General features: G+C 35.8%; 40 protein-coding genes and 3 tRNA genes (1 of these 43 cut by a window edge). 10 read left to right on the forward strand and 33 right to left on the reverse strand.

The window, feature by feature from the left end; all coding sequences use genetic code 11:
- The 22 genes from CWO92_RS19050 to CWO92_RS19155 all read right to left on the reverse strand — a co-directional run.
- Positions 1–1,086 carry the 5' portion of a S1C family serine protease gene (locus CWO92_RS19050; RefSeq protein WP_101355802.1) on the reverse strand. The gene continues 162 nt to the left of window position 1, outside the view, so 1,086 of the gene's 1,248 nt are visible here — the first part of the coding sequence; its start codon is at positions 1,084–1,086; the stop codon falls past the left edge of the window.
- Between the two features lie 250 nt (positions 1,087–1,336).
- Entirely contained in the window at positions 1,337–2,131 is a 795-nt protein-coding gene (locus CWO92_RS19055; RefSeq protein WP_101355803.1) for an exodeoxyribonuclease YycJ, read from the reverse strand.
- Between the two features lie 18 nt (positions 2,132–2,149).
- A complete protein-coding gene (locus CWO92_RS19060; protein WP_101355804.1) occupies positions 2,150–3,052 on the reverse strand; it encodes a two-component system regulatory protein YycI in 903 nt (300 codons plus the stop codon).
- On the reverse strand, positions 3,039–4,361 hold the full coding sequence (locus tag CWO92_RS19065; RefSeq protein ID WP_101355805.1) for a YycH family regulatory protein: 1,323 nt from the start codon (positions 4,359–4,361) through the stop codon (positions 3,039–3,041). Before CWO92_RS19065 ends, CWO92_RS19060 begins: the two co-directional genes overlap by 14 nt.
- Complete coding sequence (gene walK, locus CWO92_RS19070; protein ID WP_101355806.1) at positions 4,358–6,175, reverse strand: cell wall metabolism sensor histidine kinase WalK; 1,818 nt, start codon at positions 6,173–6,175, stop codon at positions 4,358–4,360. Before walK ends, CWO92_RS19065 begins: the two co-directional genes overlap by 4 nt.
- 4 nt (positions 6,176–6,179) lie before the next feature.
- The gene (yycF, locus tag CWO92_RS19075) at positions 6,180–6,887 is read right to left on the reverse strand and encodes a response regulator YycF (protein ID WP_101355807.1); all 708 of its coding nucleotides are present in this window, start codon (positions 6,885–6,887) and stop codon (positions 6,180–6,182) included.
- A gap of 416 nt (positions 6,888–7,303) precedes the next feature.
- Entirely contained in the window at positions 7,304–8,773 is a 1,470-nt protein-coding gene (locus CWO92_RS19080) for a peptidoglycan DD-metalloendopeptidase family protein (protein WP_101355808.1), read from the reverse strand.
- Positions 8,774–9,137: 364 nt separating this feature from the next.
- Positions 9,138–9,210 (reverse strand) — tRNA-Phe (locus CWO92_RS19085).
- A gap of 152 nt (positions 9,211–9,362) precedes the next feature.
- A tRNA-Asp gene (locus tag CWO92_RS19090) sits at positions 9,363–9,439 on the reverse strand.
- A 39-nt stretch (positions 9,440–9,478) separates the two neighbouring features.
- Positions 9,479–9,554, reverse strand: a tRNA-Lys gene (locus CWO92_RS19095).
- 375 nt (positions 9,555–9,929) lie between these two features.
- Positions 9,930–11,216, reverse strand: a complete 1,287-nt coding sequence (locus CWO92_RS19100; RefSeq protein ID WP_101355809.1) for an adenylosuccinate synthase — start codon at positions 11,214–11,216, stop codon at positions 9,930–9,932.
- A 181-nt stretch (positions 11,217–11,397) separates the two neighbouring features.
- Positions 11,398–12,762, reverse strand: coding sequence for a replicative DNA helicase (dnaB, locus tag CWO92_RS19105; RefSeq protein ID WP_101355810.1), 1,365 nt, complete (start codon positions 12,760–12,762; stop codon positions 11,398–11,400).
- Positions 12,763–13,031: 269 nt separating this feature from the next.
- The gene (gene rplI / locus CWO92_RS19110; protein ID WP_101355811.1) at positions 13,032–13,481 is read right to left on the reverse strand and encodes a 50S ribosomal protein L9; all 450 of its coding nucleotides are present in this window, start codon (positions 13,479–13,481) and stop codon (positions 13,032–13,034) included.
- Entirely contained in the window at positions 13,478–15,451 is a 1,974-nt protein-coding gene (locus CWO92_RS19115) for a DHH family phosphoesterase (protein WP_101355812.1), read from the reverse strand. Before CWO92_RS19115 ends, rplI begins: the two co-directional genes overlap by 4 nt.
- 201 nt (positions 15,452–15,652) lie before the next feature.
- Entirely contained in the window at positions 15,653–16,678 is a 1,026-nt protein-coding gene (locus CWO92_RS19120) for a YybS family protein (RefSeq protein WP_165786726.1), read from the reverse strand.
- Between the two features lie 169 nt (positions 16,679–16,847).
- The gene (locus tag CWO92_RS19125) at positions 16,848–18,086 is read right to left on the reverse strand and encodes a S1C family serine protease (RefSeq protein WP_101355814.1); all 1,239 of its coding nucleotides are present in this window, start codon (positions 18,084–18,086) and stop codon (positions 16,848–16,850) included.
- 902 nt (positions 18,087–18,988) lie between these two features.
- Positions 18,989–19,228, reverse strand: a complete 240-nt coding sequence (rpsR, locus tag CWO92_RS19130; RefSeq protein WP_055741618.1) for a 30S ribosomal protein S18 — start codon at positions 19,226–19,228, stop codon at positions 18,989–18,991.
- A gap of 21 nt (positions 19,229–19,249) precedes the next feature.
- The gene (gene ssb / locus CWO92_RS19135) at positions 19,250–19,750 is read right to left on the reverse strand and encodes a single-stranded DNA-binding protein (protein ID WP_101355815.1); all 501 of its coding nucleotides are present in this window, start codon (positions 19,748–19,750) and stop codon (positions 19,250–19,252) included.
- 68 nt (positions 19,751–19,818) lie between these two features.
- On the reverse strand, positions 19,819–20,106 hold the full coding sequence (gene rpsF / locus CWO92_RS19140; protein WP_101355816.1) for a 30S ribosomal protein S6: 288 nt from the start codon (positions 20,104–20,106) through the stop codon (positions 19,819–19,821).
- Between the two features lie 269 nt (positions 20,107–20,375).
- Positions 20,376–21,476: a redox-regulated ATPase YchF gene (ychF, locus tag CWO92_RS19145; RefSeq protein ID WP_101355817.1), complete on the reverse strand. Its 1,101-nt coding sequence runs from the start codon at positions 21,474–21,476 to the stop codon at positions 20,376–20,378.
- Between the two features lie 323 nt (positions 21,477–21,799).
- The gene (locus CWO92_RS19150; protein WP_101355818.1) at positions 21,800–21,997 is read right to left on the reverse strand and encodes a DUF951 domain-containing protein; all 198 of its coding nucleotides are present in this window, start codon (positions 21,995–21,997) and stop codon (positions 21,800–21,802) included.
- A gap of 3 nt (positions 21,998–22,000) precedes the next feature.
- The gene (locus CWO92_RS19155) at positions 22,001–22,900 is read right to left on the reverse strand and encodes a mechanosensitive ion channel family protein (RefSeq protein WP_101355819.1); all 900 of its coding nucleotides are present in this window, start codon (positions 22,898–22,900) and stop codon (positions 22,001–22,003) included.
- Positions 22,901–23,161: 261 nt separating this feature from the next.
- Between CWO92_RS19155 and yyaC the strand changes: the two genes are divergently transcribed.
- Both yyaC and CWO92_RS19165 read left to right on the forward strand, forming a co-directional pair.
- A complete protein-coding gene (gene yyaC / locus CWO92_RS19160) occupies positions 23,162–23,785 on the forward strand; it encodes a spore protease YyaC (protein ID WP_101355820.1) in 624 nt (207 codons plus the stop codon).
- Positions 23,786–23,945: 160 nt separating this feature from the next.
- A complete protein-coding gene (locus CWO92_RS19165) occupies positions 23,946–24,725 on the forward strand; it encodes an alpha/beta hydrolase (RefSeq protein ID WP_101355821.1) in 780 nt (259 codons plus the stop codon).
- A 22-nt stretch (positions 24,726–24,747) separates the two neighbouring features.
- On the opposite strand, the gene CWO92_RS19170 is transcribed toward CWO92_RS19165, so the two are convergent.
- The 11 genes from CWO92_RS19170 to rpmH all read right to left on the reverse strand — a co-directional run bounded on the left by CWO92_RS19170 (position 24,748) and on the right by rpmH (position 35,153).
- A complete protein-coding gene (locus CWO92_RS19170) occupies positions 24,748–25,461 on the reverse strand; it encodes a DUF554 domain-containing protein (protein ID WP_101355822.1) in 714 nt (237 codons plus the stop codon).
- 135 nt (positions 25,462–25,596) lie between these two features.
- Positions 25,597–26,460, reverse strand: coding sequence for a ParB/RepB/Spo0J family partition protein (locus tag CWO92_RS19175; protein ID WP_101355823.1), 864 nt, complete (start codon positions 26,458–26,460; stop codon positions 25,597–25,599).
- Positions 26,453–27,214: a ParA family protein gene (locus CWO92_RS19180; RefSeq protein WP_101355824.1), complete on the reverse strand. Its 762-nt coding sequence runs from the start codon at positions 27,212–27,214 to the stop codon at positions 26,453–26,455. The genes CWO92_RS19175 and CWO92_RS19180 overlap by 8 nt, the downstream gene beginning before the upstream one ends.
- A gap of 238 nt (positions 27,215–27,452) precedes the next feature.
- Positions 27,453–28,319 (reverse strand): nucleoid occlusion protein, encoded by an 867-nt coding sequence (noc, locus tag CWO92_RS19185; protein WP_101355825.1) that lies wholly within the window; start codon positions 28,317–28,319, stop codon positions 27,453–27,455.
- Between the two features lie 184 nt (positions 28,320–28,503).
- The gene (gene rsmG, locus CWO92_RS19190) at positions 28,504–29,220 is read right to left on the reverse strand and encodes a 16S rRNA (guanine(527)-N(7))-methyltransferase RsmG (RefSeq protein WP_101355826.1); all 717 of its coding nucleotides are present in this window, start codon (positions 29,218–29,220) and stop codon (positions 28,504–28,506) included.
- 14 nt (positions 29,221–29,234) lie between these two features.
- A complete protein-coding gene (gene mnmG / locus CWO92_RS19195) occupies positions 29,235–31,133 on the reverse strand; it encodes a tRNA uridine-5-carboxymethylaminomethyl(34) synthesis enzyme MnmG (RefSeq protein WP_101355827.1) in 1,899 nt (632 codons plus the stop codon).
- A 30-nt stretch (positions 31,134–31,163) separates the two neighbouring features.
- Entirely contained in the window at positions 31,164–32,549 is a 1,386-nt protein-coding gene (mnmE, locus tag CWO92_RS19200; protein WP_101355828.1) for a tRNA uridine-5-carboxymethylaminomethyl(34) synthesis GTPase MnmE, read from the reverse strand.
- Between the two features lie 413 nt (positions 32,550–32,962).
- Positions 32,963–33,580 carry an RNA-binding cell elongation regulator Jag/EloR gene (gene jag / locus CWO92_RS19205; protein WP_101355829.1) on the reverse strand — a complete coding sequence of 206 codons (618 nt, stop codon included), beginning with the start codon at positions 33,578–33,580 and terminating at the stop codon, positions 32,963–32,965.
- Positions 33,577–34,353: a YidC family membrane integrase SpoIIIJ gene (gene spoIIIJ / locus CWO92_RS19210; RefSeq protein ID WP_101355830.1), complete on the reverse strand. Its 777-nt coding sequence runs from the start codon at positions 34,351–34,353 to the stop codon at positions 33,577–33,579. The genes jag and spoIIIJ overlap by 4 nt, the downstream gene beginning before the upstream one ends.
- 15 nt (positions 34,354–34,368) lie before the next feature.
- A complete protein-coding gene (gene rnpA / locus CWO92_RS19215; RefSeq protein ID WP_101355831.1) occupies positions 34,369–34,728 on the reverse strand; it encodes a ribonuclease P protein component in 360 nt (119 codons plus the stop codon).
- A gap of 290 nt (positions 34,729–35,018) precedes the next feature.
- Entirely contained in the window at positions 35,019–35,153 is a 135-nt protein-coding gene (rpmH, locus tag CWO92_RS19220; protein ID WP_055741635.1) for a 50S ribosomal protein L34, read from the reverse strand.
- A gap of 597 nt (positions 35,154–35,750) precedes the next feature.
- Between rpmH and dnaA the strand changes: the two genes are divergently transcribed.
- The 8 genes from dnaA (at position 35,751) to CWO92_RS19260 (ending at position 46,121) form a co-directional block, all read left to right on the forward strand.
- Positions 35,751–37,097 (forward strand): chromosomal replication initiator protein DnaA, encoded by a 1,347-nt coding sequence (gene dnaA / locus CWO92_RS19225; protein WP_101355832.1) that lies wholly within the window; start codon positions 35,751–35,753, stop codon positions 37,095–37,097.
- A 176-nt stretch (positions 37,098–37,273) separates the two neighbouring features.
- Positions 37,274–38,413, forward strand: coding sequence for a DNA polymerase III subunit beta (gene dnaN / locus CWO92_RS19230; RefSeq protein ID WP_101355833.1), 1,140 nt, complete (start codon positions 37,274–37,276; stop codon positions 38,411–38,413).
- Between the two features lie 255 nt (positions 38,414–38,668).
- Entirely contained in the window at positions 38,669–38,884 is a 216-nt protein-coding gene (yaaA, locus tag CWO92_RS19235; protein ID WP_101355834.1) for a S4 domain-containing protein YaaA, read from the forward strand.
- 61 nt (positions 38,885–38,945) lie between these two features.
- Complete coding sequence (gene recF, locus CWO92_RS19240; protein WP_101355835.1) at positions 38,946–40,064, forward strand: DNA replication/repair protein RecF; 1,119 nt, start codon at positions 38,946–38,948, stop codon at positions 40,062–40,064.
- A 9-nt stretch (positions 40,065–40,073) separates the two neighbouring features.
- A complete protein-coding gene (gene remB, locus CWO92_RS19245; RefSeq protein WP_101355836.1) occupies positions 40,074–40,322 on the forward strand; it encodes an extracellular matrix regulator RemB in 249 nt (82 codons plus the stop codon).
- Between the two features lie 128 nt (positions 40,323–40,450).
- Positions 40,451–42,376 carry a DNA topoisomerase (ATP-hydrolyzing) subunit B gene (gene gyrB / locus CWO92_RS19250; RefSeq protein WP_101355839.1) on the forward strand — a complete coding sequence of 642 codons (1,926 nt, stop codon included), beginning with the start codon at positions 40,451–40,453 and terminating at the stop codon, positions 42,374–42,376.
- A 76-nt stretch (positions 42,377–42,452) separates the two neighbouring features.
- The gene (gene gyrA / locus CWO92_RS19255) at positions 42,453–44,942 is read left to right on the forward strand and encodes a DNA gyrase subunit A (protein WP_101355837.1); all 2,490 of its coding nucleotides are present in this window, start codon (positions 42,453–42,455) and stop codon (positions 44,940–44,942) included.
- Positions 44,943–45,029: 87 nt separating this feature from the next.
- Positions 45,030–46,121: an HD-GYP domain-containing protein gene (locus tag CWO92_RS19260; RefSeq protein WP_101355838.1), complete on the forward strand. Its 1,092-nt coding sequence runs from the start codon at positions 45,030–45,032 to the stop codon at positions 46,119–46,121.
- Positions 46,122–46,314 lie beyond the last annotated feature (193 nt).

The raw sequence follows: 46,314 nt of genomic DNA on the forward strand, positions 1-46,314 counted from the left end.
ATCTAACTCTTTCAAGCCAGCTGCTTCTGCTGGTGAATTGCGAACAACGGATTCAATCATGACACCATCTGTCACATCTTTTGGTAAGTGTAAGGTTTCTTGTTGGTGATATGCTGGGATATCACTTACATCTTGTAAAGTAACACCAATGGATGGTCTTGTAATTTTTCCAAACTTCTCAAGCTGTGTAATGATTGGCTCTACATATTTAATTGGGATAGAAAATCCGATTCCCTCAACGGCTTCTTGAGCGATTTTCATAGAATTTATTCCAATTACTTGTCCAGCAATATTAATAAGTGCTCCACCACTATTACCAGGGTTAATCGCTGCATCGGTTTGAATGACTTCTGCTTGCCAATCCTCTACACCGTCATTATTAATATCCATTGGCACTGTACGGTTTACACCAGAAACAATCCCTTGTGTAACAGACCCTGCAAATTGTTCTCCTAATGGGTTACCAATTGCAATAACAGGCTCTCCTAGCTTCAATTTGTCAGAATCCCCAAATTGAGCAACAGTAGATACTTTCGAGCCATCTACTTCTACGACTGCTAAGTCAGTCCATACATCACTTCCCAATAATTTTGCTGGAAGCTTTGTGCCGTCTGATAAGGTTACTTCTAATTGATCTGCACCTTCAACTACGTGATTGTTTGTGACAATATAAGCTTTTCCGTTTGCTTTCTTATAAATGACGCCAGATCCTGAACCAGCTTCTTGTTCACTAGATCCACTTTTCCCCTGGCCACCAATACTGCCATCCTGTGTCCAGAAGCCTTGCGACTGAATATTGGAGATACCAACAACTGCCTTCTCCGCATTATTTACGGCTTTTGTCACATCGGTTGTAACATTAAGAGATACATTTTTCCCTTGTACGTTATTTTTGTTTGTAAAAGCAGTTGTAGCTTCTTGATTATCCTGGTTATTTGATAATTTACTACTTATATTTGGGACTACCAGCAATACAAGCAGTGCACCAATAATAACCCCAATTAAACTTGACAGTAGGTAACCACCTTTCCCCCTTTCTTTTCGGTAACGGCTTTTTTCTTGATCATCTGAATCATAATAACCCATATCAATCATTCCTTTCCCTGAAAAGGTGACCTCATATTATTTTACCTTTATATGCATTTATTATAATCAGCATTTATTAAAAATTAATTAAAACCTCATAAGAATTACCATTTTTTCTGTTTTTTATGTCTACATTGTGTATAGGTATGTAAAATAAGATTTATTATGGTTTTAAAAAAAGGTGGAGCGAAAAAATTTATTCCTCTCTCCACCTTTTATTCCCGAGACTACTATTCTTGTAAACCATTTTTTATACTGCCGTTAATGGAGTAGGAAGCTTAGGATCTGTATCATATAGATCAAAGGATTCCCCCACTATGAAGCCTTTTGATTGCAATGTTTGAGTAACACTCATACGGGCCAAATCCTTTAGATTATTATCCAAACTTAGATGCGCTAGGTAAATTCTCTTTGTCTGATCCCCGATGCAATCGCTCATAGCCACTGCTGCGTCTTCATTCGAAACATGTCCAACATCACTTAAAATACGTCGTTTTATATTCCATGGATACCGCCCCATTCTAAGCATTTGTACATCATGATTACTTTCAAATATATATACATTTGCATTTGATATGATGCCTTTCATACGATCACTTACGTATCCTGTATCCGTAATCAAAACTAATTTCTTATTATCTTGGTGAAATACATAAAACATTGGTTCCACAGCATCATGAGAAACGCCAAAGGATTCGATGTTTAGCCCACCAAATGATTTTACTGTTTCCATATCAAAAGTAAACTTTTGATCAGTAGGAATTTCACCAATTAATCCGTCCATGGCAGACCATGTTTTTTGATTAGCGAATACGGGCAAATGGTATTTTCTTGCGAGTACCCCTACCCCTTTTATATGATCACTGTGCTCATGTGTTACAAGTATTCCGTCTAAATTTTCTATTTTGCGATCAATTTTTTGAAACAAGGCTTCCATTTGACGCCCGCTAAAACCAGCATCTACTAAAAAAGAATGTTCATCTGTTTCAACATATATCGCATTTCCTGTGCTCCCACTAGAAAGCACACTAAAATGCAAGGACATTTTGAATTCACTCCTGTTTTAAAAATCTCCTGGTTCCGTTTGTTTTGTTTTTAGATTGCCATTTAAATCCGGATTTTTTGGCAATGTTTCGTTGTTATTAGAATCAGAATTAGAATCGACTTTACTATTGTTATTCAAGTCGAAAACTTCCCCTTCAAATGCATTGACGAAAAAGTTCTCCGTTTTTTCATCATTCACTACCGTAAAATGCCAAGTAGGAACTAATAATTGTAACTCAGGTGATTGAACCCTTGTATAATATCCTAATTCGGGCTCCTTTATATGACTTTTTCGCTTTAGCAATCCTTTATTATGCAGGGTATCAATGAGTTTTAACGGTGCAAGAACATCCTTCTTTTTTAACTCATCGTCAATATTCAAATTCAATAATGTCTGTTCATACGAGACAATTTCATTTTTATCATTTAAATAAAAGGTAATTTGACCATTAATATTTTGAAAAATTCTCTTACCCTGATATGTTTGGAAATAAGTTACTTTTTTCATATTTTTATCGTATTTCCAAAAGGAATACTGGTCACTGAACAAAATGTTGTTGTCCTTCATAACCTTATCCATAGACTTTTCATCTATTTGACCAGAAATGAGAATGGGTTTATTAAAATACGATGTAATGTCTGTTCCGTCCTTTGTCAGTAAGGCAGATTGATTTTTCCCCAGCTTCTTAATGTCTTTATTTGAAAATATCTTGGATTTCGCCTTTATATACTGGCTGCTGATCTTATCCTGTGGAAGTGGGTCATACGTAATTTCATCTGCCTTTAACCTATCCTCATCTGAAGTATTTTGAATAACATCTATTTGACTCTTGGAATATTTATTAAAAAGCTGTGTCGCCAAAAATAGGTCAAGGATAAGGAAAACAAGAATAAACATCGTTTTTGTCTTACTCCATTCCATTTTGACCCCTCCCTATCTCTGAAACTGGGGACCATGTGCCATCATATAAACAATACCATGTTGGTTTAAAATTAAGTAGTCTATCCGAATTGCTGGCCGAATTTTCTGTTTCCACGATTGTCAATTGATAACCCAACTCAAGATCACGAATACTATTCTTTTGGACATGTGGAATGGCTAATAAATCTTTTAATACTTGCTTTCCTGTTTTCATGGTTTCATCGGAATAATCAAATAGCGCATCCAAAGATATGAATGGACGACGGTACTCCTGAATATCTTTTTCACCCCAAAATTGCTGAATCTCCGCCATATCATTCGAATTAAATACTGGATACCCATCCTTAAATAAACGGAAGTCTACCTCGTGACTATTATTATTTAAAGAGAAATAACGATAGTCGTCTGTCCATCCTCCATGTTCATTCACAAACTCAATACTTTGTTTTAATAAGGCCTTTGGATCCGATTTATAAGCTGAGTTTTCCGATGTATTAACAAATGAAAATACGTAATTTTTTAAGTCTGCTTTCATTAAACTAGTAATGCTAACATATTCTGTTTTATCATTTGTTTCGCTTTTTTGTACAGAAGCTGGATCACTAAATAATATCCTCTTAAAAATGTCTAAATCATGCTTATCTATAGTGAATTCATAGTTTTTCATAGTCGTTGGAGAACTAGGTAAATATGTGTAGTGGTTATTGCCTAGCTCCACAAGTTCGTACGGTTGATATTGACTTTGCTTTTGCTTCGTTTTATTCAAAAAAGATCGAATTTCATTATTACTCACTGAAGAGGCAGCCAATTTACGGTTCTCTGTATCAATAAAATATATATTTTTTTCCTTTTGTGCTCCTTTTGCAAAATCCACTACTATTTTATCAAAATACACATTGGAAGAATGTTTTTTATTGAATTGAAGAATCCCTCGATAAATTTCAAATGGTACTCGGCTTGGAAAGTCAATTTCCATATGGTTATTTTCTTGTATAAAATAACGAAGTTCCGTTTCAGTTAATGTCCTTTGTGAACCTATATCAAAAAAATGCAAACCCTGTATATCATGTATTACACGATCTATCTCTGAATCTTTAACCGTTCCCATATGAGTATCATTTTGATGAAGCACAATTTTGGACGGCTTAATCAAATCTGGTATCTTTTTAGGATCCGAAATAGGGGTATTCGTGACATCCTGCTTGATAGATTCGTAACTCGGTTTATACGTCCAAATGGTCCATGTTAAGAACATACTACACGCGACTAAAAGTGTTAGAATAATGGTTTTTATTGTTTCAAACTTCATGACCAATCATCCTCTAGTGAACGGTCGAATGGTAGGGATATGTTAATCGTTGTACCCTTTCCTTCCACGCTGTTTGCAGAAATGGATCCACCATGAGCCTCTACCATTTCCTTGGCAATAGCCAGCCCTAAACCTGTTCCGCCCATTTGTCGTGTCCTTGCTTTATCGACACGATAGAACCGTTCAAATATCTTCTTCAATTTATCCTTTGGTATCCCTAGTCCTTGATCGGAAATACTGATTACAATGGATTCTTCCTGAGCTTTGACTCTAAAGGTAATTTGCCCTCCTTCAGGCGAATATTTAATTGCATTAGAAATAATATTATCCAGGATTTGCGTCATTTTATCCTCATCCATCTCAACAAACAAAGCTTCATTAGGAAGTTTTCGTTTGAAAGTGATATATTCAGGCTTTGTCATTTCAAACCGATCAATAATATGATGGAAGAATTCGATAAAATTAATCCAATCCTTAACTAATGGATCGTCTTCCCGATCCATCTTGGATAATTTAAATAAGTCGTTTACCATACGAATCATTCGCTCAGTCTCATTTTGAGTGACACTTATAAACCTTGGTGCAATTTCTTTGTCTTGCCATGCGCCATCTGCGAGAGCTTCCAAGTAACTTCTCATTGTTGTTAATGGAGTCCGCAACTCATGAGAGACATTGGCTACAAATTCACGGCGTTCCATATCAATTTTTTCTTGCTCCGTGATATCGTGCAGCACAATAATAATCCCACTAACGAATCCTGTCTCACTTTGAATCACAGAAATATTTCCTCTTAAAATATAAGTATCTTCATCTGTGCTAAAATCAAGAATAATAGAATCCTGTTGATTTAGTAAATCGTTAAACGTATGATCTTTTTCTATACGTAAGGTTGTGACGATGTTTTGAGAAAGAACTGTTTCACGTGAAACATCAATCATTTCTATTGCAGCATCATTAATAAGGATAACCCGACCCCGTCGGTCCGTTGCGATAACACCGTCCGTCATATTGGATAAAACCGACGTTAACTTTCTTCGTTCCCCTTCTGTTGTCGCCTGGGCTTCCTGCAGCTTTTTCGTCATATGGTTGAATGAATAAGCTAACTGACCGATTTCATCATTTCCATATACTTTAACCTTCCTGGAGAAGTTCCCTTTAGACATTGCCAATGCTTGTCTTCTCATATCCGCGATTGGCCTCGTAATCGTCTGAGCCAACACAATCCCTAGTATCGCCGTTATTATCATAGCAATCGCAGTACCAGTTGTGAAAATATTATTAATTTCATCTAATTGATTGTATACTGATTCAATTTTAGAAACTAAATATATATATCCATATATTTTCCCATTGGATTCAATAGGAAATGTGAGTATCCATATTCTTTTTTTCGTAGAAAGGTCGAAATAAACCTCATCCTGCTGTTCTTCTGTACTGGTGGCTAGCTTGATCAATTCATTAGTCATTTTTTGACCAACTAACCCCTGGTTATCCGAGTCAGATGTACCTAATATAACACTTCGGTTATTCACTACTCTGACCTCAGCAATATCAGACACATTACTATAACCGGATAATATCCTTTTAATCTTTGTTGAAGTATCTTGATCTTCCTTATCCGTTAATACATCTAAAAGACTATATTTTATTGTTTTTGTACGAAGTACAATCGAGTCTTTAAAGTTCTTGACCATTTTTTCTTCTAATTTGTTTACAAAGTAAACACCGATGATTTCCATTGCAAACAAGATTAATAAAATATAAATTAATACAAACTTCACATGAATAGATTGTAAAAAGCTTACTTTTTTCATTACATTACTCCTGTTCAGGATTGCGCAAGTAGTAGCCTACTCCCCTTCTTGTTACAATCCAAGCCGGATGACTCGGATTATCCTCCACTTTCTCGCGAAGGCGACGAACGGTTACGTCCACCGTCCTAACATCTCCATAATAATCATAGCCCCAGACAGTTTGTAGCAAATGTTCACGGGTCATTACTTGGCCTATATGCTGAGCTAAGTAATAAAGAAGCTCAAATTCCCTATGGGTCAACTCAATCGTTTCACCTCGTTTTGATACAACATAAGCATCAGGATGTATGACCAGAGATCCTATTGTAATTTCGCTGTTTACTTCCTCTTCCTCCGATGCAGGAATCGCTTGATGTCGACGTAGATTAGCTTTTACCCGGGCAATTAATTCTCTGGTACTAAAGGGCTTTATTACATAGTCATCTGCACCTAATTCCAATCCTAAAACTTTATCGATTTCAGTATCCTTTGCAGTTAACATAATTATTGGCATTTCATATTTCTTTCGTACCTCTCTACAAACTTCCATACCATCGCGCTTTGGAAGCATAATATCCAGTATGAGAAGGTCTGGTTGAACCTCTTCGACCATTTTTAACGCTTCTTCTCCATCATAGGCACAATAAATCGTGTAGCCTTCCTTTTGGAGATTAAATTGAAGTATATCTGCAATCGGCTTTTCATCATCCACCACTAATATTTTCTTTTCCATTTTGTACTCTCCTCAAAACAAATTAATAAGTGTAATCAATTTATCCTCACTTTGGTAGATATCCTTCCCCATATAAAGATTAGGATTTCCAACCAAAAAAAATCTTTATTTCAAATTAATGTTGCTTTACAATATTCATTCTATATTTTTGCTACAAATCCTCTATTTTAATGTATCATGTTATCCTCTTTAATTCATCTATTACACAATAAATGCTTCTTCCAATTAAACCACTACTTGGATTAAAATTGACTAAGTATGCATTATATACAATCATAATAGAAGCATGGGTAAAACAGGAAATTTATCCTGTATGGGGGACATTATATAGAATACGAAAAATGTTTCGAAAAGCTGGGGGTACTTTTTAATGCTCAAAAAAATCCCTCTAGGAAACCTAGAGGAATTGGTAGATTTTATCTTAAATATTGTAGAGGATTTTTTAAATTTCCATTTTGATAAACTTCAAAGTGTAAATGGATACCAGTTGCGTCACCAGTAGCACCCATTACACCAATATCTGCTCCTTTTGACACAGTTTGTCCAACGGAGACATTAATAGAGTTTAAATGTCCGTATATCGTAACAAACCCATTCCGATGATCAATTTTGATCATATTTCCATAGCCACCATTATCCCAACCTGCAGAAACTACTATTCCATTATCTACAGCTCTGATTGTACGGTTACTTGGCCTAGCAATATCAATCCCTTTATGGAGTTTCCCCCATCGATATCCCATTGTACTAGAGATATATCCCCCGTCTGTTGGCCAAGTAAAAGAACCGGAGCCTCTTGATGTAACTACTTTGGTTCCTTTTACTACAATGTTTGTAACCGGTTTTTTAATAATTTCTTCCTTTTGAACATTTTCCTTTATTACGTTGCCGTTTTCCTCTGTTACAACGTATGTTATAGCAGTTTTACCGTTTTGTCCTTTTTGCTTAACCTTTGTTTCGCCTTTAGCCATTGATTTATCTTCTATTATTTCTTTTTTATATGGTACCTTCTCTTCTTTATAAGTTTCCTTATGTACAACGACATGTACTATTGGTTCATATGCCGTTACCTTTAATTGCTGACCAATTTTTAAGGAATCCTCTTTAATTCCAGGATTCATCTTTAATAGTTGTTTTACCTTTAAATTATGTTTCTCCGCAATCTGTCCTAAAACATCTCCATCTTTAACAGTATATTTTTTTTCTGTAAGAGTACCTTTAAGTAAATAGTTTACAGCTTGATCTACTGTTAAAATTTCATCTGGGCTAATTTCACCATTCTGAATTGAAACTTTTTCCCCGAGACTAACGTCTAATATACTTGATTGATTCTTTTTCAATGGTGGTAAAGGTTGCCTTGCATTTTCTTTACCCTTTATTTCCGCTAAATCTGTCTTTGATATATAGTGCAACTTCAATTTCTCTATTACTGTATTCGCATCTTGTTCATTTTGAACATATACTATCGGTTGACCATTAACTAAAATGCCGGATGCTTCAGCTTTAATGGTAAGCAGCTCTGACGCTTTTTGTACTGCTTCATTATCATCTGTTATAGGACGAAAGACTTGTTCAGGGATATATGTGATTTTGTTGCTAATATCAATTTGATCATTTCCATATTGATTTTGAGCGTTATGTATTTTTGAGTCTGCCAATTTTTCAATAATTTCCTTATCAGAAACCGCGCCAATGTATTGCTGATTTATATAGACGTGATAAACAGTTTTTATTTCTGTTTCCGCATTCGTAGATGTATTAGTGAGGGATAAAGTTAATATAAATAATGCTATAATGACTGCAATTTTAAATAGATTACTAGCCTTTATTTTATTTAGTGATATAAAATTGGAAGTAAATCTTGGATTTCTCCCTTTCCAATTCATTGTTAAACCCCCTATATATGATACCTTTCTATCTTTTATACTAGGTAAAAATATTCAAATTTTTTCAGCACTTTTATAAGATAACATAAAATAATAGATTTAAAGGAGATTTTTTCGTAATGTAACATAATTGTATAAATAGTTACAAAATTAGCTCTTTACTATCGACAATTTCTGCATTATTTTGTCCTAAAAAGCAGAGAAATATCGAGGATTTAGTGGGACTATAGTATTCCCTATTAAATGCTCAATTTATCGATTAGCGCAGTAATTTATTTTCACAAACATTACAAATGTATTACAAGAGGTATTGAAATAAAAAAGCACCGCGAGAGTCTTTGTCATCGCAGTGCTTTTTGGTAGATGGCTCGGGACGGAATCGAACCGCCGACACAAGGATTTTCAGTCCTTTGCTCTACCGACTGAGCTACCGAGCCGTAATTATATTCATTTCCTAAACATAGCTTGTAGTCGCTTCGTAGATTATTCGATCGTGCTCTACCGACTGAGCTACCGAGTTATTATAATATTTAGTAAATTCCTTTGAAGAATATCGACTAGCTACTCAGTTAAGATATTTTTTATGAAATGGCGGTCCGGACGGGACTCGAACCCGCGACCTCCTGCGTGACAGGCAGGCATTCTAACCAGCTGAACTACCGGACCAGATTTTTTTCAAGCTCTCTTGAAAATAATTTATATTAATGGTGAGCCATGAAGGACTCGAACCTTCGACCCTCTGATTAAAAGTCAGATGCTCTACCGACTGAGCTAATGGCTCCAATTATTATTATAAAATACCGTTGTTTCGCTTTTTCACTTGAGGCNCAATTATTATTATAAAATACCGTTGTTTCGCTTTTTCACTTGAGGCATCTACGACGTCCAGCTTTCAGTAAGCCTATTCCAGTAGTGGCTCAAGCTGTACGCTGGGTGCTCAGCTTCGTAGATTATTCATCGTGCTCTACCGACTGAGCTAATGGCTCTCAATTTCATTTTGATTTCATCTATCTCAACAACATGTTCTATATTACCATACAGATTTTATATATGGCAACACATTTCGACAAAATTTTTTCATAAAAATTTTAAAAGGTGATTCTTAAATGAAATCACCTTTTAATTTGGAGTAATTCACCACCTCTTAACGAGTGGATTATCTCCATACACTATAAATTACATTTGTTTGTGAACGATCAGGACCAACAGAGAAAATGGATAATGGGATACCTGTCAATTGTGACACACGTTCTAAGTAATGACGTGCATTCGCTGGAAGCTCATCTAATGATTTGCAGCCAGTGATATCCTCTGTCCAGCCTGGAAGTTCTTCATATACCGGTTCACATTGTTCTAGAATTTTCAAGCTTGCTGGAAATTCTTCAATTATTTGATCTTTATATTTATAAGCAACACAAATTTTTACTGTATCAAGACCTGTTAAAACATCTATAGAGTTCAGTGAAAGGTCCGTTAATCCACTAACTCTTCTTGCATGTCTTACCACAACACTATCAAACCAACCTACCCGACGTGGACGTCCTGTAGTTGTACCGTATTCACGACCAACCTCACGGATTCGATTACCTATCTCATCCTTTAATTCAGTTGGGAACGGGCCGTCTCCTACACGAGAAGTATATGCCTTGGCAACCCCTACTACGTGGTTAATCTTCGTTGGTCCAACACCGGAACCGATTGTTACGCCTCCTGCAATTGGGTTGGAAGAGGTAACAAATGGATAGGTACCTTGGTCTATATCAAGCATTACTCCTTGCGCACCTTCAAAAAGCACTCTCTTAGCCTCATCTAATGCATCATTTAACACAACAGAAGTGTCACAAACATATTGCTTGAATTGTTGTCCATATTCATAATACTCATCTAATATATCTTCTAATTTAAAGCCTTCTGTTTCATAAATTCTCTCTAATAAACGATTTTTTTCCTCGAGATTGCGTGCAAGTTTTTCTTCAAATACTTCACGATCTAATAAATCAGCAATTCGAATACCGATTCTTGCTGCTTTATCCATATAAGCTGGGCCGATGCCTTTTTTCGTAGTACCAATTTTATTTGCACCTTTACGTTCTTCATCTACCTCATCTAATTTAAGATGATAAGGAAGGATGACATGTGCACGATTACTAATACGAAGGTTATCCGTTGCAATGCCTCTATCATGTAGGTATTTTAACTCCTCTACAAGTGCTTTGGGATCAACAACCATTCCATTTCCTATCACACTTGTTTTATCCTTATAAAAAATTCCAGATGGAATAAGATGAAGCTTATAGGTTTCGCCATCGAAACGTATCGTATGTCCTGCATTGTTTCCACCCTGGTAACGAGCAATAACCTCTGCATTTTCGGAAAGGAAATCCGTAATTTTACCTTTTCCTTCATCTCCCCATTGACTACCTACTACAACTACTGAAGACATTCTTGAACACCTCCGGAAATTTAATTATTCACGGTCTTCATGTAACAACATACCTATTTTATCAATTCCCATAAAAAAGTCAACCAAAACACGAACAATAATAGATTAATAATATTTATTTATTCGTAATTTGTTGAAATCACCCTATAAAAAAAAGAAATTGGTAATCTACCAATTTCCATCATGCACCAGCAGGAATCCCTGCGTCATCGAATCTTCTTTCTAAATTAACAAATTTATTGTATTCCTTCACAAAGGCTAAAGAAACTGTTCCAACCGGGCCGTTACGTTGCTTGGCAATAATAATCTCAATGATATTTTTATTCTCTGATTCTTTATCATAGTAATCGTCGCGATATAGGAAGGCAACGATATCCGCATCCTGCTCAATACTTCCTGATTCACGGATATCAGACATCATTGGACGTTTATCTTGACGTTGTTCTACACCACGTGATAACTGTGACAAGGCAATAACTGGAACTTCTAGTTCACGAGCTAAAGCTTTTAAAGACCGGGATATTTCAGAAACCTCTTGTTGGCGGTTCTCGTTAGATCTGCCGCTTCCTTGTATCAATTGCAAATAATCGATTAAAATCATTCCCAGTCCGTGCTCTTGTTTTAATCTTCGGCATTTGGAACGGATTTCATTAATTCGAATCCCTGGCGTATCATCGATAAAAATACCAGAGTTCGATAAACTTCCCATTGCCATCGTTAATTTTCGCCAGTCCTCATCTGTTAAAGAGCCGGTTCTTAAATTTTGCGCGTTTATATTTCCTTCGGCACAAAGCATACGCATAACAAGCTGTTCTGCCCCCATCTCGAGACTGAAAATAGCTACATTCTCTCCTGCCTTTGTTCCTACATTTTGGGCTATATTCAATGCAAAGGCTGTTTTCCCCACTGATGGACGTGCGGCAACTATAATTAAATCATTACGCTGAAAACCAGCAGTCATGCTATCAAGCTCTGTGAAGCCAGTAGGAATTCCGGTAATATCGCCTTTTCGATTATGAAGAAGCTCAATATTATCATAAGTACGTACAAGTACATCTTTAATATTATGAAATGCCCCAGCATTCTTGCGGTTAGCAACCTCCATAATGCTTCTTTCGGCTTCACTGAGCAATTCATCTACTTCATCTTCTCTTGTATAACCTTCAGTAGCAATGGTTGTTGCAGTTCTGATTAATCTTCTTAGCAGCGATTTTTCCCCTACGATTTTAGCATAATACTCAATATTTGCAGCAGTAGGTACAGAACCCGCTAATTCACTTAAATAACTAATACCCCCAATATCCTCCAATTGTTTAGTCGCAGCTAATTCTTCTGCTACCGTTACTAAATCAACCGCTTTTCCCTCATCATTAAGCTTTAAGAAAATATTGAAAATGATTTGATGGGCATTTCGATAAAAGTCCTCCGGAATTAAAATTTCTGAAGCAGTAATGAGTGAAGATGGTTCAAGAAATACAGCACCTAACACAGCTTGTTCCGCTTCAATATTCTGAGGCGGCATACGATCCGCTAATAAATCACTCATACATCTAACCCCCTAATCATTAACGGGAAAATTTTAAAAGAGCAAGCGCCTTGCACATCGACACGTTGAAATCCGCTTGCCAATAGGCTGCTTGCGCTAGACAGAATCTATACTTGTTACCTTATTTTTATAATAAAAAACTCATACGTTAAACAAAAAAATGTGATCAAATAATAAGACCACATTTATAAAAACACATGTTGAACGGTTTCTCCATTCATACGACTATTCTATTTTATCATGAACTGATATTTTTGTAGCTGGCAAATTTAACTTTCTTCTGTAACATGTACATTTAATGTAGCTGTTACATCTGAATGTAATTTTACAGGTACTTTTGTATATCCTAATGCACGAATAGCATCATTTAATTCCATTTTACGCTTATCGATTTGAATATTATGTGCCTTCTTAAGCTCTTCAGAAATTTGCTTACTTGTAATAGAGCCGAATAATCTTCCGCCGTTTCCTGATTTTGCTTTTAATTCAACCGTAATTTTTTCTAAAGCTTCTTTTAGTTTTTTTGCTTCTTCTAATTCTTCTTTTGCCAACTGTTGTTCTTTTTTCTTTTGAGCTTCCAAGCCTTTTAAATTAGCCGTTGTTGCTTCTACAGCTAATCCTTGTTTGAGCAAGAAATTGTGTGCATATCCATCTGCTACATTTTTTGTTTCGCCTTTTTTCCCCTTACCTTTTACATCTTTTAAAAAGATTACTTTCATGATTTTGTGCTCCCTTCCATGTATTCATCAATAGCCTGAAGTAGCATTTGTTCGGCTTGTTCAATGGTCACATCTTTCAATTGAGTAGCGGCATTAGACAAATGACCGCCGCCTCCTAATGCTTCCATTATAACTTGAACATTCACATTTCCCAAGGAACGTGCACTGATTCCTACTTCATTTTCTCCTCTTTTTGTAATGACAAAGGATGCAGCTACTCCATCCATCGTTAATAACGTATCTGCAGCCTGTGCGGTAACAACGGGGTCCACCTTTTCTTTATTATCCCCCTTGGCAATCGCGATTCCTTTTGCATAAAACTTAACTGTTTCAATAAGCTTCGCTCTTTTTACATACGTATTAATATCTTCTTTTAAAAACTTTTGAACTAAAACAGTATCAGCACCAAGTGTTCTTAAATACGAAGCTGCATCAAAGGTTCTCGAACCAGTTCGTAAAGTAAAACTTTTTGTATCTACAATAATTCCTGCTAATAAAGCTGTTGCCTCCAGCATATTTACTTTTTCATCCTTAGGCTGATACTCAAGCAATTCTGTAACCAATTCAGAAGTCGAAGAAGCATATGGCTCCATATAAACTAATAAAGGATTTTTTATAAAATCTTCGCCTCTACGATGGTGGTCGATTATTACCACATTTTCAATCCTTTTAATTAGCTTTTCTTCAATCACAAACGACGGTTTATGTGTATCAACAATGACTAACAGTGATTCATCTGTCGCCATTTCTAAAGCCTCATCCGGTGATATAAACCGACTAGACATATCTGGATTCTGTTTTACTTCGTCTATTAATCGCTTTACCCCTGTGTCCACTTCGGAAAAATTTATAACAATATATGCTTCCTTATGGTTCATTTGAGCTACTTTTCGTATTCCAATTGCGGCACCAATTGCATCCATATCCGGATACTTATGCCCCATCACAATAACTTTATCACTTTCCAGCATTAACTCTCTCAATGCATGCGAAATAACGCGTGCTCTTACCCGTGTTCTCTTTTCAACCGGATTTGTTTTTCCACCATAAAATTTTACCTTTCCATTTAACTGCTTCATCGCTACCTGGTCTCCGCCTCGACCAAGCGCTATATCTAAGCTTGACTGAGCTAGAGCACCTAAATCAGGTAATGCAGGTATACCTGAACCAATTCCAATACTTAATGTTAATGGCACGTTTTGCTTTGCTGTCGTTTCTCTAACCTCATCTAAAATGGAAAACTTATCCTTCTCTAGTTCTCGCAGTATTTTTTCATTAAAAATGGCAATAAACCGTTCTGAAGATATTCTTTTCAGAAAAATGCCATACACCGTTGCCCATTTGTTCAGAATCGAAGTAACTAAACTATTAAGGCTGCTTCGCGTTTGATCCTCCATACCTTGAGTCAGTTCATCATAATTATCTAGAAAGATAATTGCGATCACAGAGCGTTCGTCCATGTAATGTTTTTCAATTTCCATTTGTTCTGTGACATCAAAAAAGTATAAAAGCTTTTCCTCCAATTTCAGGATCACCTGGTACTTACGATCATTTATTGTAATGGTTTCGGAAGCCAATTCCTGTTTAATCGATGGCACTAATGATTCAGCCACATCATATAGTGACCTTCCTACAAGGGTATCTTCGTTAAAACAGGATGCCATAAATTGATTCGTCCACTCAATAAAATAATCATCATTAATCAGCATAATCCCTATCGGCATTTCCATTAAAGCTTCTTCTCCAACTCGTTTAACCCGGTAGGAGAGAGTAGAAATGTACTCTTCGATATCCTCATGAGATTTTCTTTCAAATAAAAAGGCGAAATAAAATAATATACCTAATAAAATAATTCCAATTACAGAAATCCACCAATAGAAAATCGCTATGACACCTAAAAGGGCTAATGATATCGCGGCTAAGCCATATAACGGATATCGAACCATTCGCTTGCTAAAATTGGAAGGCATGAAATCAGCTCCTTTCAGTGAATTTATTAAAGCTCTTTTCTTAGATATTTTTGCTTTTATTTACGAAATCCCCTAGTTACAACCTCTTTAAGATTGTAACTCGATAAATTTCATAAGAAAAGATGCCCCGAAACCTTGCCAGCTTACAATGTATCACAAATGACGTTAAACCATAATTTATGAAGGATACCTTCTTGATTATCATCCTCTTAGCTTACTTCTTATGTCCATTCCTAAATCGATTATACCTAATACCAGGATAATAAACATAAATGGGGAGAAGACGAAGGCAATAACGGTTATCAAGGAAAGAATACCTTTTGACCATTTTAAAATATAACCAAAATAATAGATAAGTGAAAAGCCTTGAATTAGCATTAAAACTTGAAAGATAAATGCTAGATTCAACAATGCCATCGCGAAATAGCTGCCAGATTTTGGATTAACCAGCAATGATAAAATCATGATAATTAAATAATACCATAATACACTTTTAGGTAGTTGTATTTTATGAAAGGGCTCCCATTTAGGTACTTTCACCCCAAAACGTCTAGCTAAAGGGAAATTAATGATTATGAACAACCCTACGAATAAAAATGAAGAAATCACCAACAACGATGGGAACATGGTTTGAAATAGCGATAGAACGGTATGTAATTGCGAAGTTACTTGATCTGCCTGTGCCAGACCTTTTACCTTTAATAATTCAGCAGATTGCTCAAACGAATTTCGAATCGATTTAATGGTGTATTGTAAGAAATTCACATGGAAAAACTTAATGGAAACCATATATCCAATTAGGAGCTCAATTAGAAAAGTAAGGCTGGATGCAACATAAATAATAAATTTAGACTTTTTTATTTTTACACTGTAGCCCATAACAATTCCTATTGTTCCAAGGATAATGGAAAATGGAAGGAAAAATACCGTTCCAATTAATGCAGAAACGACCAAACTAGCAATAAAAAAAACAAACGAATACTTAAAGGGATGTTTTGCACTGTATAGAAGAAATGGAAGGACTAGAAACATCGTTGTTATGATATTAATAAATGGGATATATAAACAAACTAATAACAAGATTGTATATACTGCTAGCAGCATAGCTCCCTCAGTAATTACTCTGGCATTTTTCACTTTTTCACTTCTTACCCCTTTCTCACTACCTATAAACAGTTCAGCATGGCTATATTTTACCATAAGATATTGGATTAATGAAAAGTACACTCCTACTATTCCTATTGTCTCTTACCATTCAAGCTTATAATATACATTCTGCAATGTTTATGTTTCAATTTCAACTTGGAACTGTACCTATGACACTAATCATATAAATTAAAAAAGACAGATTGCTTTGTATCTCAATCTGTCTGATAAAAATAATATTTTGTCTTTATTAAAAGTTTGATTCGGTTGAAAGTTTAATTGTAACTTCTTTCTTTTTACCTTGATGGTAAAATTCGACCTTTACACTAGATCCAGGCTTCTTATGATTATATATATACTTCCTTAATTCAATGATATCTCGTACCTTTTGCCCATCCAGTTCAGAGATTACATCAAATCTTTGCAACCCTGCTTCTTCGGCTGGTGACCCTTGAGAGACATCTGAAATCATTACTCCCTCGCTAAGAGGACTAGTTAGCCCTAAAGATTGTTGTTGATAGTAAGAAGGGACATCACTGATATTTTGCAATGTTACCCCCATAGTTGGTCTTGTAATTTTCCCTTTTGTCTCTAATTCTTGAATGATTGGTTCTACATTGTTAATCGGAATAGCAAGGCCTATCCCTTCTACTGATTCTTCCGCTATTTTCATTGAATTTATACCAATTACTTGTCCCGCAGCATTAATAAGTGCCCCGCCGCTATTTCCTGGGTTAATGGCCGCATCTGTTTGAATGACTTCTGCCTCCCAATCCTCTTGACCATCCTCATCTAAATCAATTGGCACCGTTCGGTTCACGCCAGAAATAATCCCTTGCGTAACCGAACCTGAGAATTCTTCCCCTAAAGGATTTCCTATAGCAATAACGGGTTCACCAAGTTTAATAGAATCGGAATTTCCAAATTGTGCTACTGTCGTTACTTTACCTCCATCTATTTCAACCACGGCTAAATCATTCCAAATATCACTGCCTACTAGCTTTCCCTCTAGCTTTTCTCCATCTGATAAGGTTACCTCTAATTTGTCCGCATTTTCTACTACATGATTATTAGTCACTATATATGCCTTCCCATTGGCCTTTTTGTAGATGACACCAGAACCAGAACCACTTTCTTGGCTTTGGCTATTATCGGTTTGATACCAACTGCTGCTAGTTTGCGATTGTATATTCGTTATCCCAACTACAGCCTTTTCTGTTTTTTCTACCGCATTTGTAATATTTGTTGTTAAGTTTAACGATACGTTTTTTACCTGGGTAGTTTGAGTAGTAGCTGGCTTTACATTGTTTTGCAAAGAATTTGCAGTAGCATCGGTTGCAGAGATTCTACTTTCAATATTAGGAAGAATGATAGATACAGCAACTGCACCAGCAACCACTCCTAAAAGGCTGGATGCAAAATAGCCCGATTTTTTAAATTTTGATTTAGAAAAATCTTTTGGTTGATTTGAATTGAAGTTATTATCCATTATAACCATCCTCTCCGTATAAATTGTTTGTATTCTTTAAACGCAAGCTATATTTCATCTTCAGAAGATTAAAAGTAATTCTAGGTTAGTTAAGTATGCTTATAAATTATCAAAGAAATATTAACTTACTCTTAACTGTGTATAATTAATTACAAATAAAAAAGTACCCTGCAATGAACAGGGTACCGATAAAAAGGGGGTAAAAGAAAAGGTTACCTATGAACCTACTGCTATTTATTGTCCTTACATGATTTAATATAGCAGGGGAAAATTAAAATTAAATTAAAATTAAATTAAAATGGGGAAAAATTAATTTCCATATTTTATTTAAGTTATATATTGGTGAAAGAAGGGACTCGCAAACCCAATTGAAATACATAATAATAAAAATCTGTATGGAGCTGAAGAGAGCAAGAAAATATAATTAGTAGCCAGGATACATACCTCTTATATTAGCCCAATAACCGCAAGGAAATAGATTGGAAAATATAAATTGTATCCATTCGCCATAGATTTATGGAGAACTATCCGTTAATATTATTAGTCCATTACATGTACTGGTAAAATGGGAATGAGGAACAATTTGACCCTCGGATTAGAACTCGTTGGAGATTAGGAGCAAAAATTATAAAACCAATTCGTAAAGCCATAATTGTGAAGGAATCCATTAAGGAATGGGAGAGTAGACAAATATAAAATTTCCCTGAGAGTGGAATGCATATAATAAAGGAGTATTGCAACCTATTCAATTTGTATTAAAGCAGGATTTTGGTATTTACGATGACCCGAATGTTTGGATGATTTATAGGTGTTAGGCAATTAAAACTTATTACTATTGGTATAATATAGATTTCCACATAAAAAAGGACACTCAAATGAATGGAGTGTCCTTTGATTCAAAATTATTCACCAGAAACATATGGTAATAATGCCATTGTACGAGCACGTTTAATAGCAATCGTTAATTTACGTTGGTATTTTGCGCTTGTACCAGTTACACGACGAGGAAGAATCTTTCCACGTTCAGAGATGAATTTTTTAAGTAAATCTACATCTTTATAATCGATGTGTGTAATTCCATTTGCTGTGAAATAGCAAACTTTACGGCGTTTACGTCCGCCTCTGCGTCCACCTGCTGCCATGTTATTTCCCTCCTTTTCTTATTAGAATGGAAGATCATCATCTGAGATGTCAATCGGTTGACCATCATTAGAAAATGGATCTTCATCCACGCGAGTATAGCCTTGGTTGCGCTGTTGATTCTGATTATTGCCAAATGGATTGCCCTGATTTCTTTGGCCACCGCCATAAAAATCATTATTGCCGCCACGTTCAGGTGAGGCATTTCTAGGCTCTAAGAATTGAACACTTTCTGCCACCACTTCTGTGACATATACGCGTTTGCCATCTTGTCCTTCATAATTACGAGTTTGTAAACGACCGTCAACGCCTGCTAAACTACCCTTTTTCAAAAAGTTAGCTACGTTCTCTGCTGGTTTTCTCCAAACTACACAATTAATAAAATCTGCTTCCCTTTCACCCTGCTGATTCGTAAAAGTACGATTTACAGCAAGTGTAAATGTGGCAACAGCTACCCCACTTGGAGTATATCGCAAATCAGGGTCCTTTGTTAATCGACCTACTAAAACTACGCGGTTCATCATCAGAATCAACCCCTTCCCATAAGCTTATATTTCACGTGAAACCAAATGTCATTTTATATAAACACAAATTATTCTTCTTCTTTAACGATGATGTGACGGATAATATCTCCGCTAATCTTTGCAAGACGGTCAAATTCTTGAACCGCTTCTGGGTTTGAGTTAACTTTCACTAAACGGTATAAACCGTCACGGAAGTCCTCAATTTCATATGCAAGACGGCGCTTGCCCCAGTCTTTAGATTCGATGATTTCCGCACCTTGAGTTGTTAATACGTTATCAAAACGCTCAACTAAAGCTTTTTTAGCCTCATCCTCAATATTTGGACGGATAATGTACATAATTTCGTACTTTTTCATCTTTCTGTCACCTCCTTATGGACTATGCGGCCCTTTTTATTATAAGGGCAAGGAGCAATGTATTTAAACGTTCATTACTCACAAGTACAAAGTATACCATAACAATCACCTAATTGCAATGATTGTTCTAACTTCAGTCTTACCATTAGCATTATATGTATGTTTACATTAACACAAACATATGTTCTTGTAAATTTATTTTTAAATTTTGTTTAATACTTTTTCACTTATAAATAGAAAAAGGCAGTGCACGCGCTCTGCCTTTTCTATTAAACGTTGAATCTAAAATGCATAATATCTCCATCTTGTACGAGGTATTCTTTTCCTTCAAGACGAACTCTTCCTGCCTCTTTTGCGGCAGTCATCGATCCTGCTGCCATTAAATCATCGTAGGAAACTGTTTCTGCACGGATAAATCCCTTTTCAAAATCAGAATGAATAATTCCAGCACATTGCGGTGCCTTCATTCCCTTTTTGAAAGTCCATGCCCGAACTTCTTGTACACCTGCCGTAAAATAAGTAGCAAGTCCTAGCAAGCTGTAGGCAGCCTTAATTAATTGATCCAAACCTGATTCTTTAATTCCAAGTTCTGCTAAAAACATTGCTTTTTCGTCATCCTCAAGTTCAGCTATTTCCTCTTCTATTTTGGCACAAATAACAATTACTTCCGCATTTTCTTCTTTAGCAAATTCCCTTACCTTTTGAACATATTCATTATTCGTCGGGTCAGCCACTTCATCTTCCCCAACATTCGCAACATATAAAACAGGCTTACTTGTTAATAGATGTAATCCTTTAACGAGCTTTGCTTGTTCTTCTGTAAATTCAACCGAACGTGCTGGTTTATCAGCCTCAAAAGCCTCTTTTAATTTTACTAGGACCTCATATTCTGCCACTGCGTCTTTATCTTTTTGCTTTGCCAGCTTTTCTACTCTGCCGATTCTTTTTTCTACTGACTCAAGGTCAGCAAGAACCAATTCAAGATTAATGGTTGTAATATCATCAATTGGATCCACTTTTCCAGACACATGTGTAATATTACCATCAGCAAAACAACGTACTACATGACAAATTGCATCCACTTGGCGAATATGGGAAAGAAATTTATTTCCTAACCCTTCTCCTTTGCTTGCTCCTTTTACAATCCCGGCAATATCCGTAAATTCAAAAGCCGTTGGCACAGTTTTTTTCGGTTGAACAAGTTCTGTTAATTTATTTAAACGTTCATCTGGAACCTCAACAATTCCCACATTAGGATCAATCGTACAAAATGGATAGTTTGCAGATTCTGCCCCAGCTTTTGTTATTGCATTAAATAATGTAGACTTTCCGACATTCGGCAATCCTACAATACCCGCTGTAAGCGCCATTCTTGGTCACTCCTCTAAAAATCTATTTATTAATTCAAAATTCCATTCCTCTTATCTTTTGCGAAAAATAAACCTTTCACAATTATATGGATAATATAACAAATGCGCAAGCGCCTTGCACACCAGCATATGGATTTCTTGGTCACGGGCTTGAGATAAAGGAGACACAACGAGAGGCGAATCAATATTGACTTATCGTAGGGATGAGATGGAGAGATCCACTAGCTGATAGGCGCTGTAGCTAGATGTAGACTATTTTCTAAAATTAACTGAGGTGTAGATTTACAATTTGTACCTTCCAAAAATAATAAAAAAGCATGAATCTATTCTTCATGCTTTACTAAAATCTTCTTCATTTTTCTAGTGAATTCTTTACGGGGAATCATAACACTATGACCGCATCCTTCACATTTTATACGAATGTCCATCCCCATACGAATGACCTTCCAACGATTTGTTCCACACGGGTGCTGCTTTTTCATTTCAACAATATCATTTAGCCCAAATTCTTTTTGCTCCATGATTTATTCCCCCCTATGAACCCGATGATTATAAAGATCAGCATCTTCATTTCGAGAATACATTACAAGCTTCGGAAAAGGTGCTTTAATTCCATTAGCATCTAAAGCCAGCTTAATTTCCTTTCGCAGCATTCTTGCGATATACCAATGATACATTGGCTTGGTTTCTGCAACCACTCTTAACATTATATCGGAAGTTCCTAGTTGTTGAACACCTAATAATTCTGGTAGACTAACTATTTCCTCATATTTATTTGACATATTTGGCAATAATTCCTCTATAACTTTTTCAGCCTTTTCTATATTTCCATCATAAGGTATATTTATATCTACTACCGCTAAACTATTGTGTATGGAGTAATTTGTAACCTCGGTAATTCTTCCATTAGGTAAGATATGCAGTTCCCCTGTCCAACTTTTAATCTTCGTTGTGCGCAGCCCTATTTCTTCAACAGTTCCAACATATTTTCCAATCCCTACATAGTCTCCTACGGAAAACTGGTCCTCAAAAATAATAAAAAAACCCGAAATAATATCGCGAACCAGACTTTGTGCGCCAAAACCAACCGCAAGTCCTACGATTCCTGCTCCAGCCAATAACCCCTTGACATCAATAGTTAATAACGAAAGAATAGTTATTAAAGCTACAAAATAGACTACATAAGTAATAATATTTTCAAGTAGTTTCTGTAAAGTATTTTCTCTTCTTTCTGAAATACGAAGCGGTGATTTTGATCGTACTCTAAAAATATTTCGAATTGCCGCTCTCCCAATTTTAATAACAATCGAAGCTATCACAAGAACAACAATAATTTTTAATATAATTTCTCCAATGTTGACCCATAAATCTTCGTCAAGCAATTTAGCAATTGCACTGTTTACTATTTTCTCAAGATAACTCAAGTGGGCTTATACCTCCTTTTCCCTCTCCAAGTAATATTATTTTATCAAGATTTTTTTTATTTTTGTATGAAAGCAACTTACTTGTATCCTCTGTTTATTATTCCAATATAAAATTAAAACTTTTTACCAATTAAAACTAAAAATACATCAATTACGCCATTAACATGTAAATATATTATTTTTCCAAACTTTCCATACTCTATGTATAGAAAAATACATTCCTCCGTATACTGTTAATACCATTAACAAGGGGTGGACAGTATGAATATTGGCAAAGGCCTTTTTGATCGTAAAATAGAAGAAGTTAAAATTCCATATGATGATATTACTGCCAAGGGCACAGTTGCGAGGCATTTATTATCCATGCTACCTGAAGAAATAGAAATACCAATTATTATTGTTTGTATTGGAACTGACCGTTCAACTGGAGATTCATTAGGTCCACTTATTGGAACTTTTCTTAAAGAAAAGGGAAAGTCTCCTTTTCATATATATGGGACACTCGAAGATCCCATACACGCTGTAAATTTAGAGGAAAAACTTCAAGCAATAAAAAGTACATATGAACACCCTTTTATTATCGGTATCGATGCATGTCTAGGAAAACTAAAAAGTGTTGGAATGATACAAATTGGAGATGGACCTGTTAAACCTGGGGCTGGTGTTAAGAAGGAATTACCATCTGTTGGAAACATGCATATTACCGGCATAGTGAATGTTAGTGGATTCATGGAGTTTTTTGTATTACAAAATACCCGCTTGCATTTAGTTGTAAACATGGCCAAAACCATTGCAGACGGAATATACAGAGCTGGACTTTCCTATCGATATCAACATTCTTTGCTGAAACTAAAATGGAGTGAGGGTCAAGAAAATACTATTTAAATTTGAAAGGAAGAAGATAGGTTATACAATAATCTACCTTCTTTTTCTATTTATATAGAGGAAGTTCACACTTTACTTAAAAAATCTAACAAATAAATAGAAAAGCATCTTCGAAAATATTAAAATATTTAAAACAATATTTTCGGAAAGGTGGATTCTAGTGGCTCTAATTCAATGCCAATTTTATTCAGAAGTATTAAATTTAAGCACTTCAATGACTGTTATTTTACCCCAACAAACTACTACACAGATTGGAATGGAAAATAATAGAGGGAGAGAAAAGCTTCAAACCCTTTACTTACTTCATGGCCTAAGTGACGACGATACCATTTGGACAAGAAGAACTTCCATAGAAAGATACGTTGCCCCACTAGGATTAGCTGTGGTAATGCCGCAAGTCCATCATAGTTTTTACACCGATATGAAATATGGAAATAAATATTGGACCTTTTTAACAGAAGAAATTCCATCTATTGCTAGATCTTTTTTTCCATTATCTGATGCAAGAGAAGATAATTTTGTTGCAGGACTATCCATGGGTGGATATGGAGCATTAAAATGGGCTTTGAATTACCCGGAACAATTTTGCGCAGCTGCTAGTTTATCTGGTGTCACCGATATTGTGAAAAGAATAAAAACCTCATCTCCTGAAGATGGTCTTTTCCCCCTAATTTTTGGTACTGAAGACATATCCGGTACAAAGAATGATTTATTTTTCTTAATAAAAAGTGTAAGTAAACTCAAGGAAAAACCATTAATATATCAGGCTTGTGGAACAGAAGACTTTTTATATGAGGATAATATCCGTTTTAAAGAACTCTGCGAAAAAGTGAACTACAAAATTACTGTCAATTTTGGACCCGGTGAACATGAGTGGGGTTACTGGGATACTACTATTCAAGATGTTTTAGAATGGCTTCCGTTAAAAAAATCAAATTAAAAAGGGGAGCGAATTCTCCCCTTTAAAAAACCAAATGATAAAAATGGATGATAGTTACAATAATTGCTACAACGATAATACCAGGCAATAAATTTGCCACCCGAATTTTTGTAATACCGATGATATTCAAACCGATAGCACAAATCATAATTCCACCGGTGGCTGTCATCTCTTTAATAAATGCGTTCATGATTTCCTTTGGAACAAAATGATCTATTTGGGTAGCAAAAAGGGCAATAATTCCTTCATATAAAACTACTGGAATAACGGAAAAAACAACACCAATTCCCAGTGTAGTAGTAAGAATAAGTGCAGTAAAACCATCAATAATTGCCTTTGTATACAGAACATTATGATCTCCGCGAATTCCGCTGTCTAATGCACCAATAATAGCCATTGCGCCAATAACAAATATTAAAGTTGCTGTTACAAATCCCTCTGCAATACTACCTTGATTACTGGAACCTATTTTCTTTTCCAACCATTTTCCCAATTGATTTAATTTATCCTCCAGTGCCATGACTTCGCCTATAACCGCACCAAATACCAGACTTAAAATAACGATTAAAAAGTTGCCGCTCTTAAACCCCATTTGCAAACCTAATACCATTACCGCTAAACCTATTGCATGCATAACGGTTCCCTTTAGTTTTTCTGGGATTCTATGTAATAACTTTCCTAGGAAGGATCCAATGATAATGCAAATCCCATTTACAATGGTTCCTAATAAAACCATACCCTCACCCTTTTCCATATCACTGCTTATAAATAAATTTGCCTTTTTGTTATTACTTTTAAACCGCTTCGTGTCAGTCTCTCTTAAGAGGAAGGATTAAGAAAAAGAGCCTTTGATATAGAAAGAAACCATCGATTAGATGGTTTCCTTCTCCTCTGGGTTTTCTAGTAACTCTAAAATCCTTTGTAAATCTTCCTGTGAGAAAAATTCAATTTCAATTTTTCCTTTTTTCTTAGATTGTTTAATGGTTACCGTTGTACCGAATCTTTCCCTTAAAAATGTTTCTTGTTCCTGTATAAAAATATTTTTCTCTACTTTTGGTTTCTTCGTTTCACGTGAAACCTTTTCATTCAACTGTTGAACCAACTTTTCTAATTGGCGGACATTTAAACCGTTTTTTATCACTTCATCTACTACAGCTTGTAGCTTGTCCTTTTTCTTTAACCCAAGTAGTGCCCGACCGTGTCCCATCGAAATATCACCATTTGATATGAGGTCTTGAATCTTCTTAGGGAGAACTAATAGTCTTAAGTGATTTGCTATATGGGGTCTGCTTTTACCAAGACGTTTTGCCAATTGCTCTTGTGTTAGGTTCAGACGATCCATTAGTGTTTGGTACGCAGTCGCTTCTTCAATTGGAGTTAAATCCTCCCGCTGCAAGTTTTCTAAAACAGCAAGTTCCATCATTTGCTGTTCGTCCAAATCTCGAACTACCACTGGAACTTTATCTAATTTTGCCTCTTTGGCTGCACGATAACGTCTTTCCCCTACAACAATTTCATAGCCCTTAATGCTTTTACGTACAATAATTGGTTGTAAAATCCCATGTTGAAGGATGGATTCCTTTAATTCTTCAATAGCCTCTGGCTGAAATATTTTTCGAGGTTGATAGGGATTTGGCCTAAGTTCTCTTATTTTTACTTCTTGAACAGCATCATCATTTTCGACATTGACATTCGCAAATAATGCATTAATTCCTTTTCCAAGTCCTTTAGCCATTCATCGCCACTTCCTTTGCCAAATCTAAGTAGACTTCTGCTCCCCTTGATTTTGGATCATACACTATAATCGGTTCCCCATGGCTCGGTGCTTCACTTAAACGAACATTACGCGGTATGATTGTCCGGTATACCTTATCTTGAAAATATTTTTTTACCTCTTCAATTACTTGAAGTCCCAAATTGGTTCTGGCATCTAACATTGTCAGAAGCACACCTTCAATCATTAAATCGTGATTTAAATGCTTTTGTACAAGACGTACGGTACTTAAAAGCTGACTTAAACCTTCAAGCGCATAATATTCACATTGAACAGGAATCAAAACTGTATCTGAAGCTGTTAAAGCGTTTATAGTTAATAGACCTAATGATGGAGGGCAATCAATAATAATGAAATCATATTCATCCTTTACCTCTGCTAAGGCACGTTTCAAGCGAACTTCTCTTGAAATAGTCGGAACTAATTCAATTTCCGCACCAGCCAATTGAATCGTTGCAGGCACAGAAAAAAGTCCCTCCACTTCAGTTGGCTTTATAACATCTTTTATTTCAATATCGTCCACAAGAACATCATAAATACATTGCTGGACATCACCCTTATCAATACCTGCACCGCTCGTTGCATTTCCTTGTGGATCTGTATCTACAAGTAATACTTTTTTCCCGATATATGCTAAGCAGGCACCAAGGTTGACAGAGGTAGTCGTCTTACCAACGCCACCTTTTTGGTTGGCAACTGAAATAATTTTGCCCAACGGATGTCACCTACCTTCAACTTCCTATTAAATTACAATCATATTATCTATTTTAACAAAATTTCTTATAATAGTTCGACTTTCGTGAAAAAAATATATTTCCAAATGGAATATTTTATATTCGGACTAAGGTATAGTATCTAGTAACCCCCTTATGATGAGGCTTTTATTGGTTTAAAACTTAAAAGAGAAAAAAAAAAGAGAAACTTAAAACTTAAGCTTCTACTAAACTGATAAATTATTTTTTACTTTTAGGAATCCTAATGGTTATTTGATAGAATTCATCAAAATCCTCTTCTTCAGAATCAAGATTTATTCCATTGTCTGTTACCATTGATAATGATTGTCGAATGGTATTTACAGCAATCCTCATATCTTTACTGAAAGCTTGTCTTTTTGGCCTTGGCTTTTTCTCTGGTTTATTTAGCAGTCTTACAACCGCTTCCTCTGTTTGCTTTACATTTAAATTTTTGGAAATTATATCATTTAATACACGTATTTGCATTTCTGGATCTTTTAAAGGAATAAGTGCTCTAGCATGTCTCTCTGTAATTGATTTCTGTAATAATGCATCTTGAATTTCTTGCGGAAGCTTTAATAGACGAAGCTTATTCGCTACGGTCGATTGTCCTTTTCCTAGCCTTTGTGCTAATGCTTCCTGTGTTAAATTATGTAAATCCAAAAGTTTACCATATGCAATTGCTTCTTCAATCGGTGAAAGTTCTTCTCGCTGTAAGTTTTCTATTAATGCAACAGAAGCAGTTTCGGTATCATTTAAATTTTTCACTATTGCTGGAACAGTATCCCATTCAAGCAATTGGATTGCTCTGAATCTACGTTCGCCAGCAATAATTTCATATTGCCCAGGTTCGTATTCACGTACTACAATCGGCTGAATAATTCCATGGGTATGTATGGTACGCGCTAGTTCTTGAATTTTTTCCTCGTTAAATATCGTCCTTGGCTGAAATCGATTAGGAACAATATTAGAGATAGGAATTTTTCGAACTTCCTCTTTGTCATTTTCTAATTCCGTCTCGAATTCTATCTCTAACTCTTTTTCCTTTTCGCCCACACCAAAAAAACGAGAAAAAGGATGCTTCATTTTCCTACACCACCTTTAAGAAACTCCCTACCTACTTATTCTCTATTATAAGACAAGTTCCTGCATTTTCGTGGGATATTTTTCGTGTTTTTCCTACATAATACGAATCATTGATTAAATTAAAGTCAATGCAACAGTTTTTTGCTATTTACACTTTTTTCTCTATAAACAAGTGAAGAAAATTTTATTCCAAAGGGAGCTTATTAGGTGTTCCTGGTTTACGCGGATACTTTGTTGGTGTCGATTTATCTTTTTTTACGATAATAATATTCCGCTCACTTTCTTCTAAAGGCAAAGTGAAGGAATGAACCTCTTGTACAGTTCCGCCAAGAATTTTAATTCCCTTTTGTGCTTTTTCTAACTCCTCTTTTGCATTTGCAGCTTTCATAGCTACAAATGTGCCCCCAACCTTAACTAGAGGCAAACATAATTCACTTAGGACAGACATTCTTGCAACAGCTCGTGCGGTTACCATGTCATACTTTTCCCGATGATGTTTATTTTTTGCGAAAGTTTCAGCCCTATCATGATAAAAAGAGGTCTGATCCAGCTCTAATTCCTTAGCGAGATTATTTAAAAATGTAATCCGCTTCTGTAAAGAATCTACGATTGAAACCTTTAAGTCGGGAAAGCAAATTTTTAATGGAATACTGGGAAATCCCGCGCCAGCACCTACATCACATAGATGGATTGGCCGATTTAGATTTACAAAAAAGGCAGCAGATATGGAATCAAAGAAATGCTTTAAATATACATCTTCCTTTTCCGTAATCGCGGTTAAATTCATTTTTTCGTTCCATTCCACTAGTAACTCAAAATAACGTTCAAATTGTTGCAGTTGTTTAGAGGATAGGATTATTCCCTTATCCTCTAACTTTTGAACAAATTGCTCCACATTCATATAAGAATCATTCCTTATTCATTGTCTCCTGAAACTTTTGCAATTTTGCCATGCTCGATATAAACCAGAAGGATGGATATATCAGATGGATTTACCCCAGATATTCTAGATGCTTGTGCAATAGAGATTGGACGTATTTTATTCAGCTTTTGTCGCGCTTCCGTTGCAATACCATTAATATCGTTATAATCAATATTCTCCGGTATTTTCTTATCTTCCAATTTCTTCAAGCGTTCCACCTGTTGCAATGATTTATCAATATAACCTTCATACTTGATTTGAATTTCAACTTGTTCCTCAACTTCTTTTGATAATTCTTTCTCAGTAGGAACTAGCATTTTTATATGCTGATAATTCATTTCAGGGCGCTTTAATAAATCTGATGCCCGAATGCCATCCTTTAATTCACTGCCCCCCACTTCACGAATAAGGCTTTGTGTTTGCTCATTAGGTTTAATAATAATGGAGCGGAGGCGTTCTTTTTCTTCTTCTATAGCTTCTTTTTTCGCCAAGAATTTTTGATATCTTTCCTCGGAAATTAACCCTATCTGATATCCAATTTCCGTTAATCGTAAGTCCGCATTGTCATGGCGCAATAATAAACGATACTCTGCTCTTGATGTTAACAATCGATACGGTTCATTAGTCCCTTTTGTTACCAAGTCATCTAATAATACCCCAATATAAGCATCAGATCTGCTTAGTATAATACCTTCTTTTCCTAATGCCTTTCTTGCAGCATTAATTCCAGCCATTATACCTTGTCCTGCTGCTTCTTCATAACCTGATGTTCCGTTAATCTGACCAGCTGTAAACAGATTCTGTACAGCCTTTGTTTCTAATGTTGGCCATAATTGAGACGGGGTAACTGCATCATATTCAATCGCATATCCCGCTCTCATCATTTGGGCATTCTCAAGGCCAGGGACAGTTTTCAACATTTCATGTTGAACTTCTTCAGGCAAACTCGTAGATAAACCTTGTACATATACTTCTTCTGTATTTCGACCTTCTGGTTCTAAGAAAATTTGATGCCTTGGTTTATCACTAAAACGAACCACTTTATCTTCAATAGATGGGCAATAACGCGCGCCTGTTCCTTTTACCATGCCGGAAAACATCGGTGAACGATGAAGATTTGCATCGATTATTTGATGGGTATGTTCATTTGTATACGTTAACCAACAAGGTAATTGGTCTGTTATATATTTAGTCGTCTCATAGCTGAACGCTCGCCGTTCCTCATCACCAGGCTGGATTTCCGTTTTACTATAGTCAATCGTGTGGCTATTAACCCTTGGAGGCGTTCCCGTTTTAAAACGAACTAGATCAAACCCAAGGCTTTCAAGGTTTTCTGATAATTTTATGGATGGTTGCTGATTGTTTGGACCACTGGAATATTTAAGATCACCTATAATGATTTCGCCGCGTAAGAAAGTTCCTGTTGTGAGAACAACAGTATTTGCACGATATATAGCACCAGTTTTGGTAATGACACCTTTACAAACACCATCTTCTACTACTAGCTCTTCTACCATTCCTTGTATTAACGTTAGATTTGGTTGATTTTCCAATGTTTTTTTCATTTCATGCTGATATTGGTGCTTATCCGCTTGAGCACGTAATGCTTGGACGGCAGGACCCTTACCTGTATTTAACATCCTCATTTGAATGTAGGTTTTATCAATATTTCTACCCATTTCTCCGCCCAATGCGTCAATTTCCCTTACCACCACACCTTTGGCAGGTCCTCCTATGGATGGGTTACATGGCATATAGGCAACCATGTCAAGGTTAATGGTAATCATTAATGTTTTTGCACCTATTCGTGCAGATGCTAATCCAGCTTCACAGCCCGCATGTCCAGCACCTACAACTATTACATCAAATTGTCCTGCTTCATATTGTTGCATAATGGATTTCCCTCCTTACATCATCCATCCTTATTTTCCTAAACAAAATTGTGAAAAAAGCTGATTAATTAAGCCGTCTTGAACACTATCCCCAATTATCTCACCAAGTAAATCCCAAGTCCGTGTTAAATCTATTTGAATAATATCAATTGGAGTTCCTACTTCAATTCCATTCATTACTTCTTCAATTGCTTGTAATGCTTGGCTGATTAAAGCAATATGGCGACTGTTAGATACATAGGTCATATCCTGGGCTTCAATGGATCCTTGAAAATACATTGCAGCAATTGCTTCCTCTAATTCACCTACACCCTTATCTTCTAATAGAGATGTAGTGACAATCCTATGATTCTTTGCCAGTTCTTTTACCTTCTCCATATTGATCTTTTGCTCTAAGTCTGTCTTATTAATAATGACAATGACGTCCATACCTTCAACGGCTTCAAAGAGCTGCTCATCCTCTTTTGTTAATTCGTCTGCATAATTAAGGACCAAAAGAATTAAGTCGGCTTCTTTTAATACTTTTCTTGAACGTTCGACACCGATTCGCTCTACAATATCTTCCGTTTCACGAATTCCAGCAGTATCCACTAGTCTTAACGGCACACCGCGAACATTTACATATTCTTCAATCACATCACGTGTAGTCCCGGGAATATCCGTTACAATTGCTTTGTTTTCCTGAACAAAACTATTTAATAATGATGATTTCCCTACATTTGGCCTACCAATAATAACAGTAGAAAGACCTTCTCGCAATATTTTCCCCTGATGAGATGTTTGTAGTAATTTTTTTAACTCATCCCTGATGTAATATGCCTTTTCCTTTAACATTTTGTGAGTCATTTCTTCTACATCATCATACTCCGGATAGTCGATATTGACTTCCACATGGGCAACTACTTCTAATATTTCTTGACGCAGAGTCTTTATAAGCCTTGATAATCGGCCTTCCATTTGGCCAATCGCTACATTCATTGCCCGATCCGTTTTTGCTCTAATTAAATCCATTACTGCTTCGGCCTGTGATAAATCAATCCGTCCATTTAGAAAGGCCCTTTTGGTAAATTCCCCTGGTTCTGCAAGCCTTGCCCCAGAGTATAAAACTAACTGTAATACTCGATTGACAGATACAAGGCCTCCATGGCAATTTATTTCAACGACGTTTTCCCTAGTAAAGGTTTTAGGCGCTCGCATCACACTGACCATTACTTCTTCAATTACTTCCTCTGTTTTGGAATCTATTATGTGGCCATAATGGATGGTGTGAGATGGAACATCCTTCAGCTTTTTACCGCCAACACCTTTAAATACTTTATCGGCAATTATGATTGCATCCTCACCGCTTAGCCGAACAATTGCAATGGCTCCTTCGCCCATAGGAGTCGATATTGCAGCAATCGTATCAAGCTCCATTGACCTTCACCTCATTTCAAAAATTTTTATCCATATATTTTAAATGGAACACAGTCCTACTTATCCACAAAAAAGAATTCAGTGATTTCTATTTTAACTTATCCACATGTGAATAACAATAAATCTAAATTGAAAAGCGTAAGAGTCTTGGTCATCGACGTACGGATTTCGTAGTCTACGTCTGAGATAATAGAAACACAGTGAGATCATTCACAAGCTGGTGAAATTTACATCATGTAACTTATGATAGGCTAGAGAGAGAAATATACTAGACGATAGACGCTGGGGCTACCCATCCAAAAAGTGCATGCCTTGATCATGACCACTTCTTATGGGAACAAGTACAAGATTATGGAACTTCGCTTTTTCTGCGCAAAAAAAAACTCCATGCTGGTCTAGCAGCACAGAGCTTATTATTTTGGAGATATTACCAAATATCGATTTGGCTCAACACCTTCTGAATAGGTTTCAATTTGATCATTGTTTGCTAAATAGCTATGGATAATTTTCCTTTCAAAAGATGGCATTGGTTCTAATTTTATTGGGCTTTTTGTGCGCAGCACTTTATGTGTTAGCTTTTGCGCTAACTGTTGAAGTGCCTGTTCACGCCTTTCACGGTAATCTTCCACATTCAATGTAATCGTAAAATGTTGATTAGTATGTCGATTGGAAACAAGCTGAGTTAAATACTGTAGAGAATTCAATGTTTGCCCTCTTTTTCCAATAAGCAATCCCATTTTTTCTCCCGATAATTTAATTTCCACTAATCGACCATTTTGTACGACATCGATTTTAGGATAAATGCCCAATTCCTTTGTAATATTAAGTAAATAATTTTTTGCCTCTTCAATAGGATCCGGCTTTAATTGAACATGAACAGTAGCCGGCTTTGCACCAAATAATCCAAACAATCCCTTTTTTCCTTCATCAATGACACGGACATGAATGCGATCTTTTGTTGTGTTTAATTCCCTAAGAGCTGACTCGACTGCTTCCTCGACACTTTGTCCTGTAGCAGTAACTTCTTTCACCTTTTAGCTCCCCCCGATTTCGCAATTGTAGCTACTTCCTTTTTCATCTCAGGACCTTTAATAAAATAGGTTTGGATGATCATGAAAATATTCCCGACAATCCAATATAACGGTAATGCCGAAGGAAGATTCCAAGCTATTACAATAATCATGATAGGCATTACCCATAGCATTACTGCCATTTGAGGATTTTGATTTTGCGGTCCGGCCATCATGACTTTTTGCTGAATAAACGTAGTAACACCTGCTACAATAGCTAAAATATAATCATTAGCCCCTAAATCAAACCAAAGGAAAGACGAGTCTCTGATGTCAGGAGTACGATTAATAGCATGATAGAATCCGTATAAAATAGGCATTTGGATTACCAAAGGAAGACATCCAGCTAATGGGTTAACCTGGTATTTTTGAAAAAGCTGCATTGTTTCTTGCTGTAGCTGTTGTTGTGTTTTGGCATCCTTTGAACTATATTTTTTTCGTAATTCCTGTAATTCTGGTTGAAGAACCTGCATTGCCTTAGAGCTTTTCGTTTGCTTAATCATTAAAGGTAAAATAACCAAACGAATCAGTATAGTGACAACAATAATAGATAACCCAAAACTATTGCCAAATAAATGAGCTACTTTAATAATTAATAGTGATAATGGATATACAATATACTCATTCCAGACTCCCTTACTCTCTGGAGTAATATCCTTGTTAAATTCTGTACATCCTGATAAAACCGTAATCAACGCTATTAATAAAGCTGCTAGGAATATTTTCTTCTTCAATCCTATAGTTCCCCCCTACTTTTTCTTAAAATAATCTCCTTTAATTGCCTTTGCTATTTTTAGTACATGTTCTAAGCTTTTTTTTACTTCATGAAAATTCATTTCGGCCGCTGGTTTCCTAGCGATGATCACATAATCATATTCGCTCTCTATGTAGGGGTACATCTCGTGGAATGCTTGGCGAATATATCTCTTTATTTCAACTCGTTTTACTGCCTTGCCTATTTTTTTGCTTACAGATAAACCTATTCGGAAGTTTTTTTGATTTTCCTTCTTTAATATGTAAATAACAAATTGCCTATTTGCAAATGACTTTCCATTTTTAAACACATATTGAAATTCTATGTTTTTCTTAATACGATGCGCTTTGTTCATCTTTATCACCTGCTCTTCAAGCAAATTCCACTTCCGGCTTTTCTATTTTGTCTAGCTTCAGTACCTATCGACTAGCAAACTACAGTATCCTCCCTAAGATAAGGCACCATCAGGCAAATTACGCCTAATTATACCCAGAGAAAAAGGTAGTTCAATTTTCTACAGATCGTGAACTACACACTGTGTTTCCTAAATCTCAGTCAAAGGCCTACAGTTTGTATGTCGATGAGCAAGGCACTTCCACTTTTCATTTTTATTTAAAAAAAAACCACTGAGACGTTTCAGTGGTCTTAAGCTGATAATACTTTTCTTCCTTTACGACGACGGCTAGCTAAGACTTTACGTCCATTTTTTGAGCTCATTCGTGCACGGAATCCGTGAACTTTGCTTCTTTTACGTGCATTTGGTTGATAAGTTCTTTTCATTCTATGACACCTCCTTCGAGGATAACAATTATTTCAGTAAAAGACAGTCCTTTCAATTATAAAGATGATGTACAGTAATTGTCAACTGGTGATTCCATTACCAAATTTTATCGTTCCTTTTCCATGCGAATACGTATTGTGGATAAAATTTTCGACAAATTTTCTTATCCACAACATTTATTGACATGTTTTGAACAAATTATTTTCCTGTTAATAATTTTTTTCCACATAGACTGGGTGTTGTGGATAATTTATAAATATCATTGCACCGTCAATGATTATTTGATATGATAAATGTGTTTTCACTCTGAATACATCTTTTTCTAAAATACATTTATCCACAGATGTGAATAACTTGTGGATAGTTTATATACAACGCTTGAATAAACTTGTCCACAAACAGTGAATAATGTCGAAATCTGTTTTTCTTTCCTTATTATATGTTTTTCCACAATGAATATAGTTGAATAATTATTAATCTATTATTTTCGAACGAAACAATGTTACACAATAGAATAGAAGAAAAGTAGATTTTCATACAGACAAGCAATACAAGCATTGTAATAACAAAAATAAAGGCTAAGGGAGGGTATGGTGTTGGAAAATATAACTGATCTTTGGAATAAAGCATTATCGATTATTGAAAAAAAGATCAGTAAGCCCAGTTTTGAAACCTGGTTAAAATCAACGAAGGCCCATTCATTAAAGGGTGATACTTTTATTGTCTCCGTACCAAATGATTTTGCTAGGGATTGGCTTGAAGGTAGATATGTACCGTTAATTTCAGGAGTTCTTTACGATATTACTGGTGAAGAGCTTTTTGTGAAATTTATTATTCCTCAAAACCAAGAGGATCAAGATTTTCAGATTCCCGTTTCTAAGCAAAAGAAATTAATAAGCGAAGAACCGGTCGAATCAAACCAAAATATGCTGAATCCAAAGTATACTTTTGACACCTTTGTTATAGGATCCGGGAACCGTTTTGCTCATGCTGCCTCTTTGGCTGTGGCAGAGGCTCCGGCTAAAGCATACAATCCATTTTTTATTTATGGTGGTGTAGGATTAGGCAAAACCCATTTAATGCATGCTATCGGGCATTATGTGATTGAACATAATCCGACAGCAAAAGTTGTTTATCTTTCCTCTGAAAAATTTACAAATGAATTTATTAATTCTATTCGCGATAATAAAGCGGAGTATTTCCGCAATAAATATCGAAACGTCGATATCCTATTAATAGATGATATTCAATTTTTAGCTGGAAAAGAATCAACTCAAGAAGAATTTTTCCATACCTTTAATGCCTTACATGAAGAAAGCAAGCAAATTGTCATATCGAGTGATAGACCGCCTAAAGAAATACCGACGCTCGAAGATCGCTTAAGGTCACGATTTGAATGGGGACTAATTACAGATATTACACCGCCTGACTTAGAAACAAGGATTGCCATCCTTCGAAAAAAGGCTAAAGCGGATGGACTTGATATACCAAATGAAGTAATGCTATATATTGCTAATCAAATTGATTCTAATATTAGGGAGCTTGAGGGTGCTTTAATTCGCGTTGTCGCATATTCCTCCTTAATAAATAAAGATATCAACGCAGATTTAGCTGCTGAAGCATTAAAAGATATCATTCCTAGCTCTAAACCTAAGGTAATAACTATACTTGATATCCAGAAAAAAGTTGGGGAAGAGTATAATGTTAAGCTGGAAGATTTCAAAGCGAAAAAACGAACACAATCTGTGGCATTTCCGAGGCAAATTGCTATGTATTTAGCTAGAGAACTGACAGATTTTTCTCTACCTAAAATTGGAGAAGAATTTGGTGGCCGAGATCATACAACTGTAATCCATGCTCACGAAAAAATTGCAAAGATGATTCAAACTGATGGACAACTGCAAAAGAAAATTGATGAAATATGTAATATCTTAAAAAGCTGATTTACTTTTTTAGGGGATATTGTGAATAACATTACCTACTATATACACAGTCTATCCACATGTGGATAGACTGTATTTCCTTTGCACTTTTCGAGTTATCCACAAATCCACATCCCCTATTACTATTACTACGATTTTAAAAAAGAATATTATTAATATAAGCGGGGGCTCAAGTCATGAAATTTTCAATTCAACGTGATCGTCTGATCCAAAGTGTACAAGACGTTATGAAGGCAATTAGTACTAGAACTACCATTCCTATTCTGACAGGAATAAAAATTGTTGCATCTAATGACGGTGTAACTTTAACAGGTAGTGATTCAGATGTATCAATTGAATCTTTTATTCCTACAGAAGAAGATGGAGCTGAATTAGTAGAGATCCATTCCACAGGTGGAATTGTTCTGCAAGCTAAGTTTTTTGGAGAAATTGTAAAAAAACTACCAATGGATACTGTTGAGATGGAGGTAGTCAATCAGTTTCAAACAGTTATTCGATCAGGTAAAGCTGAATTTAATCTAAATGGTTTGGATCCAGAGGAATATCCTCACTTGCCGCAGATTTCTGAAGAAAATATTATTAGAATCCCAACTGATATATTAAAAAATGTTATCCGTCAAACGGTTTTTGCAGTATCTGCTTCCGAAACACGTCCAATCTTGACAGGTGTAAACTGGCAGCTGGAAAATAATAAACTTTCCTGTATTGCAACAGACAGCCATCGGTTAGCAAAACGAACTGCTGAAGTAGAAACGACAGGTGAATTACAATACAATATTGTTATACCTGGGAAAAGTTTAAATGAATTAAGTAAGATTTTAGATGACAATAATGAACCAGTTGAAATTGTAATCACACAAAATCAAATTTTATTTAAAGCAAAGCATCTGTTATTCTTTTCTCGGCTATTAGAAGGGAATTATCCAGATACATCCCGATTAATTCCATCTGAAAGTAAGACAGAATTAATTATTAACACCAAAGAATTTTTACAGGCAATTGACCGTGCCTCTTTACTAGCTAGGGAAGGCCGAAATCCAAATGTAGTTAAGCTGTCGACACTTTCCTCAGGAGTTATTGAAATTTCATCCAATACACCTGAAGTAGGTAAAGTTGAGGAACAAGTTCAAAGTCATTCCATAGAAGGAGAAGATTTGAAAATTTCCTTTAGTGCTAAATATATGATGGATGCACTCAAAGCATTAGAAGGACTAGAAATTAAAATTAACTTTACGGGTGCCATGCGTCCATTTATCATTCATCCGATGAATGACGAATCTATTATTCAACTTATCCTTCCTGTAAGAACGTATTAAATTAAAGGGTGAATCGGTGACATTTAGATCACCGATTTTCTTGTTTAGACAACCAATAACATTGTCCCTCTTTCGATACAGTTTCTGTACCATCTAAGGTTATTCCCACTTATCTTATTCAAAAAAGTTATTAACATGTGGATAAAGTTTTATAAAAGCACATTAAAATTTGTATGTATAAAGATGGCTTTGTATTCGTTAAAAATATTTAGTAAAATTATAAATTAGATACTAAAATGAGGATGGTATATAAATTTGGATAAAAATGTAAAAATCGAAACCGAGTATATTACGTTAGGGCAATTTCTTAAATTATCTGATGTGATCCAAAGTGGTGGAATGGCCAAGTGGTTTTTAAGTGAACATGAGGTATATATAAATGGCATTCAGGACCAAAGAAGAGGGAGAAAGCTGCATGAAGGTGATAAAGTAGAAATACCGGGGATTGGCCAGTTCGTTATTACTAGATAAAATGGTCAAGTCCTGATTCGTCTCTATTATGATCCGTATATGGAATAAAGGATGTTACAAAATGTATATAGAGGAACTGGAATTACGTAATTATCGAAATTATGAAAAGCTTTCTATTACCTTTGAAGACAAAGTAAATGTTATTCTCGGAGAAAATGCACAAGGAAAAACAAATGTAATGGAATCTCTGTATGTTTTAGCAATGGCAAAATCTCACCGTACAACAAATGATAAAGATTTAATACGCTGGGACGAAGAATATGCTAAAATAAATGGGAGGATAAAAAAAGCGAGCGGTTCTTTTCCATTAGAGCTAATCATCTCCAAAAAGGGAAAAAAGGCTAAATTTAACCATATTGAGCAACGGAAGCTAAGTCAATATATTGGAAATATGAATGTCGTCATGTTTGCTCCTGAGGATTTAAATCTTGTAAAAGGAAGTCCGCAAGTAAGACGGCGTTTTATTGATATGGAGATCGGGCAGGTTTCACCTGTGTATTTGCATGATATAGGCCAATATCAAAAAATACTGCAGCAACGAAACCATTATTTAAAGCAACTTCAAATAAAAAAGCAAACCGATGAAACAATGTTGGATGTTTTAACAGAACAATTTATTCAAAGTGCTGTGAAGATTATTATAAAGAGGTTTGACTTTATTAAAATGCTTCAGGAATGGGCAAGTCCTATTCATACTGGTATCTCAAGAGGTTTAGAATCGCTGAAAATTAATTATAAGCCTTCGATAGATGTATCAGAAGAGTTGGATTCGTCAACCATGTTAAAGATATATGAGGAAAAATTTTCCTCCATTCGAAATAGAGAGATTGAACGTGGTGTGACATTAGTAGGTCCTCACAGAGATGACATGACTTTTTATGTAAATGACCGCGATGTACAGACATTTGGCTCCCAAGGTCAACAGCGTACAACAGCCTTATCTTTAAAGCTGGCAGAAATAGAACTTATTCACGCTGAAATTGGTGAGTATCCTATCCTTCTTTTAGACGATGTGCTTTCTGAATTAGATGATTATCGGCAATCACATTTGTTAAACACCATTCAAGGAAAGGTCCAAACATTTGTTACAACAACTAGCATAGAAGGAATTGATCATCAAACGTTAAAGGAAGCATCAACCTTTTTTGTTAAAGAGGGTTGTATTACCCGCGAAAAATGAGGTGAAAATGTGTATATTCATGTAGGTGAGGATGTGTTGGTCGGGAGCAATGAAATAATTGCTATTTTGGATAAAGAATCGGTACAAGATTCTTCTATTACGCAAGAATTTATACAAACAAGGACCAAGGAAGTCATCAATTTATCAAAGGGTGAATTCAAATCCATTATTATTACCAGTCATCATGTTTATCTTTCACCACTCGCCTCAAGTACCCTTAATAAACGAACAAAATACGAGAATCAACAGATCTCTTAATAAAATAAATAGTGCATGTTTACACAATTGTTTTATATTTTATATGATTTTAATTCGGATTCATAAATAGATTTATTATTCCTTTCAGCGTTTATTTATTTAGGAAGTGTAGGTGAATTTCATTGCCAATGGAACAAGAACAATTGCAAAGTCAATCATATGATGAGAATCAGATACAGGTTCTTGAGGGATTAGAAGCCGTTAGAAAGCGTCCTGGAATGTATATTGGGTCAACGAGTTCAAAAGGGCTTCATCATCTCGTATGGGAAATTGTTGATAATAGTATTGATGAGGCATTAGCCGGCTTCTGCGATCAAATTGATGTCATTATCGAAAAAGATAATAGTATCAAAGTGGTGGATAATGGACGTGGTATTCCTGTCGGGATTCAAGAAAAAATGGGGCGTCCAGCCGTTGAAGTAATCCATACTGTTCTTCATGCGGGCGGTAAATTTGGCGGCGGCGGATATAAGGTCTCTGGAGGTTTACATGGGGTTGGTGCATCTGTAGTTAACGCCCTATCAAGTGAAATGGAAGTCTATGTTCATCGTGATGGAAAAATCCATTACCAGAAATATGAACGTGGGGTACCTTGCTTTGATTTGAAAGTGGTAGGTGAAACGGATCATACCGGTACAACAACTCGTTTCAAACCTGATTCGGAAATTTTTACAGAAACAACCGAGTATGATTATGATATTTTGGCAACACGTATACGTGAACTTGCCTTTTTAAATAGAGGAATCAAAATTACTATTGAAGATCAACGAGTAGACCCGCCTAAGAAACAAGAATACCATTATGAGGGTGGTATCAGATCTTATGTTGAACATTTAAATAGATCGAAAGAAGTTCTTCATGAAGAACCAATTTATGTTGAAGGGGAAAAGGATGGAATCGTTGTAGAGGTTTCCTTACAGTATAACGATGGATTTACTGGTAATATATACTCTTTTACCAATAATATTCATACTTATGAAGGCGGTACACATGAATTTGGTTTTAAAACTGCTCTAACAAGGGTCATAAATGACTATGCTCGAAAAAATGGCATGATAAAGGAAAATGACTCTAATCTATCAGGAGAAGATGTTCGTGAAGGATTAACTGCAATCGTTTCGATTAAGCATCCTGACCCGCAGTTTGAGGGTCAAACAAAGACAAAGTTGGGCAATTCAGAAGCAAGAACTATTACAGATGCTGTATTCTCCGAGCACTTTGAGAAATTCATGCTGGAAAACCCTACAGTTGCAAAGAAAATTGTTGAAAAAGGGTTAATGGCAGCACGTGCACGATTGGCTGCAAAAAAGGCACGCGAATTAACTCGACGTAAAAGTGCGCTTGAAGTATCAAGCTTACCAGGTAAACTTGCAGATTGTTCCTCTCGGGATCCTAAAATAAGTGAAATATTTATAGTGGAGGGTGACTCTGCAGGTGGATCTGCAAAACAAGGTAGAGATAGACATTTCCAGGCAATTCTGCCGTTAAGAGGGAAAATTTTAAACGTTGAGAAAGCTCGTTTAGATAAAATTTTATCTAATAACGAAATCCGTACCATTATTACAGCTCTTGGTACAGGTATTAGTGAAGACTTTGAAATTTCCAAAGCTCGTTATCATAAAGTGGTTATCATGACCGATGCCGATGTGGACGGTGCACATATTCGGACATTACTACTAACCTTTTTCTATCGTTATATGAGACAGATAATCGAAGCGGGATATGTTTATATCGCTCAGCCACCTTTATATAAAATTAGTCAAGGTAAAAAGGTCGAATATGTATACAGCGATCGTGAGCTTGAGGAAGCTTTAAGTAAAATGCCGCAACAGCCAAAACCAGGAATACAAAGATACAAAGGTCTTGGAGAAATGAACCCGGAACAGCTTTGGGAAACGACAATGGACCCTTCCAATCGAACCTTATTGCAAGTAAATTTGGAAGATGCAATTGATGCGGACGAGACATTTGAAATGCTTATGGGTGATAAGGTAGAGCCACGTCGTAATTTTATTGAAGAAAACGCCTTATATGTTAAAAATCTCGACATTTAATTGGGGTTTTAATGGTTATATAAAAAGCAATCAGTTCATGCTGGTTGCTTGATTCTCTTAAAGGAGGTTCTCTAGCTTGGCTGAAACACCGAATGCAAATATAAAAGAAGTTAATATAAGTAAAGAAATGCGCACTTCCTTCCTAGATTATGCGATGAGTGTTATCGTCGCCCGTGCACTTCCAGATGTACGTGACGGGTTAAAGCCTGTACACCGAAGAATACTTTATGCAATGAATGATTTAGGGATGACATCAGATAAAGCTTATAAAAAGTCAGCCCGTATCGTTGGTGAAGTAATTGGTAAGTATCACCCACATGGTGATTCTGCTGTTTACGAAACAATGGTTCGGATGGCGCAAGATTTCAGCTATCGTTACATGCTTGTAGATGGACATGGTAACTTCGGTTCTATTGATGGAGATTCCGCAGCGGCGATGCGTTACACGGAAGCGCGTATGTCTAAAATAGCATCTGAACTACTGCGTGATATTAATAAAGACACGATTGATTATCAAGATAACTACGATGGTTCTGAAAAGGAACCGGTTGTATTGCCATCAAGATTTCCAAACTTACTAGTGAATGGAACATCTGGTATCGCTGTAGGGATGGCAACCAATATCCCTCCACATCAATTAGGTGAAGTAATTGATGGAGTGTTGGCATTAAGCAATGAGCCGGATATTACAATCCAAGAATTGATGGAGTATATACCAGGACCAGATTTTCCTACTGCAGGATTAATTGTAGGGAGAAGCGGGATCCGCAGGGCATATGAAACAGGCAAAGGATCAATTACATTAAGAGCACGTGTAGAAATTGAGCAAAAGCCTAGCGGAAAAGAAGTAATCATCGTTAAGGAAATTCCTTATCAAGTAAATAAGGCAAAACTAGTAGAAAGAATTGCTGAATTAGTAAGAGATAAGAAAATTGATGGAATTACAGATTTACGGGATGAATCTGACCGCAATGGGATGCGTGTTGTTATTGAAGTTCGTAAAGATGCCAATGCAAATGTACTTCTAAATAATTTATATAAACACACAGCTCTGCAAACAACTTTTGGCATTAACCTATTAGCACTGGTACATGGCCAGCCGAAAGTATTGAATCTAAAAGAATGTTTATATCATTATTTGGAGCATCAAAAGGTTATTATTCGCCGCAGAACGGAATTTGAATTAAAAAAAGCGGAAGCACGTGCCCATATTTTAGAGGGATTACGAATTGCATTAGATCATATTGATGAAATTATTAGCTTAATTCGCTCTTCCCAAACAACAGAAATAGCTAGAAATGGTTTAATGGAACAATTTTCATTATCTGAAAAGCAAGCCCAAGCCATTCTTGATATGCGGCTTCAACGATTAACCGGTTTAGAACGGGAGAAAATTGAGGAAGAGTATCAAGAGTTAGTGAAACTAATTGCCGAGTTGAAAGCAATCCTAGCAGATGAAGAAAAGGTTCTGCATATTATCCGTGAAGAGTTGCTAGAAATTAAAGAGCGATTTAATGATAATAGAAGAACAGAAATTGTCTCTGGCGGTATTGAGCAAATAGAGGACGAGGATTTAATCCCTCAAGAAAATATTGTGGTGACATTAACTCATAACGGATATATTAAACGATTGCCAATTTCAACATATCGCAGCCAAAAACGGGGCGGTAGAGGTGTGCAAGGGATGGGAACAAATGAGGATGACTTTGTTGAACATCTTCTAACTACATCCACGCATGATACGATTCTATTCTTCACCAATAAAGGTAAGGCCTACAAGGCTAAAGGCTATGAAATTCCTGAATATAGCCGTACTGCGAAGGGTCTTCCAATCATCAACCTATTGGGAATTGAAAAGGATGAGTGGATTAATACCATTATTCGAGTGGAAGAATATTTAGATGATTCATATCTATTTTTTACCACGAAAAAAGGAATCTCAAAACGTACACCATTATCTGAGTTTGCCAATATCCGAACAAATGGCTTAATTGCAATCCATTTACGAGAAGAGGATGAATTGATTTCGGTTAAACTAACAGATGGAAATAAAGACATTATTATCGGTACTAAACAGGGGATGCTTATCCGTTTCCCAGAGACGGATGTACGTTCTATGGGAAGAACTGCTACAGGGGTAAAGGGTATTACCTTATCCAGTGATGATGATGTAGTTGGCATGGAAATATTAGATGAAAACAATGAGGTTCTTATAGTAACCTATAACGGATATGGAAAACGTACGCCTGCATCTGAATACCGTATCCAAAGCCGTGGGGGAAAAGGTATTAAGACATGTAATATCACCGAGAAAAACGGGGCTCTTATTGCTGTTAAGACCGTTACTGGGGAAGAAGACTTAATGATTATTACAGCAGGCGGAGTACTAATTAGAATGGCCGTTAGTGATATTTCTACACTTGGCAGAAATACACAAGGTGTCAAGCTAATAAAACTTGGTGAAGATGAGTATGTTGCAACAGTTGCCAAAGTAGAGAAAGAAACAGAAGAGGAAGAAGAATTAGACTCACTGGAGGAAAAACAAGAAGATACGAACGAAGAATAATTTTTAAGAGGCATCGTTTTGATGCCTCTTTTTTTGGTAAACTAATATAAGAGGGAAGGTTCTGACAATTCTATTGGGGTGAAGGGTATGAAAATAAGGGTAGAAAATTTAAGAGAAGGATACATTCTCGAAGAAGATGTAATGGGAATGACAAACTCACCTATTATTCCTAAAAAAACAATAATGGATAAAAATTATATTAATATTTTATTAGCATTTAAAGTAAATGAGGTAAATATTGAAAATAAAATGGCGGACGGCACCATTTTAAAGATCGAAAGTAGCGAGAAGAAATTACCATTAGAAGTGAAATCTGAAGGAAATCCTCAAACTTTCTTTCAAGAACAATATAATGCTGCAGTTCAAAAATATAAATTAGATTTTAAAAATTGGGAATCAGGAGCAGCAATTAATGTTGCAAAAGTGAAGGAGTATTTGTATCCAGTACTATTAAAAGTCGAGGATGATGGGGACAGGCACCTTTTATCACTTCATCATTTTTCGAATAAAGAAGATTATATTTATCACCATTCTATAGCTGTAGGTGTTCTTAGTGGGATAATAGCAAAAAAAATGAATTATTCACAAGGAGAGTATTTACAGGCAGCATTAGCTGGTTGCTTGGCCAACTCAGGTATGGCAAAAGTATCTCCCAATATCATAAGGAAAGAGACTAATCTTATAAGCGCTGAAATGAACGAGGTAAAAGAGCATGTTGTTCAAAGTCTTAAAATGGTTCAAAACAATCCATTATTGAAACCTGAAACAAAGCTAGCGATTTTTCAGCATCATGAGCGGCTAGATGGATCTGGATACCCAATGAAGTTGAAAGGAGATAAAATTTATCCCCTATCGAGAATTATTGCGGTTGCCGATGTTTTCCATGCCCTTATTAGTGACCGATTATATCATGAAAAAGTATCAGTATTTAAGGCGATAGAAATATTAAATTCTGATTGCTTTGGTCAATTTGATATATCTGTTATAAATGTTCTATTAAATATCATTTCTACTCAATTAATGATTGGTACAAAGGTGAAATTATCAAATAATGAAGTAGGGGAGATTATTTTTACAAAGCGATCCGCACTTACTAGACCATTAATAAAATTACTAAACAGGGACCAAATAATAGACTTAGAGAAAGTCAGGAATATTAGTATTGAGGAGATTGTATAATAATCTCCTTTATTTATTTTAATAAAGTATTGCAATTTGATATAAAAGTTGTTAGAATAATATTCGTTGGTCTTAAAGAACAACAAAATGAATAAAAAATAATATACTAAAATCATTTGACAAAGTAGCTTATCCATGATAAACTATTAAAGTCGTTAAGATGATTGATCTTTGAAAACTAAACAGAACAAAA

Source organism: Heyndrickxia camelliae (assembly GCF_002844575.1).
GTDB lineage: Bacteria > Bacillota > Bacilli > Bacillales > Bacillaceae_C > Margalitia > Margalitia camelliae.

What these genes read in the sequence shown, in the direction of transcription:
- CWO92_RS19055 (WP_101355803.1), bottom strand. Translation starts at nt 2,131, where the DNA reads ATGTCCTTGCATTTTAGTGTGCTTTCTAGTGGGAGCACAGGAAATGCG.
- CWO92_RS19060 (WP_101355804.1), bottom strand. Translation starts at nt 3,052, where the DNA reads ATGGAATGGAGTAAGACAAAAACGATGTTTATTCTTGTTTTCCTTATC.
- CWO92_RS19065 (WP_101355805.1), bottom strand. Translation starts at nt 4,361, where the DNA reads ATGAAGTTTGAAACAATAAAAACCATTATTCTAACACTTTTAGTCGCG.
- walK (WP_101355806.1), bottom strand. Translation starts at nt 6,175, where the DNA reads ATGAAAAAAGTAAGCTTTTTACAATCTATTCATGTGAAGTTTGTATTA.
- yycF (WP_101355807.1), bottom strand. Translation starts at nt 6,887, where the DNA reads ATGGAAAAGAAAATATTAGTGGTGGATGATGAAAAGCCGATTGCAGAT.
- CWO92_RS19080 (WP_101355808.1), bottom strand. Translation starts at nt 8,773, where the DNA reads ATGAATTGGAAAGGGAGAAATCCAAGATTTACTTCCAATTTTATATCA.
- CWO92_RS19100 (WP_101355809.1), bottom strand. Translation starts at nt 11,216, where the DNA reads ATGTCTTCAGTAGTTGTAGTAGGTAGTCAATGGGGAGATGAAGGAAAA.
- dnaB (WP_101355810.1), bottom strand. Translation starts at nt 12,762, where the DNA reads ATGAGTGATTTATTAGCGGATCGTATGCCGCCTCAGAATATTGAAGCG.
- rplI (WP_101355811.1), bottom strand. Translation starts at nt 13,481, where the DNA reads ATGAAAGTAATCTTTTTAAAAGATGTAAAAGGTAAGGGGAAAAAAGGC.
- CWO92_RS19115 (WP_101355812.1), bottom strand. Translation starts at nt 15,451, where the DNA reads ATGCCTTCCAATTTTAGCAAGCGAATGGTTCGATATCCGTTATATGGC.
- CWO92_RS19125 (WP_101355814.1), bottom strand. Translation starts at nt 18,086, where the DNA reads ATGGATAATAACTTCAATTCAAATCAACCAAAAGATTTTTCTAAATCA.
- rpsR (WP_055741618.1), bottom strand. Translation starts at nt 19,228, where the DNA reads ATGGCAGCAGGTGGACGCAGAGGCGGACGTAAACGCCGTAAAGTTTGC.
- ssb (WP_101355815.1), bottom strand. Translation starts at nt 19,750, where the DNA reads ATGATGAACCGCGTAGTTTTAGTAGGTCGATTAACAAAGGACCCTGAT.
- rpsF (WP_101355816.1), bottom strand. Translation starts at nt 20,106, where the DNA reads ATGAAAAAGTACGAAATTATGTACATTATCCGTCCAAATATTGAGGAT.
- ychF (WP_101355817.1), bottom strand. Translation starts at nt 21,476, where the DNA reads ATGGCGCTTACAGCGGGTATTGTAGGATTGCCGAATGTCGGAAAGTCT.
- CWO92_RS19150 (WP_101355818.1), bottom strand. Translation starts at nt 21,997, where the DNA reads ATGGAGCAAAAAGAATTTGGGCTAAATGATATTGTTGAAATGAAAAAG.
- yyaC (WP_101355820.1), top strand. Translation starts at nt 23,162, where the DNA reads ATGAATATTGGCAAAGGCCTTTTTGATCGTAAAATAGAAGAAGTTAAA.
- CWO92_RS19170 (WP_101355822.1), bottom strand. Translation starts at nt 25,461, where the DNA reads ATGGTTTTATTAGGAACCATTGTAAATGGGATTTGCATTATCATTGGA.
- CWO92_RS19175 (WP_101355823.1), bottom strand. Translation starts at nt 26,460, where the DNA reads ATGGCTAAAGGACTTGGAAAAGGAATTAATGCATTATTTGCGAATGTC.
- noc (WP_101355825.1), bottom strand. Translation starts at nt 28,319, where the DNA reads ATGAAGCATCCTTTTTCTCGTTTTTTTGGTGTGGGCGAAAAGGAAAAA.
- rsmG (WP_101355826.1), bottom strand. Translation starts at nt 29,220, where the DNA reads ATGAATGTGGAGCAATTTGTTCAAAAGTTAGAGGATAAGGGAATAATC.
- mnmG (WP_101355827.1), bottom strand. Translation starts at nt 31,133, where the DNA reads ATGCAACAATATGAAGCAGGACAATTTGATGTAATAGTTGTAGGTGCT.
- mnmE (WP_101355828.1), bottom strand. Translation starts at nt 32,549, where the DNA reads ATGGAGCTTGATACGATTGCTGCAATATCGACTCCTATGGGCGAAGGA.
- rnpA (WP_101355831.1), bottom strand. Translation starts at nt 34,728, where the DNA reads ATGAACAAAGCGCATCGTATTAAGAAAAACATAGAATTTCAATATGTG.
- rpmH (WP_055741635.1), bottom strand. Translation starts at nt 35,153, where the DNA reads ATGAAAAGAACTTATCAACCAAATGCACGTAAAAGAAGCAAAGTTCAC.
- dnaN (WP_101355833.1), top strand. Translation starts at nt 37,274, where the DNA reads ATGAAATTTTCAATTCAACGTGATCGTCTGATCCAAAGTGTACAAGAC.
- recF (WP_101355835.1), top strand. Translation starts at nt 38,946, where the DNA reads ATGTATATAGAGGAACTGGAATTACGTAATTATCGAAATTATGAAAAG.
- gyrB (WP_101355839.1), top strand. Translation starts at nt 40,451, where the DNA reads ATGGAACAAGAACAATTGCAAAGTCAATCATATGATGAGAATCAGATA.
- CWO92_RS19260 (WP_101355838.1), top strand. Translation starts at nt 45,030, where the DNA reads ATGAAAATAAGGGTAGAAAATTTAAGAGAAGGATACATTCTCGAAGAA.